Origin of the sequence: Mycolicibacillus koreensis (assembly GCF_002104795.1) — a bacterium.
In the GTDB taxonomy this organism is placed as follows: Bacteria; Actinomycetota; Actinomycetes; order Mycobacteriales; family Mycobacteriaceae; genus Mycobacterium; species Mycobacterium koreense.
On record NZ_NCXO01000012.1, the window covers coordinates 1 to 56,020 of the forward strand.

General features: G+C 71.1%; 60 protein-coding genes (1 of these 60 cut by a window edge). 27 read left to right on the plus strand and 33 right to left on the minus strand.

The features are described 5' to 3' along the window. Both B8W67_RS07445 and phoU read left to right on the plus strand, forming a co-directional pair. A partial coding sequence (locus B8W67_RS07445) for an LCP family protein (RefSeq protein WP_109561733.1) occupies window positions 1-1,797 on the plus strand: 1,797 nt, incomplete at its 5' end. 26 nt (window positions 1,798-1,823) lie between these two features. After that, on the plus strand, window positions 1,824-2,489 hold the full coding sequence (phoU, locus tag B8W67_RS07450; RefSeq protein WP_069393002.1) for a phosphate signaling complex protein PhoU: 666 nt from the start codon (window positions 1,824-1,826) through the stop codon (window positions 2,487-2,489). Between the two features lie 18 nt (window positions 2,490-2,507). Here the strand turns inward: phoU and pstB are convergent, their stop codons facing one another. From pstB to B8W67_RS07480, 6 genes are all read right to left on the minus strand, one after another. Next, window positions 2,508-3,284, minus strand: a complete 777-nt coding sequence (gene pstB, locus B8W67_RS07455) for a phosphate ABC transporter ATP-binding protein PstB (RefSeq protein ID WP_069393001.1) — start codon at window positions 3,282-3,284, stop codon at window positions 2,508-2,510. Window positions 3,285-3,297: 13 nt separating this feature from the next. Beyond that, on the minus strand, window positions 3,298-4,212 hold the full coding sequence (gene pstA / locus B8W67_RS07460; RefSeq protein ID WP_069393000.1) for a phosphate ABC transporter permease PstA: 915 nt from the start codon (window positions 4,210-4,212) through the stop codon (window positions 3,298-3,300). Beyond that, window positions 4,209-5,234 (minus strand): phosphate ABC transporter permease subunit PstC, encoded by a 1,026-nt coding sequence (gene pstC / locus B8W67_RS07465; protein ID WP_069392999.1) that lies wholly within the window; start codon window positions 5,232-5,234, stop codon window positions 4,209-4,211. The genes pstA and pstC overlap by 4 nt, the downstream gene beginning before the upstream one ends. 50 nt (window positions 5,235-5,284) lie before the next feature. After that, window positions 5,285-6,361 (minus strand): phosphate ABC transporter substrate-binding protein PstS, encoded by a 1,077-nt coding sequence (gene pstS, locus B8W67_RS07470; RefSeq protein WP_069393025.1) that lies wholly within the window; start codon window positions 6,359-6,361, stop codon window positions 5,285-5,287. Between the two features lie 111 nt (window positions 6,362-6,472). Then, on the minus strand, window positions 6,473-7,402 hold the full coding sequence (mshD, locus tag B8W67_RS07475; protein WP_069392998.1) for a mycothiol synthase: 930 nt from the start codon (window positions 7,400-7,402) through the stop codon (window positions 6,473-6,475). Beyond that, window positions 7,399-8,160: a winged helix-turn-helix transcriptional regulator gene (locus tag B8W67_RS07480; protein WP_069392997.1), complete on the minus strand. Its 762-nt coding sequence runs from the start codon at window positions 8,158-8,160 to the stop codon at window positions 7,399-7,401. Before B8W67_RS07480 ends, mshD begins: the two co-directional genes overlap by 4 nt. Window positions 8,161-8,365: 205 nt before the next feature. Here B8W67_RS07480 and lmeA point away from each other — a divergent pair, with 205 nt between their 5' ends. The 7 genes from lmeA to B8W67_RS07510 all read left to right on the plus strand — a co-directional run bounded on the left by lmeA (window position 8,366) and on the right by B8W67_RS07510 (window position 12,221). Further along, window positions 8,366-9,193, plus strand: coding sequence for a mannan chain length control protein LmeA (lmeA, locus tag B8W67_RS07485; protein WP_084228949.1), 828 nt, complete (start codon window positions 8,366-8,368; stop codon window positions 9,191-9,193). Continuing rightward, window positions 9,193-9,600, plus strand: coding sequence for a thioredoxin family protein (locus B8W67_RS07490; RefSeq protein ID WP_069393024.1), 408 nt, complete (start codon window positions 9,193-9,195; stop codon window positions 9,598-9,600). Before lmeA ends, B8W67_RS07490 begins: the two co-directional genes overlap by 1 nt. A 29-nt stretch (window positions 9,601-9,629) precedes the next feature. After that, window positions 9,630-9,719, plus strand: a complete 90-nt coding sequence (locus B8W67_RS21670; RefSeq protein WP_353612566.1) for an Ms5788A family Cys-rich leader peptide — start codon at window positions 9,630-9,632, stop codon at window positions 9,717-9,719. Window positions 9,720-9,803: 84 nt separating this feature from the next. Further along, complete coding sequence (locus tag B8W67_RS07495) at window positions 9,804-10,310, plus strand: DUF4395 domain-containing protein (protein WP_069392995.1); 507 nt, start codon at window positions 9,804-9,806, stop codon at window positions 10,308-10,310. Next, window positions 10,307-11,140, plus strand: coding sequence for a sulfurtransferase (locus tag B8W67_RS07500; protein ID WP_069392994.1), 834 nt, complete (start codon window positions 10,307-10,309; stop codon window positions 11,138-11,140). The genes B8W67_RS07495 and B8W67_RS07500 overlap by 4 nt, the downstream gene beginning before the upstream one ends. Window positions 11,141-11,142: 2 nt before the next feature. Then, a complete protein-coding gene (locus B8W67_RS07505; protein WP_069392993.1) occupies window positions 11,143-11,445 on the plus strand; it encodes a DUF1416 domain-containing protein in 303 nt (100 codons plus the stop codon). A gap of 125 nt (window positions 11,446-11,570) precedes the next feature. Beyond that, window positions 11,571-12,221, plus strand: a complete 651-nt coding sequence (locus B8W67_RS07510) for a heme-binding beta-barrel domain-containing protein (protein ID WP_069392992.1) — start codon at window positions 11,571-11,573, stop codon at window positions 12,219-12,221. Between the two features lie 9 nt (window positions 12,222-12,230). Here B8W67_RS07510 and B8W67_RS07515 read toward each other — a convergent pair whose 3' ends face one another. The 3 genes from B8W67_RS07515 to B8W67_RS07525 form a co-directional block, all read right to left on the minus strand. Further along, window positions 12,231-13,070, minus strand: coding sequence for an aminodeoxychorismate lyase (locus tag B8W67_RS07515; protein WP_069393023.1), 840 nt, complete (start codon window positions 13,068-13,070; stop codon window positions 12,231-12,233). Window positions 13,071-13,184: 114 nt separating this feature from the next. After that, entirely contained in the window at window positions 13,185-13,796 is a 612-nt protein-coding gene (locus B8W67_RS07520) for a CE1759 family FMN reductase (RefSeq protein ID WP_085303280.1), read from the minus strand. Continuing rightward, window positions 13,793-14,896 (minus strand): LLM class flavin-dependent oxidoreductase, encoded by a 1,104-nt coding sequence (locus B8W67_RS07525; RefSeq protein ID WP_069392990.1) that lies wholly within the window; start codon window positions 14,894-14,896, stop codon window positions 13,793-13,795. Before B8W67_RS07525 ends, B8W67_RS07520 begins: the two co-directional genes overlap by 4 nt. Before the next feature lie 159 nt (window positions 14,897-15,055). On the opposite strand from B8W67_RS07525, the gene ygfZ reads away from it, so the two are divergent. Next, window positions 15,056-16,144: a CAF17-like 4Fe-4S cluster assembly/insertion protein YgfZ gene (gene ygfZ, locus B8W67_RS07530; protein ID WP_069392989.1), complete on the plus strand. Its 1,089-nt coding sequence runs from the start codon at window positions 15,056-15,058 to the stop codon at window positions 16,142-16,144. Window positions 16,145-16,271: 127 nt separating this feature from the next. Beyond that, window positions 16,272-16,436, plus strand: a complete 165-nt coding sequence (locus tag B8W67_RS07535; RefSeq protein ID WP_084228948.1) for a DUF3073 domain-containing protein — start codon at window positions 16,272-16,274, stop codon at window positions 16,434-16,436. Between the two features lie 43 nt (window positions 16,437-16,479). Here B8W67_RS07535 and purM read toward each other — a convergent pair whose 3' ends face one another. From purM to purL, 6 genes are all read right to left on the minus strand, one after another. Beyond that, window positions 16,480-17,571: a phosphoribosylformylglycinamidine cyclo-ligase gene (gene purM / locus B8W67_RS07540; RefSeq protein WP_069392988.1), complete on the minus strand. Its 1,092-nt coding sequence runs from the start codon at window positions 17,569-17,571 to the stop codon at window positions 16,480-16,482. A 64-nt stretch (window positions 17,572-17,635) separates the two neighbouring features. After that, window positions 17,636-19,174, minus strand: a complete 1,539-nt coding sequence (gene purF / locus B8W67_RS07545) for an amidophosphoribosyltransferase (RefSeq protein ID WP_069392987.1) — start codon at window positions 19,172-19,174, stop codon at window positions 17,636-17,638. A gap of 27 nt (window positions 19,175-19,201) precedes the next feature. Beyond that, window positions 19,202-19,627: a sterol carrier family protein gene (locus tag B8W67_RS07550; protein WP_069392986.1), complete on the minus strand. Its 426-nt coding sequence runs from the start codon at window positions 19,625-19,627 to the stop codon at window positions 19,202-19,204. Between the two features lie 4 nt (window positions 19,628-19,631). Next, window positions 19,632-20,258, minus strand: a complete 627-nt coding sequence (locus B8W67_RS07555; RefSeq protein ID WP_197747569.1) for an Rv0804 family intramembrane glutamic endopeptidase — start codon at window positions 20,256-20,258, stop codon at window positions 19,632-19,634. Next, on the minus strand, window positions 20,255-21,979 hold the full coding sequence (locus B8W67_RS07560) for an alpha/beta hydrolase (RefSeq protein WP_069392985.1): 1,725 nt from the start codon (window positions 21,977-21,979) through the stop codon (window positions 20,255-20,257). The genes B8W67_RS07555 and B8W67_RS07560 overlap by 4 nt, the downstream gene beginning before the upstream one ends. Before the next feature lie 10 nt (window positions 21,980-21,989). Then, entirely contained in the window at window positions 21,990-24,296 is a 2,307-nt protein-coding gene (gene purL / locus B8W67_RS07565; protein WP_069392984.1) for a phosphoribosylformylglycinamidine synthase subunit PurL, read from the minus strand. A 95-nt stretch (window positions 24,297-24,391) separates the two neighbouring features. Between purL and B8W67_RS07570 the strand changes: the two genes are divergently transcribed. Together B8W67_RS07570 and B8W67_RS07575 are read left to right on the plus strand one after the other, a co-directional pair. Further along, on the plus strand, window positions 24,392-24,706 hold the full coding sequence (locus B8W67_RS07570; protein ID WP_069392983.1) for a hypothetical protein: 315 nt from the start codon (window positions 24,392-24,394) through the stop codon (window positions 24,704-24,706). 52 nt (window positions 24,707-24,758) lie between these two features. Then, window positions 24,759-24,998, plus strand: a complete 240-nt coding sequence (locus tag B8W67_RS07575; RefSeq protein ID WP_069392982.1) for a hypothetical protein — start codon at window positions 24,759-24,761, stop codon at window positions 24,996-24,998. A 9-nt stretch (window positions 24,999-25,007) separates the two neighbouring features. On the opposite strand, the gene B8W67_RS07580 is transcribed toward B8W67_RS07575, so the two are convergent. Then, a complete protein-coding gene (locus B8W67_RS07580) occupies window positions 25,008-26,273 on the minus strand; it encodes a M18 family aminopeptidase (RefSeq protein ID WP_069392981.1) in 1,266 nt (421 codons plus the stop codon). A gap of 51 nt (window positions 26,274-26,324) precedes the next feature. Between B8W67_RS07580 and B8W67_RS07585 the strand changes: the two genes are divergently transcribed. Beyond that, window positions 26,325-27,347, plus strand: coding sequence for a Dyp-type peroxidase (locus B8W67_RS07585; RefSeq protein ID WP_069392980.1), 1,023 nt, complete (start codon window positions 26,325-26,327; stop codon window positions 27,345-27,347). Further along, window positions 27,344-28,153: a family 1 encapsulin nanocompartment shell protein gene (locus B8W67_RS07590; RefSeq protein WP_069392979.1), complete on the plus strand. Its 810-nt coding sequence runs from the start codon at window positions 27,344-27,346 to the stop codon at window positions 28,151-28,153. The genes B8W67_RS07585 and B8W67_RS07590 overlap by 4 nt, the downstream gene beginning before the upstream one ends. On the opposite strand, the gene purQ is transcribed toward B8W67_RS07590, so the two are convergent. Genes purQ through B8W67_RS07605 form a run of 3 tightly spaced genes read right to left on the minus strand, consistent with a single transcriptional unit; the run spans window position 28,150 to window position 29,763 of the window. Next, window positions 28,150-28,830: a phosphoribosylformylglycinamidine synthase subunit PurQ gene (purQ, locus tag B8W67_RS07595; RefSeq protein WP_085303282.1), complete on the minus strand. Its 681-nt coding sequence runs from the start codon at window positions 28,828-28,830 to the stop codon at window positions 28,150-28,152. The genes B8W67_RS07590 and purQ overlap by 4 nt on opposite strands. Next, a complete protein-coding gene (purS, locus tag B8W67_RS07600; RefSeq protein ID WP_069392977.1) occupies window positions 28,827-29,066 on the minus strand; it encodes a phosphoribosylformylglycinamidine synthase subunit PurS in 240 nt (79 codons plus the stop codon). The genes purQ and purS overlap by 4 nt, the downstream gene beginning before the upstream one ends. A 43-nt stretch (window positions 29,067-29,109) precedes the next feature. Continuing rightward, complete coding sequence (locus B8W67_RS07605; RefSeq protein ID WP_234793955.1) at window positions 29,110-29,763, minus strand: ATPase; 654 nt, start codon at window positions 29,761-29,763, stop codon at window positions 29,110-29,112. A gap of 44 nt (window positions 29,764-29,807) precedes the next feature. Here B8W67_RS07605 and B8W67_RS07610 point away from each other — a divergent pair, with 44 nt between their 5' ends. After that, complete coding sequence (locus tag B8W67_RS07610; RefSeq protein ID WP_069392975.1) at window positions 29,808-30,446, plus strand: MBL fold metallo-hydrolase; 639 nt, start codon at window positions 29,808-29,810, stop codon at window positions 30,444-30,446. Window positions 30,447-30,581: 135 nt separating this feature from the next. On the opposite strand, the gene B8W67_RS07615 is transcribed toward B8W67_RS07610, so the two are convergent. From B8W67_RS07615 to B8W67_RS07625, 3 genes are all read right to left on the minus strand, one after another. Continuing rightward, entirely contained in the window at window positions 30,582-32,228 is a 1,647-nt protein-coding gene (locus tag B8W67_RS07615; RefSeq protein WP_069392974.1) for an FAD-binding dehydrogenase, read from the minus strand. Between the two features lie 26 nt (window positions 32,229-32,254). Further along, complete coding sequence (locus tag B8W67_RS07620; protein WP_069392973.1) at window positions 32,255-32,959, minus strand: DUF2334 domain-containing protein; 705 nt, start codon at window positions 32,957-32,959, stop codon at window positions 32,255-32,257. Between the two features lie 65 nt (window positions 32,960-33,024). Beyond that, a complete protein-coding gene (locus tag B8W67_RS07625) occupies window positions 33,025-33,516 on the minus strand; it encodes a glutathione peroxidase (protein WP_069392972.1) in 492 nt (163 codons plus the stop codon). Window positions 33,517-33,640: 124 nt separating this feature from the next. Between B8W67_RS07625 and wrbA the strand changes: the two genes are divergently transcribed. Beyond that, a complete protein-coding gene (wrbA, locus tag B8W67_RS07630) occupies window positions 33,641-34,240 on the plus strand; it encodes an NAD(P)H:quinone oxidoreductase (RefSeq protein WP_085303284.1) in 600 nt (199 codons plus the stop codon). Here wrbA and B8W67_RS07635 read toward each other — a convergent pair. Together B8W67_RS07635 and B8W67_RS07640 are read right to left on the minus strand one after the other, a co-directional pair. Beyond that, on the minus strand, window positions 34,230-36,335 hold the full coding sequence (locus B8W67_RS07635) for a S9 family peptidase (protein ID WP_084228947.1): 2,106 nt from the start codon (window positions 36,333-36,335) through the stop codon (window positions 34,230-34,232). The two genes, wrbA and B8W67_RS07635, sit on opposite strands and share 11 nt — an antisense overlap. Continuing rightward, window positions 36,332-37,225, minus strand: a complete 894-nt coding sequence (locus B8W67_RS07640) for a phosphoribosylaminoimidazolesuccinocarboxamide synthase (RefSeq protein ID WP_069393020.1) — start codon at window positions 37,223-37,225, stop codon at window positions 36,332-36,334. The genes B8W67_RS07635 and B8W67_RS07640 overlap by 4 nt, the downstream gene beginning before the upstream one ends. A 94-nt stretch (window positions 37,226-37,319) precedes the next feature. Here B8W67_RS07640 and B8W67_RS07645 point away from each other — a divergent pair, with 94 nt between their 5' ends. Next, complete coding sequence (locus tag B8W67_RS07645) at window positions 37,320-37,943, plus strand: hypothetical protein (RefSeq protein WP_069392970.1); 624 nt, start codon at window positions 37,320-37,322, stop codon at window positions 37,941-37,943. A gap of 6 nt (window positions 37,944-37,949) precedes the next feature. Here the strand turns inward: B8W67_RS07645 and B8W67_RS07650 are convergent, their stop codons facing one another. Genes B8W67_RS07650 through B8W67_RS07665 form a run of 4 tightly spaced genes read right to left on the minus strand, consistent with a single transcriptional unit; the run spans window position 37,950 to window position 42,264 of the window. Further along, window positions 37,950-38,960, minus strand: coding sequence for a tellurite resistance/C4-dicarboxylate transporter family protein (locus B8W67_RS07650; RefSeq protein ID WP_109470149.1), 1,011 nt, complete (start codon window positions 38,958-38,960; stop codon window positions 37,950-37,952). Further along, complete coding sequence (locus B8W67_RS07655; protein ID WP_069392969.1) at window positions 38,957-40,189, minus strand: cytochrome P450; 1,233 nt, start codon at window positions 40,187-40,189, stop codon at window positions 38,957-38,959. The genes B8W67_RS07650 and B8W67_RS07655 overlap by 4 nt, the downstream gene beginning before the upstream one ends. A gap of 5 nt (window positions 40,190-40,194) precedes the next feature. Next, entirely contained in the window at window positions 40,195-41,613 is a 1,419-nt protein-coding gene (purB, locus tag B8W67_RS07660; protein WP_069392968.1) for an adenylosuccinate lyase, read from the minus strand. A gap of 33 nt (window positions 41,614-41,646) precedes the next feature. Further along, a complete protein-coding gene (locus tag B8W67_RS07665) occupies window positions 41,647-42,264 on the minus strand; it encodes a TetR/AcrR family transcriptional regulator (RefSeq protein ID WP_069392967.1) in 618 nt (205 codons plus the stop codon). 83 nt (window positions 42,265-42,347) lie between these two features. Here B8W67_RS07665 and B8W67_RS07670 point away from each other — a divergent pair, with 83 nt between their 5' ends. After that, a complete protein-coding gene (locus B8W67_RS07670; RefSeq protein WP_069392966.1) occupies window positions 42,348-43,226 on the plus strand; it encodes an alpha/beta hydrolase-fold protein in 879 nt (292 codons plus the stop codon). 23 nt (window positions 43,227-43,249) lie between these two features. Next, window positions 43,250-44,839: a gamma-glutamyltransferase family protein gene (locus B8W67_RS07675; RefSeq protein WP_069392965.1), complete on the plus strand. Its 1,590-nt coding sequence runs from the start codon at window positions 43,250-43,252 to the stop codon at window positions 44,837-44,839. Between the two features lie 9 nt (window positions 44,840-44,848). Here B8W67_RS07675 and purD read toward each other — a convergent pair whose 3' ends face one another. Further along, on the minus strand, window positions 44,849-46,117 hold the full coding sequence (purD, locus tag B8W67_RS07680; protein WP_069392964.1) for a phosphoribosylamine--glycine ligase: 1,269 nt from the start codon (window positions 46,115-46,117) through the stop codon (window positions 44,849-44,851). Window positions 46,118-46,245: 128 nt separating this feature from the next. Between purD and B8W67_RS07685 the strand changes: the two genes are divergently transcribed. Beyond that, complete coding sequence (locus B8W67_RS07685; RefSeq protein WP_069393018.1) at window positions 46,246-47,487, plus strand: cytochrome P450; 1,242 nt, start codon at window positions 46,246-46,248, stop codon at window positions 47,485-47,487. A 19-nt stretch (window positions 47,488-47,506) separates the two neighbouring features. Beyond that, window positions 47,507-48,100 carry a TetR/AcrR family transcriptional regulator gene (locus B8W67_RS07690; protein WP_069392963.1) on the plus strand — a complete coding sequence of 198 codons (594 nt, stop codon included), beginning with the start codon at window positions 47,507-47,509 and terminating at the stop codon, window positions 48,098-48,100. 4 nt (window positions 48,101-48,104) lie between these two features. On the opposite strand, the gene B8W67_RS07695 is transcribed toward B8W67_RS07690, so the two are convergent. From B8W67_RS07695 to B8W67_RS07710, 4 genes are read right to left on the minus strand one after another with little or no spacing between them, the layout of a single operon-like run. Further along, the gene (locus B8W67_RS07695) at window positions 48,105-48,476 is read right to left on the minus strand and encodes a carboxymuconolactone decarboxylase family protein (RefSeq protein ID WP_069392962.1); all 372 of its coding nucleotides are present in this window, start codon (window positions 48,474-48,476) and stop codon (window positions 48,105-48,107) included. Beyond that, window positions 48,469-49,347: an NAD(P)-dependent oxidoreductase gene (locus tag B8W67_RS07700; protein ID WP_085303285.1), complete on the minus strand. Its 879-nt coding sequence runs from the start codon at window positions 49,345-49,347 to the stop codon at window positions 48,469-48,471. The genes B8W67_RS07695 and B8W67_RS07700 overlap by 8 nt, the downstream gene beginning before the upstream one ends. Continuing rightward, the gene (locus tag B8W67_RS07705) at window positions 49,344-50,108 is read right to left on the minus strand and encodes an SDR family oxidoreductase (RefSeq protein ID WP_069392960.1); all 765 of its coding nucleotides are present in this window, start codon (window positions 50,106-50,108) and stop codon (window positions 49,344-49,346) included. The genes B8W67_RS07700 and B8W67_RS07705 overlap by 4 nt, the downstream gene beginning before the upstream one ends. Before the next feature lie 23 nt (window positions 50,109-50,131). Then, entirely contained in the window at window positions 50,132-51,601 is a 1,470-nt protein-coding gene (locus B8W67_RS07710; RefSeq protein ID WP_069392959.1) for an aldehyde dehydrogenase, read from the minus strand. Window positions 51,602-51,774: 173 nt separating this feature from the next. Here B8W67_RS07710 and B8W67_RS07715 point away from each other — a divergent pair, with 173 nt between their 5' ends. The 5 genes in view from B8W67_RS07715 to B8W67_RS07735 are tightly spaced (at most 21 nt apart) and all read left to right on the plus strand, a layout consistent with a single transcriptional unit that may run on beyond the window. After that, on the plus strand, window positions 51,775-52,392 hold the full coding sequence (locus B8W67_RS07715; RefSeq protein WP_069392958.1) for a TetR family transcriptional regulator: 618 nt from the start codon (window positions 51,775-51,777) through the stop codon (window positions 52,390-52,392). Further along, complete coding sequence (locus B8W67_RS07720; RefSeq protein WP_069392957.1) at window positions 52,389-53,600, plus strand: cytochrome P450; 1,212 nt, start codon at window positions 52,389-52,391, stop codon at window positions 53,598-53,600. Before B8W67_RS07715 ends, B8W67_RS07720 begins: the two co-directional genes overlap by 4 nt. Further along, window positions 53,600-54,427 (plus strand): SDR family oxidoreductase, encoded by an 828-nt coding sequence (locus B8W67_RS07725; RefSeq protein ID WP_069392956.1) that lies wholly within the window; start codon window positions 53,600-53,602, stop codon window positions 54,425-54,427. The genes B8W67_RS07720 and B8W67_RS07725 overlap by 1 nt, the downstream gene beginning before the upstream one ends. Next, complete coding sequence (locus B8W67_RS07730; RefSeq protein WP_069392955.1) at window positions 54,424-55,779, plus strand: lanosterol 14-alpha demethylase; 1,356 nt, start codon at window positions 54,424-54,426, stop codon at window positions 55,777-55,779. Before B8W67_RS07725 ends, B8W67_RS07730 begins: the two co-directional genes overlap by 4 nt. 21 nt (window positions 55,780-55,800) lie before the next feature. Further along, a protein-coding gene (locus B8W67_RS07735) for a ferredoxin (protein WP_069392954.1) crosses the window boundary here: on the plus strand, window positions 55,801-56,020 show its 5' portion. Its footprint extends 20 nt past the window's final position; only the first 220 of its 240 coding nucleotides appear in the window; the start codon lies at window positions 55,801-55,803; its stop codon lies off the right edge, out of view.

The window sequence follows — 56,020 nt, forward strand, 5'->3', positions numbered from 1 at the left end:
GCCCCCGCTGCCGCTGAGCCCACCGGTGACGAGCCCACCGCCAAGCCCGCCGAACCGGTCGTCAAGTCCCCCCCGGCCCACGACCCGACCGCCGAAGCGGTCACCGAGCGGTTCCGGGCCCTGGGCGCACCCGAGGCGACCCAGGTCCCCGACCTGAACCGGCTGGTGTCACCGCCGGTGGACCCCGCGCCGTCCCGCCCGCGGCGGCTGCCGCTGCGCATCTTCGCGCGCCGGCCCCCCGGCCCACGCCCTGCCGACCTGCCGCGCCCGCGGCCGCGGCGGCGCATGTTGGCGGCCGGGCGGGTGGTGGCCGCCCTGATCGCCGTGCTGTCGCTGGTGTTGACCGGCGGGGCGTGGCAGTGGAGCTCCTCGAAGAACAACAGCCTCAACACCATCGCGGCGCTGGACTTCGACTCCCGCGACATCGTCGACCCCAACGGCCAGTTCGGCGACGAGAACTTCCTGATCGTCGGGGTCGACACCCGCCTCGGGGAGAACAGCTACATGGGCGCCGGGGACACCGACGACGCCGACGGGGCCCGCTCGGACAGCATCATCTTGGTCAACATCCCCGCCAACCGGAAACGGGTGGTCGCGGTCTCGTTCCCGCGTGACCTGGCGATCAGCCCGATGTACTGCGAGGCCTGGGACCCCTACACCGGTGAATACGGGCCGATCTACGACGATCAGATCGGCGGCTACGGCAACGACTGGATCTACACCGACACCAAACTGAACTCGACGTTCTCCTACGGCGGGCCGAAATGCCTGGTCAAGGCGATCCAGAAGCTGTCGGGTCTGCAGATCAACCGGTTCTTGGCGATCGACTTCGCCGGGTTCGCCAAGATGGTCGACGCTCTCGGCGGGGTCGAGGTGTGCACCACCACCCCGCTGGAGGACTACGAACTGGGCACGGTGCTCGCCCACGCCGGCCACCAGCGCATCGACGGGGCGACCGCGCTGAACTATGTGCGGGCCCGCCAGGTCACCACCGAGATCAACGGCGACTACGGCCGCATCAAACGCCAGCAACTGTTCCTGTCGTCGCTGCTGCGGGCACTGATCTCCAGCGACACCTTCTTCAGCCTGTCCAAGCTCAACAACGTCGTCAACATGTTCATCGCCGACAGCTACGTCGACAACGTGACCACCAAGGACCTGGTCGACCTCGGCCAGTCGGTGCAAGGCGTCTCCGCCGGCCACATCACGTTCGTCACCGTGCCCACCGGTGAGACCGACGAGAACGGCGACGAACCGCCCCGCACCGCCGACATGCGGGCGCTGTTCAACGCGATCATCGACGACGACCCGCTGCCCGGTGAGGATCCGACCGTCGACCCGGCCGCGACCAGCAGCACCGCCCCCAACCCCGACACCGAACACGTCGACGCGCTCGCCGAAGCACCCCACTCGGTCACCGTGCAGGTCTCCAACTCCACCGAGGAGTCCGGGCTCGCCGCGGCGGCCACCTCGCGCCTCGACCAGTACGACTTCGACACCATGAGCCCCAACGACTACATCACCGAACTGGGCACCACGACGGTGTTCTTCTCCCCCGGCAACGAACGCGCCGCGGTCACCGTGGCCTCGGCCTTCCCCGGTTCGGTGATCAAACGCGACACCGGCAAGGGCCGGGTGGTGCAGGTGGTGCTCGGCTCCGATTTCCACTCGGTCGCCGCCCCCGCGGCGCCGGAGACACCGGTCAGTGTGCCGCTGAGCCGGACCAGCATGACCCCGCCCACCGACCTTCCCGAGGACCTGACCATCACCAACGCCGGTGACACCACCTGCGAGTAGCCGAGGCCGACAGGTAGGTTGAGAGCATGCGCACCGCCTACCACGAGCAGCTGAGCGGGCTGACCGAACAGCTCGCCGACATGTGCGGACTGGCCGGAGCCGCCATGGAACGCGCCACCCAGGCGCTGCTACAGGCCGACCTGGTGCTGGCCGAGCAGGTGATCACCGACCACGAACAGATCGCGGCGATGAGCACCCGCGCCGAGGAGAGCGCGTTCGTGCTGCTGGCCCTGCAGGCGCCGGTCGCCGGGGATCTGCGGGCGATCGTCTCGGCGATCCAGATGGTCGCCGACATCGACCGCATGGGCGCGTTGGCTCTGCACGTCGCCAAGATCGCCCGCCGCCGGCACCCCCAGCACGCGCTGCCCGAGGAGGTCAACGGCTACTTCGCCGAGATGGGCCGCGTCGCAGTCGAATTGGGCAACAGCGCCCAGGAGGTTCTGCTCTCCCGCGACCCGGAGAAGGCCGCCCAGATCGGCGAAGAAGACGACGCGATGGACGACCTGCACCGCCATCTGTTCAACGTGCTGATGGACCGCGAGTGGAAGCACGGGGTGGCCGCCGCCGTCGACGTGACCCTGCTGGGCCGGTTTTACGAGCGGTTCGCCGACCACACCGTCGAGGTGGCCCGCCGTGTCATCTTCCAGGCGACCGGGAAGTTCCCCGACGACGACACCCTGCCGCCGTCGTAACCGCCGCGCGGCGCACCGTCAGCCGAACCGTCCCGAGATGTAATCCTCGGTGGCCCGCTGGGACGGATTGGAGAAGATCCTCTCGGTGTCGTCGATCTCCACCAGACGCCCCGGTTTGCCGACGGCCTCGAGGTTGAAAAAGGCGGTCTGGTCGCTGACCCGGGCGGCCTGCTGCATGTTGTGGGTGACGATGACGATGGTGTAGTCCTGTTTGAGTTTGGCGATGAGATCCTCGATCGCCATCGTCGAGATCGGGTCCAGCGCCGAACACGGCTCGTCCATCAGCAGCACATCGGGCTGCACCGCGATCGCCCGGGCGATGCACAGCCGTTGCTGCTGCCCGCCGGAGAGCCCCCCGCCGGGTTTGTCCAGACGGTCTTTGACCTCGTTCCACAGGTTCGCCCCGCGCAGCGAGTGCTCGGCGGTCTCGTCGAGAAGCCGGCGGCTGCGCACCCCCTGCAGTTTCAGCCCCGCCACCACGTTGTCGCGGATCGACATGGTGGGGAACGGATTCGGCCGCTGGAACACCATGCCGATCGCCTTGCGCACCCCGACCGGGTCGACGCTGGGATCGTAGATGTCCTCCCCGTCGAGCAGCACCGAACCGGCCACCCGCGCACCGGCGACCACCTCGTGCATGCGGTTGAGCGTGCGCAGCACCGTGGACTTGCCGCACCCGGACGGGCCGATGAACGCCGTCACGCTGCGCGGCGCCACCGACAGCGAGACGTCGGCCACCGCATGAAACTCGCCGTAGTAGACGTTGAGTTCCTTCAGGTCCAACCGTTTGGCCACCGCGACGTTCCTCCTACACCTTCTTCGGCGCCAGTAGCCGCGCGCCGAGGCGGGCCGCGATGTTCAGCACGGCGATGAGCAGAATCAGGGTCAGCCCCGCCCCCCACATCCGGTCGGTGGGCACCGGGTTGGTGCCCGCCCCCGCGGAGGTCTCGTCGTACATCATGCCGGGCAACGATCCCATGAAACCGGAAAGCATGTCGAAGTTCATCGACTGCGCGTAGCCGACCAGCACCAGAAGCGGCGCGGTCTCCCCCATCACCCGGGCCAGCGCCAGCATGATCCCGGTCACGATGCCCGACAGCGAGGTGGGGATGACGATGTGCACGATCGTCTTCCATTTCGGCACGCCCAACGCGTAGCTGGCTTCACGCAGATCGACCGGGACGATGGTGAGCATCTCCTCGGCTGAGCGCACGATCACCGGGATCATCAGCAGCACCAGCGACAGCGACACCGCCAGCCCGGACCGCTCGAAGCCGAGGGTGGCCACCCACAACGCGTAGATGAACAGCGCCGCCACGATCGACGGCACCCCGGTGAGGATGTCGACCATGAACGTGGTCAACCGGCCCAGCCGCGTGCCGGCGCCGTATTCGACCAGGTAGACCGCCACGAAGATGCCGATGGGAATGGAGATCGCCGCGCACACCAGGCCTTGCAGGACGGTCCCGACGATCGCGTGATAGGCCCCGCCGCCGGCGTTGAACGCGGTCATCCCGGCCTGCGAGTGCCACCACCAGGTGCGGGTGGAGACCGCCGCGAAGCCCTTGGTGACCACCGCGTAGAGCACCCACACCAGCGGCGCCAGCGCCAGCAGCATCGCCGCGGAGACCAGCACGGTGGCCGTCCGGTCGGCGAACCGCCGGCGTCGGCTCAGCCCGGCGAAGGTGCGTTCCTTCACCGGGCGGTCCAGCAGCGAGGTCATCGGCGGCCACCCGCCGCAATGGTCGCGCGCGCCGCGGCGTTGACCATGAACGTGAGCACGAACAACACCAGGCCGGCCGCGATATAGGCACCCGCCTTGTACTGGTCGTTGAACTCCGAGGCGGTGGCCGCGATCTTCGCGGCGAAGGTGAACCCACCGTCGAACAGCGACCACCCGAACGCCTTCTGGGTGCCGCGCAGGATGATCAGCAACGCGATCGTCTCCCCGAGGGCGCGGCCCAGTCCCAGCATGGCGCCGCTGATGAACCCGGAGCGACCGAACGGCAGCACCGTGGTGCGCACCACCTCCCACCGGGTGGCGCCCAGCGCCAGCGCCGCCTCGATCTGGCCCTGCGGGGTCTGCACGAACACCTCCCGGGCGACCGCGGCGATGATCGGCAGGATCATCACCGCCAGCACAATCCCGCCGGTGAACACCGTGCCGCCGCCGGCGACCGAGGCGTTGCCGGTGGCGAACAGGAACACCCCGCCGAGGTGATCGTTGAGCCACAGCGCCACCGGCCGCAGCCGCGGCGCGAGCACATACAGCCCCCACACGCCGTAGATGATCGACGGCACCGCCGCCAGGAGGTCGACCAGGTAGGACAGCGGGGCGACCGCGCGCCGTGGGGCGTAGGCGGTGAGAAAGATCGCCACCCCCAGGGCCACCGGCATCGCCAGCAGCAGCGCGACCACCGACACGAACACGGTCACCTGCAGCAGTTCGGCGATCCCGAAGTGCATCGCCGCGGTGTCGGTGGTGACCCAGTTGCCGCCGTAGGTGAAGAAGTTCTCGGTGTTGCGGGCCAGCGCCGGGACCGCCCGCCACAGCAGAAACACCCCGATCGAGGCGATCAGCGCGACCACGAACACCCCCGAGCCCACCGCCAGGGCCCGGAAGACCCGGTCGCCGAGGCGGGCCTTGGCCGCCCGCCCCGGGTCGATCAGCCGTGGGGTGCGCGGCAGGGCCGCCTCGGCGATGATCTCGCCCGAACCGGCATCGGCCGGATTGGGTGTGCTCATCGGTACCCCATCGCCATCGCTTCGGGCACCGGCGGTCGCCGGTACATCGGTTATCGGATCGCTTCGATCGACGCTACAAGCCGCTGGCTGAATCGCTCCGGCAGGGCGATGTAGCCGGCGGCCACCAACGGCCGCTGGCCGTGCTCGGCGGCGGCGATCAGAAACGATTTGACCGCCGCCGCGGTGCCGGGCCGGTAGCCGCCGGAGCAGACGATCTCGTAGGTGGTCTGCACCAGCGGGTAGGCGCCGGGCACCGCGGTGCCGTACAGCGAGTCCAGGTTCAGCACCAGATCGTGCCCGTCGCCGCGGAAGTGGGCGGCGTCGACCGCCCGCGCCGCCGACTCGGCGGTCAGCGCCACCGGGCCGTGCCCGCTGTCGATGGCGGCGTAGCTCAGCGACGCCTGATCGGCGAACCCCTTCTCCACGTAGCCCAGCGCGCCGGGGGTGGCCCGCACCGCCTGCACCACCCCGGCCGATTTCTGGGCGCCCTCACCGACCCCGCCCTGGAATTCGGTGCCGGCCCCGGCCTGCCAGTGCCCGGGGGCGGCGATGTCGAGGTAGGTCTGGAAGTTGTCGGTGGTGCCCGAGGAGTCCGACCGCGAGATCACGGTGATGTCCAGATCGGGCAGCTCCGCCTCCGGGTTGAGCGCCATCAGCGCCGGATCCGACCAGGTGGTGATCACCCCGGAGAAGATGTCGGCGAGCACGGTCGGGCTGAGCACCAGGGTGTCGACCCCGTCGAGCTGGTAAACCAACGCGATCGGTCCGATCACCAGCGGCAGGTTCCAGGCCGGGTGCCCGTCGCACCGCCGTTCGGCCGCGGGCCGCTGACGGTCGGCCAGCGGGGAGTCCGAGCCGGCGAAATCGACCTGGCCGGCGATGAACTGCTCGCGCCCGGCCCCGGATCCGGTCGGGTTGTAGGCGGTCTTCTTGCCCGGGCACAACCGGCCCCACGTCTGGTTGAACAGCGCGATCGCGTTCTGCTGGGCGGTGGACCCCTCCGCGGTCAGCCCGTCTTTGCCGCCGCAGTCGATGGACACCCCGATCAGGTCGGGGTCCACGCCGAGGTTGTCGTCGCTGCCGCAGGCGCTGAGCACCACCATCGCCACCGTGGAGACGGCCGCCATCAGCGTGGTGCCGGTGAGCTTTACCACTCTCGTTTCCTGGGGTTGGTCAAGCGGACGGGCTGACGTCCCCGCAAGGTAGGCGGCGGTGATGAACGCGAGGTAAACACGGACTCAGGCGCGGTAGGCGGTGTCGACGCTGTGCACCGCGAAGCCGAGCCGCCGGTAGGTGCGCACCGCGGCGGTGTTGTCGGCCTCGACATACAGCAGCACGGTCGGATCGGCCACCTCGGCGAGCCGCTCGGCGAGGTGGGCGAGGCCGACCGCGGTCAGCACCGCGCCCAGCCCGCGGCCCTGGGCGGCCGGGTCGACCCCGACCACATAGACCTCCCCGGCGACCTCCCCTGCAACCTCCCCGGGCTGATCGGTGTGGATCTTGGTCCAGTGAAACCCCAGCAACCGGCCGGGGGCTTCGGGGGCGTCGGGGGCTTCGAAAGCCAGGAACAGCCCCGCCGGGTCGAACCACGGCTGGCGGATCTCATCGGCCAGGTCGGCCTCGCTCCAGCCGCCCTGCTCGGGGTGCCAGGAGAACGCCGCGTTGTTGACCCGCAGCAGCTCCGCGTCGTCGACCGCGCCGCGGTAGCTGCGGATGGTGACCCCGGACGGTGTCGGCGGCACCGGCGGCAGTCCACGCAGGGAGCGGCGCATCTGCAGCAGTTCCCGGGCCGGCACCAGCCCCAGCGCCGCGGCGGTGGCCGCGGCCGGCGCCAGCGTGCCGTGCGCCCAGAACTGCGCGCCGCCCTGACTGCGGGCCAGGGCCGCCTCGATCAGCGCCGAACCCAGACCGCGGCGGCGCGCCGGCGGGGCGACGACCAGTTCGGCCATCGCCGGGGCGTCGTCGCGCGGCGCCGCCAGGTTGAGATAGGCGACCAGCCGCTGGTCCTGCTCGATCAGCAGGTGATCGGTGTGCCCGCCGTCGAGGGCGCGCAGCACCGCGTCGCCGACCGGGGCCACCCCGTCGGCGGCGCCGGCGGCCGCGGTCAGGTCGCGGACCTGTCGGCGCTGCTGGGCATCGAGGTCGGTCAGCCAGGCGTCGGTGCTCATGGGTGCGGGGAGATCTCCGGTTCGGGTTCGTCGTCGCCCCCGGTGTCGCCCCCGGTGTCGGGGGGCTCGGGGGACTGCTCGGCGTGGCGGCCGCGGGCGGGCCGCACCGCCTTGTAGCCGACATTACGGACCGTACCGATCACCGCCTCGTACTCGGGGCCGAGTTTGGCCCGCAGCCGTCGCACGTGCACGTCGACGGTGCGGGTGCCGCCGAAGAAGTCATAGCCCCACACCTCCTGCAGCAACTGCACCCGGGTGAAGACCCGGCCCACATGCTGGGTGAGGTACTTGAGCAGCTCGAACTCTTTGTAGGTGAGGTTCAGCGGGCGACCCCGCACCCGGGCGGTGTAGGTGTTCTCGTCGATCACCAACTCGCCCAACACGATCTGGCTGCTCGGGGTCTCCTCGACGAGATCGGACCGGCCGGCCAGCAGCCGCAGCCGGGCGTCGAGTTCGGCCGGCCCGGTCGTCGGCAACACCAGGTCGTCGAGGTTCCATTCGCTGTTGACGGCCACCAGTCCGCCCTCGGCGATGACGACGAGCACCGCGACAGTGCGCCCGGTCCCGGCCAGCAGCCGGCACAGGTTGCGCGCCCCGACCAGATCGGTGCGCGCGTCGACGATCACCACGTCGGCCTCGTCGGTTTCCAGCAGGGCGTTCACGGTCATCGGCGCGGTGCGCACGGTGTGGGTGAGCAGCCCCAACGCCGGCAGAACGGCGTCGGGAGCGGGTTCGGCGGTGAGCAGCAACAGGTCCAACAGAGCTCTCCAGCGTCGGGGGCGCGGTTTCCCGGCCCTTCTTCCTACGTCGTTTGGCCACACTCCGTTGCGCACCAGGTGCTCTCACAATACCGTGCCACCTGCTGTTTCCCGTCCCCGCGGGGGGTGATCGACAGACAGCCGGCACCGGGTGGGGGCTCGGGGGGACCACCGGGGGCCCCGGGGGAACCCGGTGCGGAACCCGGTGGGGAACAATGTCCGGGTGCGCACGGTGTGGACGGTGGGGCTCGCGGCGGTACTGGCCGTGGCGCTCGCCGCCGTCGGTATCGACTTCGGGACCAGCATTTACGCCGAATACCGGCTGTCCCGGTCGGTGCGCACCGCCGCGCACCTCGAGTCGGACCCCAACGTGGCGATCCTGGGGTTCCCGTTCATCGCCCAGGCCCGCGCCGACCGCTACGGCGAGCTGGAGATCAAGGCCGTCGACGTCGCCCACCCGCGGGTGGGGCGCGCCGCGCTGGAGGCCACCATGCACGACATCGACCTGCTCGACCGGTCGTGGCTGATCGAGCCGGACGCGACGCTGCACGTCGGCACCCTGGAGAGCCGGATCATCATCGACTCACGTCACCTGGGCCAGTTCATGGGCATCCGGGATCTGATGGTGGAGGCCCCGCCGGCGGACACCAACGACGCCACCGGCGGCACCACCGAGTCCGGGATCTCCCGCAGCGAGGGCCTGGTGTTCACCGGCACCCCCACCGCCGCCGACTTCCACCGGCCGGTCAGTGTCTCGGTCGACCTGACGATGGCCGGCCCGGACCGTTCGACGCTGGTGATCACCCCCACCGGCATCCTCACCGGCCCCGACACCGCCGACCAGCATGTTCCCGAGGATCGTCAGACCGCGGTGTTCGCGGCGTTCGCCGCGCGGCTGCCCGATCAACGGCTGCCGTTCACGGTGGCGCCGACCAGCTGGGGCGCCCGCGGCTCCGAGGTGATCATCGAAGGCATCGTCGACGATGTCACCGTCACCTTGCCCCAGTTCCGTCCACCGGGGCCGCGCCCGTGATCACCGCGGCGGTGGCGCTGGCGGCCGCCCTGGCGATCGCCGCGCTCGCCGGTGCGGTGATGACCCGCCGCCGCGGGGTGCTCGCCGCCACCACCGCCGACCCGGTGGTCGACCCGACCGCGTTGGGCCTGTCGGCCGACGGGCCCACGGTGGTGCACTTCTCCGCCCCCTGGTGCGGGCCGTGCGCGGGCGTGCGCCGGGTCGTCGAGCAGGTCTGCGCCGAGCTCGACGGGGTCGCACACACCGAGATCGACATCGACGCCGACCCTGCCGCGGCCCGCGCCCTGTCGGTGCTGTCGCTGCCCACCACGTTCATCTTCGACGCCGCCGGGCGGCAGCGGTACCGCAGCACCGGGGTGCCCTCGGCGGCGGACCTGCGGGCGGCGCTCACAGCGCTATTGGCTTGACCGGCTCCCCATTGGGTAGGCTGGCCGACGTGCTAGCCCGCCTTGAGCTTGTGCTCACCAAGCGCCGCGCAGTCGATCTGTGCCGCGTTGCGGGTTGCTGCTGTTGTCGCTGTCGCTGACCAGCGCGCTCCGTTGCGCGCTCCGGGCAGCCGTTTCGGGCTGATCCCTCCCTTCCGGTACAGCAGAGCAGCAGGAGCAACATCATGTCGATCACCACCGCCGCCCCCGCGGACGTCGACGTCCGCGGACCGCGCTTTTCCGCCTGGGTAACCACCGTGGTGCTGGCCGCCGGTCTGCTGATCGCCGGGACGGACCCCCATCTCGGCGCGGCGGTGCTCGCCGCGCAGGCGGCGGTGTTCGCGATCGGCGCCCTCGCCGGCCCGCGCCGTCACCCCTACGGACAGGTGTTCGCCCGGGTGGTGGCGCCGCGGCTCGCCGGGCCCACCGAACGGGAACCGGTCGCCCCGTTGCGCTTCGCCCAACTGGTCGGGCTGGTCTTCAGCCTCATCGCCGTCGCCGGGTTCCTCACCGGCGCACCGGTGGTCGGGGTGGTCGCGACCGCGCTGGCGTTGGCGGCGGCGTTCCTCAACGCAGCGTTCGGGATCTGCCTGGGCTGTCAGCTCTACCCGCTGGTCGCCCGGGCCCGCCGTCGGCCCGGCGTGGCGCTCGGTGAGCCGTTGACCGTTGAATCGAAAGGAATACGTTCATGAGCCGTTCTGACGTCCTGGTCAGCCCGCAGTGGGCCCAGGACCACCTCGACGCCGACAACACCGTCTTCGTCGAGGTCGACGAAGACGTCAGCGCCTACGACACCGGGCATCTGCCCGGGGCGGTCAAACTGGACTGGCGCGACGACCTGCAGGACCCGGTGAAACGGGATTTCGTTGACGCCCAACAGTTCTCCAAGCTGCTTTCCGAGCGCGGGATCGCCAACGACGACACCGTCATCCTCTACGGCGGCAACAACAACTGGTTCGCCGCCTACGCCTACTGGTATTTCAAGTCCTACGGTCACGCCGATGTCCGGCTGCTCGACGGCGGCCGCAAGAAGTGGGTGCTCGACGGGCGTCCGCTGTCGACCGAGACGGTGAACCGGCCGGCGACCTCCTACACCGCGCAGCCGCTGGACAACAGCATCCGCGCGTTCCGCGACGACGTGATCGCCTCGATCGGCTCCGCCAACCTCGTCGACGTGCGCTCCCCGGAGGAGTTCTCCGGCAAGATCTCCGCCCCGGCGCATCTGCCGCAGGAGCAGAGCCAGCAGCGCGGCCACGTTCCGGGGGCGATCAACGTGCCGTGGAGTCGGGCCGCCAACGAGGACGGCACGTTCAAGTCGAACGAGGAGTTGACCGCGATCTACGCCGACGCCGGCCTGGATCCGCAGCGCGACACCATCGCCTACTGCCGGATCGGGGAGCGCTCCTCGCATACCTGGTTCGTGCTGCAAGAACTGTTGGGCCACAAGAACGTCAAAAACTATGACGGCAGTTGGGTGGAATACGGCTCCCTGGTGGGTGCCCCGATCGAGTTGGGAAGCTGAATATGTGCTCTGCACCGAAACAAGGACAGACCTTGCCGGCCGGAGTGGACCCGGAGACCGAGACCGTCATCACCGGTCGCGTCGTCGACGGCTCCGGACAGGCCGTCGGCGGGGCGTTCGTGCGTCTGCTCGACGCCTCCGATGAGTTCACCGCCGAAGTGGTGGCCTCGGCCACCGGGGACTTCCGGTTCTTCGCCGCGCCGGGCTCGTGGACGCTGCGTGCGCTCTCCCCGGTCGGCAACGGCGATGTGACGATCGCGCCGACCGGCGCGGGCATCCACGAGGTCGACGTCAAGATCGCGTGAGCGGGACCGTAAACTGGCACCCGTGGTGCTGTTCTTCGAGATTCTGCTGGTATCGGCGACCCTGGTCATCACCTGGTTCGCGCTGTATGTGCTCTACCGCCAATTGACCGACGAGTCGTGAGCCGGTGAGCGCGTCCGATCGGGCCCCCGGCTCGGGGGACCGTGCGATCGCCGCGGCGGCGCAGCGCGCCCACCGCACCGCCGGGCGCAACATCCCGACCTTCGACGACCTTCCCGCGCCGGCCGACACCGCGAATCTGCGCGACGGCGCCGATCTGCACGACGCCCTGCTGGCCCTGCTGCCGCTGGTCGGGGTGTGGCGCGGTGACGGCGAGGGCCGCGACGCCGACGGCGACTACCGGTTCGGCCAGCAGATCGTGGTCTCCCACGACGGCGGCGACTTCTTGAACTGGGAGTCGCGCACCTGGCGCCAAACCGACGACGGGGACTACCACGGCCCCGGGCTGCGCGAGGTGGGGTTCTGGCGGTTCGTCGACGACCCCGAGGATCCCACCGAGAGCCAGGCCATCGAGTTGCTGCTGGCCCACTCGGTCGGCTACGTCGAACTGTTCTACGGCCACCCGCACAGCCAGTCCTCCTGGGAGCTGAGCACCGATGCGCTGGCGCGCAGCCGCTCCGGGCTGCTGGTCGGCGGCGCCAAACGGCTCTACGGCATCGTCGAGGACGGCGATCTGGCCTACGTGGAGGAACGCATCGGCGCCGACGGCGCCCTGATGCCGCACCTGTCGGCGCGGCTGTCGCGGTTCATCGGCTGACCGCCGCCGTCACGACGCGACGGCGGCGGCGACGAGGCCGGTGAACTCCTCACCACGGGTCGGGGTGGCCAGCCGGGTGCCGTTGAGGGTGTGCACCCGCGCCGCGAGGGTGACACTGGAGACCAGCCACACCCCGTCGGCGGCGAGCAGGTCGGCGACCTGCAGGCCGCGGTATTCGCAGGAGTAGCCGGCCGCGCCGGCGACCGTGAACAGCGCCTGCTGGGTGGTGCCCTCCAGGATCGGCTGGGAGTGCGGCGGGGTGAGCAGCCGGACGCCGTCGCCGTCGGGCTGGGCGATCACCACCGTCGAGCGCGGCCCCTCGAGCACCGTGCCGTCCGGGGCGATGAAGATCACGTCGTCGGCGCCGCGGCGCGCGGCGTGGCGCAGGGCGGCCATGTTGACCCCGTAGGACAGCGTCTTCGCGCCTGCCAGAAGCCACGACTCCGCCCCGGTGGGCAGCCCGCGCTGCAGCGTGATCGCCGCCACCCCGTGGGCGCGGGTGTCGTGGATCCGGTCGGGCACCGCGGTGAGCATCACGTAGCGGGTGGGTTCGGTCCCGCCCTCGCGCCCGCGGCTGTAGATCAGGCGCAGGATCCCCTCGGTGTCCTGCGGCCAGCTACCCACCGCGACGGCGATCGCGTCGCGCCAGGCCGCCACGTCCGGCCCGGGAAGGTCCATCAGCTCCGCCGACCCGGCCAGCCGGCGCAGGTGGGCCTCCACGAGGCAGGCCCGGCCGCCGCGGACCAGCAGCGTTTCGAAGACCCCGTCGCCGCGCAGCGCCGCGAGGTCGTCGGCGTAGAGCAGCGGCGCATCCAGCGGGTGGGTCTGGCCGTCGAGGGTGACGATCACGCCCGGCCGGGGCTCGGCCGGGTCACGGCGGTGCGGGGCCGGGTGTCCCATGGGGGTGTCGTCCGTTCACTCGGTGGTCGGTCGCCTCGACAGTACGGCGGCGCCGGGGCCGGTTCACTGACCGGTCCCGGTGCCGGCCAGCAGTCGCTGCATGGTGGCCAGCTCGTCGGCCCCGCCGTCGCGGCGCTGCCGGGGCCCGGCGGTGTCCAGCAGCCCGGCGAACTCCGCCGCCGCCCGGGCGATCCGCTCCGACAGGGCACCCCGGTGGGCGCCGAAGTCGGCGGTCGCGGCGTAGACACCGGTCGGGGCGACCAGGGCGCCCAGGTAGGCGAAGAGCGGACGCACGGCGTGGTCGAGCACCAGGGAATGGCGTTCGGTGCCGCCGGTCGCGGCGATCAGCACCGGCATCTGCCGCAGGCTCTTCTCGGGCAGCACGTCGAAGAACGCCTTGAACAGGCCGCTGAACGAGGCGTTGAACGCCGGGGTGACCGCGATCAGCCCGTCGGCGCCGGCGACGGCGTCGAACGCCGCGTCCAGTTCCGGGGTGGGCACCCCGGTGAGCATCGCGTCGATGATCGCCCGGCCCACACGCCGCAGGTCGATCACCGTGACCTCGACCGGCCCGTCGGGCAGCGCCGCCCGCACCGCCGCGGCGAGCCGGTCGGCCAGAAGCCGGGTCGATGACGGCTCCCGCAGGCCGGCGCTGACCACCGCCAGCGCCGTCATGACTGCACCTGCGCCGCGGTGTCGGCCTCGGCGGCCGCGGCCACCAGCGCCGCGTGGGTAGGGGCGTCGGGAACCCGCGCGGGGCGCCCGCTGGCGAACTCGGCGCGCAGCACCGGCAGGACCTCCTCGCCGAGCAGGTCGAGCTGTTCGAGCACGGTCTTCAGCGGCAGCCCGGCGTGGTCGACGAGGAACAGCTGACGCTGGTAGTCACCGACGTAGTCGCGGAAGCCCAGGGTCTTGTCGATCACTTCCTGCGGGGAGCCGACCGTCAGCGGGGTCTGGGCGCTGAACTCCTCCAGCGACGGGCCGTGGCCGTACACCGGTGCGTTGTCGAAGTAGGGCCGGAACTCCGCGACCGCGTCCTGGCTGTTGCGGCGCATGAAGATCTGCCCGCCCAACCCGACGATCGCCTGCTCGGGGTCGCCGTGCCCGTGGTGGGCGTAGCGCTGCCGGTACAGCTGCACCATCCGTTTGGTGTGCGAGGCCGGCCAGAAGATGTGGTTGGCGAAGAACCCGTCGCCGTAGTAGGCGGCCAGCTCGGCGACCTCCGGGGACCGGATCGACCCGTGCCAGACGAACGGCGGCACGCCGTCCAGCGGGCGCGGCACCGCCGTGAACCCGTGCAGCGGGGTGCGGTGCTCCCCGCTCCAGTCGACGACGTCCTCGCGCCACAGCCGGCGCAGCAGCCGATAGTTCTCCACGGTCAGCGGGATCGCGGCGCGGATGTCCTTGCCGAACCACGGATACACCGGACCGGTGTTGCCGCGCCCGAGCATCACGTCGACCCGGCCGTCGGCCAGGTGCTGGAGCACGGCGAAGTCCTCGGCGATCTTCACCGGGTCGTTGGTGGTGATCAGCGTCGTCGCCGTCGACAGCTGAATCCGCTCGGTCTGGGCGGCGATGTAGGCCAGAAGCGTCGTCGGCGACGACGGCACGAACGGCGGGTTGTGGTGCTCGCCGGTGGCGAACACGTCGAGCCCGACCTCCTCGGCCTTCTTGGCGATCGCGACGGTATCGCGGATGCGCTGCGCCTCGCTCGGGGTGGCGCCGGTGGTCGGGTCGGCGGTCACGTCGCCGACGGTGAAGATCCCGAACTGCATACCGGACACGATTGTCCTCCTCTCGCCGCGACGCGGTCGCCCGCGCCGGGGATGCCTGATGTGCCTCACCCCCCACAACTAGTTGCGTAGTCAACTTATTTCCGGGGTTCTCCGCGCACCCGGGCCACCCCCCGACTGGGACGCTCGTACAGTTGAGGTGTGCCCCCTGTACCCGCCCCCGACACCGGACCCGACGCCGGAGCGATCTGGCACTACGGGGACCCGCTGAGCGAACAACGCAGCGCGCGGACCGCCGCGGTGATGATCGACCGCTCGCACCGGCCGGTGCTGACCATCACCGGGCCCGACCGGCTGAGCTGGCTGCACACCCTGTGCACCCAGCACGTCGCCGACCTGCCCGACGGCGCGACCGTGGACAACCTCTGCCTGGACGGCCAGGGACGTGTGCAAGATCACTGGATCCAGACCGACCTGGCGGCGGTGAGCTACCTGGACACCGAACCGGGGCGCGGTGAGGCGCTGCTGGGCTACCTGTCCAGCATGGTGTTCTGGGCGGAGGTGACGCTGCAGGCCAGCGACCTGGCGGTGCTCTCGCTGCTGGGCCCCGGCCTGACCGATCCGGCGGTGCCGGCTGCCCTCGGGATCGCCGCGCTGCCCGACGCCACCGCCGCGATCGCGCTGCCGTCCGGCGGGCTGATCCGGCGCATGCCCAGCGCCGGCGACGGCGCACCCGAGTTCGACGTTCTGGTGCCCCGCGACCAGGTCGCCGGGCTGCGCGAGCGCCTCGCCGCCGCCGGGGTGTCACCGGCCGGGGTGTGGACGTTCGAGGCGCATCGGGTCGCCGCGGTGCGCCCCCGCCTCGGGGTCGACACCGATGAGCGGACCATCCCGCACGAGGTGGGCTGGATCGGCGGGCCGGGTGTCGGGGCGGTGCACCTGAACAAGGGCTGCTACCGCGGCCAGGAGACCGTCGCCCGGGTGCACAACCTGGGCAAACCCCCGCGGATGCTGGCGTTGCTGCACCTCGACGGGTCGGTGGACCGGCCCGCCCCCGGCGACCCGGTCACCGCCGGGGGCCGCCCGGTCGGACGGCTGGGCACCGTGGTCGACCACGACGAGTTGGGCCCGATCGCGCTGGCGCTGCTCAAACGGGCACTGCCGGCCGACACCGCCCTGGCTACCGGGGAGAACAACGAGGTCGCCGCCGTGATCGACGCCGATTCGCTGCCCCCGCCGGACGCCCCCGGGGCGGGTCGGCTGGCGGTGGAGCGGCTGCGCGGGCGGTGACCAACCGCTGACCGTTGGCACGTGCCCGCGGGGAGCACGGTAAGCTGTCGGCAGGACGATACACAGACACAGATCGGAGCCGCCTACCGTGTTGGGCCGCTCCGTTATTGCGCGAGGGGGTCCCCCGATGGGCCGCGGCCGGGCGAAGGCAAAGCAGACGAAGGTTGCTCGAGAGCTGAAATACAACGCTCCGCAGACGGATTTGGAGCGGCTTCAGCGCGAGTTGTCCGGGTCGGGTGCAGGCGACCGCGACGGCGACGACCGGTGGGTCGACGACGACTGGCGTCGCTGACCCGGTCGCAGACCATCCCCACCGGGCCGGGCCCGTCACCTGATCAGAACCGCGGATGCTGTCCGACCAGGCGTGCCCGGGCGCTGCGCTTGCTGCTCTTGTTGACGGTGCCGAGCACCCAGCTGTCGAGGTGACGGGCGGTCAGGATCGCCAGGGCCCGATCGGTGTCCTCCGGGGCCACCACGGCCACCATGCCGACACCCATGTTGAACGTCTTCTCCATCTCGGCGCGGGTGATCCGGCCGCGCTGGGCGATCATCGCGAACACCGGCGCCGGGGTCCAGGTGCCCCGATCCAATTCGGCCTGCAGCCCGACCGGGATCACCCGGTCCAGGTTGCCGGCCAGCCCGCCGCCGGTGACGTGGCAGAAGGTGCGCACCTGGGTCTCGGCGGCCAGCGCCAGGCAGTCCTTGGCGTAGATCCGGGTCGGTTCGAGCAGCTCCTCGCCGAGGGTCCGGCCGAACTCCTCGACGTGCCCGCCGAGGTCCATCCGGTCGATCTCCAGCAGCACCGAGCGGGCCAGTGAATACCCGTTGGAGTGCAGGCCCGAGGAGCCCATCGCGATCAGCACGTCGCCGGGTTTGACCCGGTCGGGCCCGAGCACGTCGTCGGCCTCGACCACGCCCACCCCGGTCGCCGAGATGTCGTAGTGGTCGGGGTCCATCAGGCCGGGATGCTCGGCGGTCTCCCCACCCAGCAGCGCACACCCGGCCTGCACGCAGCCGTCGGCGATGCCGGCGACGATGGCGCTGACCCGCTCGGGCACCACCTGGCCGACCGCGATGTAGTCCTGCAGGAACAGCGGCTCGGCACCGCAGACCACCAGGTCGTCGACGACCATCGCGACCAGGTCCAGCCCGACGGTGTCGTGTTTGTCCATCGCCTGCGCGATCGCCAGCTTGGTGCCCACCCCGTCGGTGGAGGCGGCCAGGATGGGCTCGCGGTAGCCGCTCTTGAGCGAGAACAGTCCGGCGAATCCGCCGAGACCGCCGCGGACCTCCGGGCGGGTGGCCTTGGCCGCCAGCGGCTTGAACAGGTCGACGGCGCGCTCACCGGCCTCGATGTCCACCCCGGCCGCCGCGTAGGTCACCCCGTGATCGCCCCGGTCGCCGGGGTTTGCGTCGCGCTTCGTCATCGAGATAGAGGCTACCGGGGCGCGCCGGTGGCCCGGCCAGCGCGGTCGGTGCGCCGGGGGCGGCTCAGACCGACTCGGAGCGCGGTGCGACGGCGCCGGCCCCGGTGTCGGCGGCGCGGGCCGCGCCGCGGGCGGTGGTGGCCAGCATCTGTTCGACCACGTTTTTGCCCAGCGCGGTCTCCTCGGGCAGAGCGATCGGATAGTTGCCGTCGAAGCAGGCGGCGCACAGCCGGGTCGCCGGCTGTTCGATCGCGGCGACCATGCCCTCCTGGGAGACGTAGCCGAGGCTGTCGGCGCCGATGGTGCGCCGCACCGCCTCGACCATCTGCTCCTCGTCCTCGACGACGTTGGCGATCAGCTCGGCCCGCGAGGCGAAATCGATGCCGTAGAAGCACGGCCACTTCACCGGCGGCGCGGCGATGCGCACGTGCACCTCCAGGGCACCGGCCTCGCGCAGCATCCGCACCAGCGCCCGCTGGGTGTTGCCCCGCACGATCGAGTCGTCGACGACGATGAGCCGTTGCCCGCGGATCACGTACTTCAACGGGTTGAGTTTGAGCCGGATGCCCAGTTGCCGGATCGTCTGCGACGGCTGGATGAACGTGCGCCCCACGTAGGCGTTTTTCATCAGGCCCTGACCGAACGGGATGCCGGACTCCTGGGCGTAGCCGACCGCGGCCGGCGTACCCGATTCGGGCACCCCGATCACCAGGTCCGCCTCGACCGGGGCCTCCTGGGCCAGGATCCGGCCGATCTGCACGCGGGTGGCGTGCACCGAGCGGCCGGCCAGGGTGGAGTCGGGGCGGGCCAGATAAACGTACTCGAACGCGCAGCTTTTGCGGTTGGGTTGCGCGAAGCGGGTGGAGCGCACCCCGTCGGCGTCGATGGCCAGCAGCTCCCCGGGTTCGATGTCGCGCACGAACGAGGCCCCGACGATGTCCAGTGCCGCGGTCTCCGAGGCCACCACCCAGCCGCGGTCCAGCCGTCCCAGCGACAGTGGCCGCACCCCCCACGGGTCGCGGGCCGCGTAGAGGGTGTCCTCGTCCATGAACGTCAGGCAGAACGCGCCGCGCACGGTGGGCAGCAGCTCCCGCGCCGCCTGCTCGAGGCTGGCGTCGCCGGACCCGTGCGCCAGCAGCGCGCCGAGCACATCGGAGTCGGTGGTGGCCGCGTCGGCGCCGTTGGTGGCCAGCAGCCCGGCCTCGCGCGCCCGGGCGAGCAGCTCGGCGGTGTTGACCAGGTTGCCGTTGTGGCCGAGCGCCACCCCGGTGCCCGCGGCGGTGTTGCGGAACACCGGCTGGGTGTTCTCCCAGGTGGTGGAGCCGGTGGTGGAGTAGCGGCAGTGCCCGATCGCGACGTGACCGCTCATGGCGGCCAGCGTCTGCTCATCGAAGACCTGGCTGACCAGCCCCAGGTCCTTGAACACCAGCATCTGCGCGCCGTCGGCGACGGCGATGCCGGCGGCCTCCTGGCCGCGGTGCTGCAGGGCGTAGAGCCCGTAGTAGGTGAGCTTGGCGACTTCCTCGCCGGGGGCCCATACCCCGAATACGCCGCACTCCTCGCGGGGCGGATTCTCCTCGGCTGGCGGCTGCTCGGCGGTCACAATGTTCGGCGGCTCCCTGGCGCGGGGTCAGTGACGGTTCGCAGTGTAACCGGCTTCGCCGGTCAGGCGCATCAACGGCAGCCACCGACCTATCTCACCTGCGCGAACACCGGAGAGCTGGATCACACCGGCGGCCTCGGCGGTGGGCAGGTCGACCAGTCCGCACACCAGCCGCAGCCAGGTGCGCGGGTCGGTCTCCACGACGTTGGGCGGGGCGCCGCGGGTGTGCCGCGGCCCCGCCACGCACTGCACCGCCGCGAACGGGGGGATGCGCACCTCCACGCTGGCGCCGGGCGCCGCGGCGGCCAGGGTCCGCGCGCTCAGCCGTACCGCGGCGGCCAGCTCGGTGCGCACCGGCGCCGCGACCGCGTCGGCGGGCTCGGCTCGCAGCCAGTCGGCGACGGCGGCCACCGCGGCCCGGGTGGCGGCGGGATCGACCGGGGGTGGGGGCATCGGTTCAGCGCACCGCCCGTCGTTGCACACCGAGGGCGGCCAGCGCCCCGGACTGGTTGATGCCCAAATGCGCCAGCATCGGGGCGGCCAGGCTGCCGGTGCGGTCGGCGAGCCAGCCGAACAGCCACCCGGCCGCCGCCGTGGCCAGCACGGTCGCCAGCACCGGGTCCCCGGCCCGGCGGGCGTCGGGGACGTGGGAGAGCCCGAAGGTCACCGCCTGCAGCAGCCGGCCGCGTGCGGGTCCGAACGCGGCGGCCGCGGTCGACCCGAGCGCACCCCGGTAGGCGTTCTCCTCGGCCCACACCGTGCCGACCGGGATCTGCCAGATCAGCCACGGGGTGATCGGCGGCAGCTCCCGCGCGCCCATCGCCAGGCGCACCGGCGGCAGCACCGTGGTGGCGGCCACCGCGGCGGCCGCCCCGGCGGCCACCGGAGCCCCCCAGCGCAGACCCGGCCAGAGCGCCGGCGGACCCAGGCCGAGGCTGGCCGGGCTGGTCAGCGCCAACACGGTGGCGGCGCCGGCCTGCAGCGGTGCGCGCCACCGGTGCGGCAGCCGCGGACCCACCGCACTCCAGCCGAGCAGCCCGACGGCCAGGCCCAGCGTCCGCCCGCGCGGCCCCCGGGTGCTCACGGCACCGCCATGACCGCGTCGTCGTGCAGGGCGGCGCGCAGCCGTTCGGTGTCGGCGGCGCTCCAGCCCTCGGGCGCGAGCACCGCCACCCAGCCGTCGAGCACGCCGTCGCCGTAGTTGTGGCCGTGCCGCGGCGGCGCCGCCTCCCCGTTGGTGATGTCGAACGCGACCTGCCAGAACGTGACGATCGGATACCAGCGCATCGACGCGGTGCGATCGGCGCCGGGCGGCTCGGCCAACCAATCCGGTTCGGAGAACAGCAGATCCGGCGACCACCACACGACCGGGTCGGAGGGGTGCTGCAGGAACAGCACGCGGGTTCCCGGCCAGGGCGGCGCGGCGGTCGCGGCGATCGCCGCGGGATCGGCGGCGGTGGAGAACCGGACGGTGCGTCCGTTGTCGTAGCGCGGCTGCTCCGCCGGGGTGCCGGGGTCGCGGCGGGCGAGCAGCTCATGCCAGAGCCGGCTGGCGTTGGGCGGGCCCACCCACAGCACGGCGTCGAAGCCGCTGTCGGTGATCTCGGGCAGCCAGCTGAACGCGCCCTGCCCGGCCAGCGCACCCAGGCTCTCGCCGTAGAGGGCGAGTTTGGGCCGGTGTCCGGCGGGCAGCCGGGACCACCAGCTGCGCACCGTCTCGATCAGCATCCGGCCGGCGGCCAGCGACTTCTGTTCGTCGCCGAGGAAGGAGATCCAGCTCGGCAGGTAGGAGTACTGCACCGCGACGAGCGCGGTGTCGCCGTTGTACATCATCTCCAGCGCATCGGCGGCCATCGGGTTGACCCAGCCGGTGCCGGTGGTCGGCACGATCACCAGCAGTTGACGCTCGGCGGCGCCGGTGCGTTCCAGCTCGCCGATGAGCAGCGCCATCCGTTCGGTGTCGTCGTCGGCGCTGTGCAGCCCGGCGTAGACCCGGATCGGTTCACGCGCCGGGGCGCCGTTGAGCCGGCTCAGCTCGTCGACGTGCGGGCCGCCGGCGACGAAGTTGCGGCCCTGCCGGCCGAGGCTGTCCCAGTCCACCAGCGACGCGGGGCTGCCGGAGCGCTGCGGAATGTGCGGCTGGGTCACGCCCGGATCGGTGGCGCTGTTGCGCGGCTCGAACATGGCGTTCGCGCCGACGAAGAACCCGCGCACCAGCACGCCGTTGAACAGCGCCACCAGCAGCACCACCACGATCGCGGTGCCGATGAACATCGCCACCTCGCTGTGCAGCCGCCAGCGGCGGATCAGCATGCGCGCCACCAGTTTGATCGCGTCGAGGATCACCCGCGCCGCCGCCACCAGCGCCGCGGCGACCGCGGCCGCCACCAGCAGGGTGCGCAGGTAGCCGGCGGTGGTGGGGCCGGGAAGATCCATCAGCGCCGACACCTGGCGTTGCCAGGCCGCGGCCGGGATCAGCATCAACACGCAGGCCAGCGGGGCGACGATCACGACCACGGCCTTCAGCGCCCACAGCAGCGCCGGCGACGGGGGCCACCAGGCGGCGTTGCGCAGCACCAGGCGATCGACCACCGCGGCGACCGCCACCCCGAGCGCGTAGCCGATGGCGGCGTTGATGCCGCCGATCAAACCCTGGAACATCCAGTCGCGCGGCAGCAGCGACGGGGTCAGTGACAGGCAGAACAGCAACGCCCCGAACGCCACCCCGACGAAGTGCAGCCGCAGCAGCCGCCATGCCCACACCAGCAACGGGTGCCGGCGCAGCCCGGTGGCCGGGGTGATCATCGAACGCGGTTCATCCGAACAGCCCGGGCAGCACGCCCTCGGAGACGTCGCGCAACTCGGCCAGCGGCACCGCGAACTGGTCTTGCACCTCCACGGCGTCCGAGCCCTGGTCGACCACCCCGATGCGCACCGCCGGCAGCCCGCGGGCCTCGCACATGGCGGTGAACCGGCTCTCCTCGGTGCGGGGCACCGCCACCAGCACCCGGCCGGCCGATTCGGAGAACAGGAACGCGAACGGGTCGACGCCGTCGGGAAGCACGATGCGGCAGCCGGTCTCGCCGGCCAGCGCCGATTCCACCACCGCCTGGATCAGCCCGCCCTCGGACAGATCGTGGGCGGCGGAGACCAGCCCGTCGCGGGAGGCGGCGGTGAGGACCTGCGCGAGGAGCTTCTCGCGGCCCAGGTCGACGGCCGGGGGCCGCCCGCCGAGGTGGTCGGCGACGACCTGCGCCCAGATCGAGCCGTCGAACTCGTCGCGGGTCTCCCCCAGCAGCATCAGGGTCTCGCCCGGCTCGGTGCCGAATGCGGTGGGGATGCGCCGGTCCACGTCGTCGATCACGCCGAGCACCCCGACCACCGGGGTGGGCAGGATCGCCGTCGCCCCGGTCTGGTTGTAGAAGCTGACGTTGCCGCCGGTGACCGGGATCCCCAGTGCGGCACAGCCGTCGGCCAGTCCGCGCACCGCCTCGGCGAACTGCCACATCACCCCGGGGTCTTCCGGGGAGCCGAAGTTCAGGCAGTTGGTGACCGCGATCGGGGTGGCGCCGGTGACCGCGACGTTGCGGTGGGCTTCGGCCAGCGCCAGCTGCGCCCCGGTGTAGGGGTCCAGGGCGGTGTAGCGGCCCGACGCATCGGTGGCCACGGCGATGCCGCGGCCGGTCTGCTCGTCGATGCGCAGCACACCGCCGTCGGCGTTCTCGGCCAGCACGGTGTTGCCGCGCACGTAGCGGTCGTACTGTTCGGTGATGAACGCCCGGCTGCACAGGTGCGGGCTGGACAGCAGCGCCAGCAGGGTGGCGCGCAGTTCGTCGCCGGTGGCCGGTCGGGGCAGCCCGGCGGTGGTGTCGGCGTTGAGTGCGTCCTGGCCGGCCGGGCGGGCCAGCGGGCGCTGGTAGACCGGCCCCTCGTGGGCCACGGTGCGCGGCGGCACGTCGACCACGGTCTCGCCGTTCCAGGTGATCTGCAGCCGGTCGGAGTCGGTGACCTCCCCGATCACCGTGGCCAGCACGTCCCATTTGGCGCAGACCGCCAGGAATCGTTCCACGTTGTCCGGGGTGACCACCGCGCACATGCGTTCCTGCGATTCGCTGGAGAGCACCTCCGCCGGGGTCATCCCGGTCGCGCGCAGCGGCACCTTGTCCAACTCGATCGCCATGCCGCCATCCCCCGCTGCGGCCAATTCCGAAGTAGCGCAAGCCAATCCCGCCCCACCGAGGTCCTGGATGCCGACCACCAGCCCGGCGGAGTAGAGCTCCAGGCAGCACTCGATGAGGACCTTCTCGGTGAACGGGTCACCGACCTGCACGGCGGGCAGTTTCTTGCGTCCGGCGCCGGCCTCGTCGCCGGCGAAGGTGTCGCTGGCCAGCACCGAGACCCCGCCGATCCCGTCGAGACCGGTGCGCGCCCCGAACAGGATGATCTTGTTGCCCACACCCGAGGCGAACGCCAGGTGCAGATCCTCCTTTTTCAGCACGCCCACGCACAGCGCGTTGACCAGGGGGTTGCCCGCGTAGCTGGCGTCGAAGACGGTCTCGCCGCCGATGTTGGGCAGGCCCAGGGAGTTGCCGTAGCCGCCGATGCCGCGCACCACCCCGTCGAGCACCCGGCGGGTGTCGGGGGCGTCGGCGGCACCGAAGCGCAGCTGGTCCATCACCGCGACCGGTCGCGCGCCCATCGCCATGATGTCGCGCACGATGCCGCCCACCCCGGTCGCCGCGCCCTGGTAGGGCTCCACGTAGGACGGGTGGTTGTGCGATTCCACTTTGAAGGTGACCGCCCAGCCGTCGCCGATGTCGACCACGCCGGCGTTCTCGCCGATCCCGGCGAGCATCGCCTCGCGCATCGCCTCGGTGGTGGTCTGCCCGAAGTAGCGCAGATGCACCTTGGAGGACTTGTACGAGCAGTGCTCGCTCCACATCACCGAGTACATGGCCAGCTCGGCGTCGGTGGGACGCCGGCCCAGGATGTCGCGGATGCGGGCGTACTCGTCGTCTTTGAGGCCGAGCTCGCCGAACGGCTGCGGGTGATCGGGGGTGTCGGCGGCGTGCGCGACGGTGTCGAGGTGGTCGTCGAGGTGTTCGGTGGGCCCAGAGGTCACGACCGACAGCTTAGTGGGCGGGGCGAGCACCGGCGCCGCCGCGGACGCCCCGGTAGCATCTGGCGCACCGCCGACGAACGGTTGGGAGGGATCCGATGGGCAGCGTGAACGGCGGCCGGTCGCCGGTGCGCTGGCGACGGGGCAGCTATCTGGGCGCCATTGTCGGCGGCGGATATTGGGCGCTCGGCGCGACCGCCGTGCTGGCCGACCCGCAGCGGTGGGCCCCCTTCGTCGTGATCTCGGTGGCGCTGGTCCTGCTCGGCGCGGTGCTGCTGCGCGCCGGCCGGTCTGCGGTGGCCACCGCCGGGCTGGCGATGCTGGTGGCGGCCGGCGGCGGTTGGCTGGCGCTCGCCCCGGTCGCCGCGCTCGGGGGGCTCGCGGGCGGGACTCTCTGGGGCGGGGGGCCGTAGCGCCGTGTCACGGTCCACGTCGTGGGAGCGCCGCGGGGCGCCGGCCCCTCCGGTGGACACCGATTCACCGCTGCTGGTGGTCGGTGTGGCGCTGGGGCTTGTGGCGATGTCGCCGCTGCTGGGCCTGTGGCTGTTCGCCCCGGTCGGCCCACTGGCGCTGGCGGTGGTGGCGACGCTGGCGGCGATCCGCTGGAAGACCGCGCTGATCGTGGCCGAGGGCTGTTTCGTCGCGGCCCTCGGCGGTGCGGTGTTCGTGGTCTGCGCCGCGGTGCTGCTGGCCAGCCTGCACTAACGCGCCCGGCTACCCCGGTGTGAGGAACGCCGTCAGCGCCGCCGCGTAGTCGGCCACGTCGGCCGAGCCCATGAACTCCCGCGCCGAGTGCATCGCCAGCTGCGCCGCCCCGACGTCGACGGTGGGGATCCCGCTGCGCGCCGCGCTCATCGGCCCGATCGTGGAGCCGCACGGCAGGTCGGCGCGGTGTTCGTAGCGTTGCAGCGCCACGCCCGCCTGCTCGCAGGCCAGCGCGAACGCCGCGGCGGTGCGCCCGTCGGTGGCGTAGCGCAGGTTGGGATGGATTTTGAGCACCGGGCCGGCGTTGATCGCGATGAGATGGCCGGGTTCGTGGCGGTCCGGATAGTTGGGGTGGGTGGCGTGCGCCATGTCGCCGGACGCCAGCATCGACCCGGCCACGGCGCGCAGGAACTCCGCGCGGTCCCCGCCGGCGGCGGCCACGATCCGCTCCAGGGTGCTGACCAGCAGGTCGGAGTCGGCGCCGTGGTCGGAGACCGAGCCCACCTCCTCGTGGTCGAACAGGGCGAGCACCGGCATCGTCTCGGGGGGCATGTCGGTCTCGGGGACATCGAGCAGCGCCGCCAGGCCCGCATAGCAGGTGACCTGGTTGTCCAGCCGGGGCGCGGAGACGAACTGGCCGTCGGCGCCGGTCACCGCCGACGGCGCCAGGTCGTGGGTCATCAGATCGAAGCCGAGCACGTCGGCGCGCGCGACCCCGGCCCGCCCGGCGACGAAATCCAGCAGCGGCGGCGCCGACCCGGTGCCCCAGACGGCGTTGACGTGGCGCTGCGGGTCCAGGCTGACCGCCTTGCGGTCCTCGGCGAGGTGGATCGCCAACTGCGGCACCCGCAGGATCGGTTCGTCGACGCGGATCAGGTGCTCGGCGATGCCCGCCCCGGCGCGCACCGACAGCCGGCCGCTGAGCCCCAGGTCGCGGTCGAGCCAGGAGTTCAGCCACGCACCGCCGTAGGGTGCGAGCGCCACCAGCTGCCAGCCCGCCACCTCCCGGTCGGGGTGCTGCTTGACCCGCAGGTTGGGGCTGTCGGTGTGCCCGCCGACGATCCGGAATCCGCGGGGCGGGTACCCGGTGGCCTGCCACGCCACCAGCGAGCCGGACCGCACCAGGAAGAACCGGCCGGTCGCCGGCCATTCGTCGGTCTCGGCGAGTTCGCGGTAGCCGGCGGCGCGCAGCCGCTGCGCCACCGTCGCGCAGACGTGAAACGGCGACGGGGAGGCGTCGATGAACTCACACAGATCCGCTGCGGTGGCCGTCATGGCATCAGTCTTTCCCATTCTGCGGCGCGCCGGCACGTTAGGGTCGAAGACATGGCGCAACCCCAGCCCGTCGTGCGACCGCTGACGTGTGCGGCGATCTTCCTGGTCGCCACCATCGACGAGGGCGGCGAAGCGGTGGTGCATGACGCGTTGCCGGATCTGCCCGGCCTGGCCCCGGCGATCGGGTTCCGCGACCGCACCAAGAACCTGTCGCTGGTGACCGGGATCGGCTCGGACGCTTGGGATCGGCTGTTCGACGGGCCCCGCCCCGCGCAGCTGCATCCGTTCATTCCGCTGGAGGGCCCCCGCCACACCGCCCCGGCCACCCCGGGGGATCTGCTGTTTCACATCCGCGCGGAGACGATGGACGTCTGCTTCGAGCTGGCCGGGCGGATCATGACCGCGATGGCCGGGGCGATCACCGTCGTCGACGAGGTGCACGGCTTCCGGTTCTTCGACAACCGCGACCTGCTCGGGTTCGTCGACGGCACCGAGAACCCCGACGGCGACGAGGCCGTCGGTGCGACCGCGGTCGGCGCGGAGGATCCGGAGTTCGCCGGCGGCTCGTATGTGCACGTGCAGAAATACGTCCACGACATGGGCGGCTGGCAGGCGCTGAGCGTCACCGAGCAGGAACGGGTGATCGGGCGCACCAAGCTCGACGACATCGAGTTCGACGACGACGTCAAACCCGCCGACTCGCACATCGCGCTCAACGTCATCGAGGACGACGACGGCAACGAGATCGACATCTTCCGGGCGAACATGCCGTTCGGGGAACTCGGCAAAGACGAATACGGCACCTACTACATCGGGTACGCCCGCAGCCCGCAGACCAGCGAGCAGATGCTGCGCAACATGTTCCTCGGTGACCCGCCGGGCAACACCGACCGGATCCTGGACTTCTCCACCGCGCTCACCGGTGGGTTGTTCTTCGCCCCGGCGATCGAGTTTCTCGACGACCCACCGCCGTTGCCGGGCGCCGACGTCGACACCGCACCCGACGACCCGGTCTCCCCGCCCGACGACCCCGGCTCGTTGCGCATCGGCAGCCTGAAAGGAATCCCGCAATGAACAACCTCTACCGCCAACTCGCTCCCGTCACCGACGCCGCCTGGGCCGAGATCGAGGAGGAGGCCTCGCGCACGTTCAAACGCCACATCGCCGGACGTCGGGTGGTCGACGTCTCCGACGCCGGCGGTCCAACGGCCGCCGCGGTCGGCAACGGCCGGCTCATCGACGTGGCCGCGCCGTCGGACGGCGTGGTGGCGCAGCTGCGCGACGCCAAACCGCTGGTGCGCCTGCGGGTTCCGTTCACGTTGTCGCGCAACGAGATCGACGACGTGGAGCGCGGCTCCAACGACGCCGACTTCGACCCGGTGAAGACCGCCGCCAAGAAGCTGGCGTTCGTGGAGGACCGGGCGATCTTCGAGGGCTACGAGGCCGCCTCCATCGAGGGGATCCGCGCCGCCAGCTCCAACCCGGCGCTGACCCTGCCCGCCGACCCGCGGGAGATGCCCGACGTGATCTCCCAGGCGCTCTCCGAGCTGCGGCTGGCCGGGGTGGACGGGCCGTACTCGGTGCTGCTGTCCGCCGACGCCTACACCCAGGTCAGTGAGACCACCCAGCACGGCTACCCGATCCGCGAACACCTGCGGCGGCTGGTCGGCGACGGCGAGATCATCTGGGCGCCCGCCATCGACGGGGCGTTCGTGGTGACCACCCGCGGCGGGGACTTCGACCTGACACTGGGCACCGACGTGTCGATCGGGTATTTGAACCACGACGACCGGACGGTGCAGCTGTACCTGCAGGAGACGTTGACGTTCTCCTGCTACACCGGGGAAGCGGCGGTCTGCCTGCACACCGCAGGGGCTTAAGAGCTGGCGGCCAGCACCGTGTCGAGCACCGAGTAGAACAGCCCCAGCCCGTCGTCGGACGGTCCGGTCAGGGCCTCCACGGCGTGCTCGGGGTGCGGCATCAACCCGACCACCCGGCCGTTGGCCGAGGCGATGCCGGCGATGTCGTTCTGCGAGCCGTTGGGGTTCTCCAGATACCGGAACACCACCCGATTCTCGGCTTCGAGCATCTCCAGCGCGCCGGGCGGGGCGACGTAGCGCCCCTCCCCCGACTTCAGCGGCACCAGCAGGTCGGCGTCGGCGTCGAACCGTGTCGTCCAGGCGGTGTCGGTGGAGGCGACGCGCAACCACACGTCGCGGCACAGAAAGTGCAGCCCGATGTTGCGGGTGAGTGCACCGGGCAGCAGGCCGGCCTCGCACAAGATCTGAAAGCCGTTGCAAATACCCAACACCGGCATGCCGCGACCGGCGGCGTCGATGACCTCGCCCATCACCGGGGCGAACCGGGCGATCGCACCGGCGCGCAGGTAGTCGCCGTAGGAGAAGCCGCCGGGCACCACCACCGCGTCGACGCCCTTGAGGTCGGCGTCGGCGTGCCACAGCGCCACCGGCTCGGCGCCGACGAGGCGCACCGCGCGGGCGGCGTCGACGTCGTCGAGGGTGCCGGGGAAGGTGATCACCCCCACCCTGGTGGTCACGACGGCTCCCGGGTGATGGTCCAGTCCTCGATGACGGTGTTGGCCAACAGCGACTCCGCGATCTCGGTGAGCTCGGCCTCCCCGATGCTGTCGTCGACCTCCAACTCGAAGCGTTTGCCCTGCCGCACGTCTGAGACGCCGCCGTGCCCGAGCCGACCCAGCGCCCCGACGATCGCCTGGCCCTGCGGATCCAGGATCTCCGCCTTGGGCATCACGTGCACCACTACCCGGGCCACCGCCGCTCCTCGCTGTCGACTCCGCTGATTGTCCCCGACAACTCTATCCGCACGACCCGAGGTAGGCCGCACACAGCGGTCGGAGCAGGGCGTCGAGGACGGTGCCGTCGTCGATCGGCGGCCACGGGACCTGCGGGGCGCTCGACCACAGGGTCAACGCGCTCAGCGTGCTGCTCTGCGGATGGACCACCAGGTAGCTGTGGGCGATCACCGGGCCGGCGATCACCGCGGCCACCCGCCCGGGCTCGGCGACGGTCAGCGACGGCGACTGGTCGGGCGCACCCTGCTGGCAGCTGCGCAGCGTGGCGACCGCGGTGTTGAACACCTCGGTGGCCAGTTGCCCGCCGCGCCACGTCTCACCCCGCCAGTGCAGCACCTGCGCCTGCAGCCGCCACTGCCCCTCGGGGCGCTCGACGCGGGCCGTCGCGGCGACCGCGTAGGTGCGGGGATCGCCCGCCGGTGCGGGGCGCCCGCAGAGTTCCTCGAAGCGCAGCGGGCTCGGGGCGCCGGTCTCGGGGACCGCCACCGTCGCCAGGGCGGGCCACCGGGCGGTGGCGGCCAGCGGGATGTCGGCGGCGGCGATCCAGGCGGTGTCGGGGATCGTGTCGCAGACCGCCGGGCAGCTCTGCGGGTCGGCCGCCGCGCCCGGCGACACCGCCAGTCCCGCCGCGACCAGCAGCGTCAGCACTATCGGCACCGGCTTCACCACAACTGCATCCCCTCCGGCGCACAATCGTAGACATGCAACTGACGCATTTTGGGCATTCCTGTGTACTCGCCGACTTCGCCCACACCACGGTGCTATTCGACCCCGGCACGTTCTCCCACGGGTTCGAGGGCATCACCGGGCTGGCGGCGATCCTCATCACCCACCAGCACCCCGACCACGTCGATGTTGCCCGGCTTCCGGAGCTGCTGCAGGCCAATCCCGATGCCGCCCTCTACGCCGACCCGCAGACCGCTGCCCAACTCGGCGCGCCGTGGCGGGCGGTGGCGGCCGGCGACACCCTGAGCGTCGGTGGTCTGACGGTGCGCGGGGTCGGCGGCACCCACGCGGTGATCCACCCGGAACTGCCGGTCGTGGACAACATCTCCTATCTGCTCGACGACGGTGAGCACACCGGAGCGTTCATGCATCCCGGCGACGCCCTGTATGTGCCCGACGAGCCGGTGGACGTGCTGGCCACCCCCGCGGCCGCACCGTGGATGAAGATCTCCGAGGCGGTCGACTACCTGCGCGCGGTGGCGCCGTCGCGCGCGGTGCCGATCCACCAGGGCATCATCGCCCCCGATGCCCGCGGGATCTACCATTCGCGGCTCGCCGAGATGTGCGACACCGACTTTCAGGTGCTGCCCGCCGAATCCGCGGTCACCTTCTGAGGCGCCGCCCCCGCTTTCACCAGACTCACGTTTGAGTGCGCCGCGCGCACATTTTCGCACTCAAACGTGCGAGTCGACGAACGCGACGCCCGGAGACCCGGTGTCGGGGCACGGATTCGGCCACGAGGCGGTCATCTAGGCGATGTCGGCGGCCGCCCCGCGCCCGGCAGCACGCCCGGAGAAGATGCACCCGCCCAAAAATGTGCCCTCCAGCGCCCGGTAGCCGTGCACCCCGCCGCCGCCGAAACCGGCCACCTCGCCGGCGGCGTACAGCCCGGCCACCGGGGCGCCATCGGCGCCCAGCACCCGCGAGGACAGATCGGTCTCCAATCCGCCCAACGTTTTTCGGGTCAGGATGTGCAGTTTCACCGCGATCAGCGGGCCCGCTTTCGGGTCGGTGAGCCGGTGCGGGGCCACCACCCGGCCGAGCCGGTCACCGAGATAGGCGCGGGCACCGTGGATGGCGGTGATCTGGCCGTCCTTGGAAAACTTGTTGGCGACCTCCCGGTCTCTCGCGGTGACCTCGGCCTCCACCGTGGCGTAGTCCAACGCCGACACCTCGGGCAGGTCGTTCATCGCGGCCACCAACTCGCGCAGCGAGTCCGCCTGCACGAAGTCCACGCCGCGGTCGATGAACGCCTGCACCGGCGGCGGCGGACCGGAGCGGGCGCGGGCGGCCAGCAGCTGACGCAGGCTGCGTCCGGTCAGATCGGGGTTCTGCTCCTGGCCGGAGAGGGCGAACTCCTTCTCGATGATCCGCCGGTTGAGGATGAACCAGGTGTAGTCGTAGCCGGATGCGGCGATGTACTCCAAGGTGCCCAGGGTGTCGAAGCCGGGGTAGAGCGGGCCGGGCAGTCGTTTGCCCGCGGCGTCCAGCCACAGCGACGACGGCCCGGGGATGATCCGGATGCCGTGGTGGGGCCAGATCGGGTCGTAGTTGGTGATCCCTTCGGTGTAGTGCCACATCCGGTCCCGGTTGATCACCCGCCCACCGGCCGCCTCGGTGATGCCGATCATCCGGCCGTCGACGTGGGCCGGCACCCCGGCGATCAGCTGGTCGGGAACCCGCCCCATCCGCTGGGGCCAGTTGGCCCGCACCAGGTCGATGTTGCCCCCGATGCCGCCGCTGGTGACGATCACCGCCTGGGCACGCAACGCGAACTCGCCGACCGCGGTGCGCGAGGAGGCCACACCCCGCGGCTGGGTCGACGGTTCCAGCACCGCACCGCGCACCCCGACCACCGCGCCGTCCTCGACGATCAACTCATCGACGCGGTGCCGATGGGCGAACCGGACCTGCGGCGAGGCCGTTACCCTGCGGGCGAAGACGTCGACCAGGCCGGGTCCGGTTCCCCAGGTGATGTGGAATCGCGGCACCGAGTTGCCGTGGCCGAGCGCGTCGTAGCCGCCGCGCTCCGCCCAGCCGACGAGCGGGAAGATCTTCAGGCCCCGCTCACGCAGCCAACGGCGCTTCTCGCCGGCGGCGAAGTCGACGTAGGCGTGGGCCCACTGGCGCGGCCAGTGGTCCTCGTCCCGGTCGAACCCGGCGGTGCCCAGCCAATCCTGCAGCGCCAACTCGTGACTGTCGTGGATGCCGAGCCGGCGCTGTTCGGGGCTGTCGACGAAGAACAGCCCGCCGAACGACCAGTAGGCCTGCCCGCCGAGGTTCGCGGCGTTCTCCTGATCGACGATCAGCACCTTCTTGCCGCGCTCGATCAGCTCACCGGCGGCGACCAGCCCGGCCAGTCCCGCCCCGACAATGATCACATCAGCGTCGCTCATGCTGATCGAGCGTAATGCCGGTCGGCTCAGGCGGCGCCGCGGATCACCGGATCCGGTTGCCAGCGGTACACCGCCGGGGTGGCGCCGCGGGCCACCGCGGCGTCGACGGCGTCGAGCATCGCCTCGTGGATGCCGGGGCGCAGCAGCTGGGTCGCGGCGACCGTGAGCCGCACGGGGGTGCGCCGGGCCGCGGTGCGCTCGGCGGCGCGCACCAGCACCCGACACCACCACGGTTCGGTGAGGAAGCCCTCACCGATGCCGAGCACCCGGGCGGGCACGGTCCGTTCGGTGACCAGGTCGGTGACGCCGTGCAAACCGGCCAGCATCCGGAAACCGTTGCGGGGCAACACCCGCCGCGCACCCGGGGAGATGACCCAGCCGGGGGCGGCGAACAGGCGGGTGCGCAGCCCGACCCGTTCGAGCACCCGGTCGGCGCCGATCAACCGCAGGTTGGCCTCATGCGCCGGCAGGGTCGCGAACTCGCTGCGCCGCCGTTTGGTGGCGGCCTCGTCGTAGCCGTGCAGCACCACCGCGTCGCCGCCGGCGCGGCGCGACGCGAGCCAGCCGGTCGTCTCCGGGTCCGCTTCGAGGCGGTAGCCGCCCTTGAGTCGCGGCGCGACCAGCAGCGAGACCGGCACCTGCCGGGCGTCGAGGTGCTCGCAGAACTGCGCCACGGCGGCCAGCGTGGGCGCACCGATCCGGGAGACCGAGACGATCAGTTCCGCATTCACAGCCCCCACTCTGGCAGGGGCGGGTGACACCGCGGTGACCTGCGGGTTACGCCCGGCTGTCCGGGTCAGCGGGGCAGCACCGCCTCGATGGCGGCGACCACCTCCGGCGCGTCGGGCACCGTCTTCGGGCGGAACCGGTTGACCACCGCGCCGCCGGGGGCGATGACGAACTTCTCGAAGTTCCACTGGATGTCGCCGGCTGCGCCGTCGGCGTCGGCGGTGCGGGTCAGCTCCGCATACAGCGGGTGGCGGTCCTCACCGTTGACGTCGGTCTTGGCCAGCAGCGGGAACGTCACCCCGTAGGTGGTGGAGCAGAACGTCGCGATCTCCTCCGGGGTGCCGGGCTCCTGGCCCATGAACTGGTTGCACGGCACCCCGATCACCGTCAGGCCGCGCTCGCCGTAGTCGCGGGCGAGTTGCTCGAGGGCGGCGTACTGCGGGGTCAGCCCGCAGCGGGAGGCGACGTTGACCAGCAGCACCGCGCGGTCGGCGTAGTCGCCGAGGGTGGTGGGCTGCCCGTCGAGGGTGGTCAGCGGGATCTCGGTGATCGCGGTCATGACCGTGACCGTACGCGGTGACCGCCGGCGCCGACCACACCCGGGCATATAGTTGACATCGCAACTTATTTACGGATACGGTCTCCGGTAGTTGACCGAGCAATCACAAGGACGGGGTCAGGGCATGACGAAACTCGCGATCATCTACTACTCGGCCACCGGGCACGGCACCGCGATGGCCCGGCGGGCGGCCGGCGCCGGCGAGGCCGCCGGCGCCGAGGTGCGGGTACGCCACATCGCCGAGACCCGCGATCCGGCCACGTTCGCCGACAACCCCGCCTGGTCGGCCAACTACGCGGCGACCAAGGACGCCCCGGCCGCGACCGGGCAGGACATCGTCTGGGCCGATGCGGTGATCTTCGGCTCGCCGACCCGGTTCGGGAGCACCGCCGGGCCGTTTCAGACGTTCATGGACTCGTTGGGCGGGCTGTGGGCGCAGGGCAAACTCGCCGACAGGGTCTACGCCGGGTTCACCTCCAGCCAGACCGCCCACGGCGGCCAGGAGGCGACGCTGCTCGGGCTCTACGTGTCGCTGATGCATTGGGGCGGCATCGTGGTGGCGCCCGGCTACACCGACCCGCTGAAGTTCGCCGACGGCAACCCCTACGGGGTCGGTCACATCACCGGGCCGCAGAACCAAAACGAGTTGGCCGACGAGACCGTGGCCGCGCTCGAGCATCTGGCCACCCGGGTGGTGGGCGTGGCGGATCGCCTCAGCCGGTAGCCCCGGCCGCGTTGAGCAGCCAGGCGTACTGGAAGGCGGTCTCCTTCCACCGCTCGTAGCGACCCGACAGGCCGCCGTGCCCGGCGCTCATCTGCGTCTTGAGCAACACCGGATTCCCGTTGGTGTTGGCATGGCGCAGCGCAGCAATCCATTTCGCGGGCTCCACGAAATAGACCCGGGTGTCGTTCAGCGACGTCATCGCCAGGATCGCCGGATAGCGCTGGGCGACGACGTTCTCGTACGGCGAATAGGATTTCATGTAGGCGTAGACATCCTTGTCGGCCAAGGGGTTCCCCCACTCGTCCCATTCGGTGACGGTCAGCGGCAGCGACGGATCCAAGATGGTGGTCAGGGCGTCGACGAACGGCACCACGGCCAGGATCCCGGCGAAGAACTCCGGGGCGAGGTTGGCGACCGCCCCCATCAGCAGACCGCCGGCACTGCCGCCGTAGGCGACGAGCTGTTGCGGCGTCGTCACCCCGACGTCGATGAGATGCTTTGCGGCCGCGATGAAGTCGGTGAAGGTGTTCTTCTTGTCCAGCAGTTTGCCGCTCTCGTACCACAGCCGTCCCATCTCGCCGCCGCCGCGTACGTGGGCGATGACGAACACCATCCCACGGTCCAGCAGCGACAGCCGGGCGATGGAGAACTGCGGGTCCTGGCAGGCCTCGTAGGCGCCGTAGCCGTAGAGCACCGTCGGCGCCGGTGCGGTGACGTCGCGGCGGTGGATGACCGACAGCGGAATCCGGGTGCCGTCGGCGGCGACCGCCCAGTCGCGGCGCTCCACGTAATCCTCGCGGCGGTACCCGCCGAGCACCGGCTGCTCGCGCAGCAGGGTGCGTTCCCCGGTGGTCAGATCCAGGTCGTAGATGCACACCGGGTGGAGAAACGACGTCGCGCCGATCCGCAGCTTCGGCGCGTCCCAGTTGGGGTTGGCGCCCAGCCCCGCCGACATCAGCGCCGAGTCGAAGGTGATCTCGGTGGGTTGGCCGTACCCGTCGGCGGTGAGCGGCCACAGTTGGATACGCGGCAACGCGTCGGCCCGGTAACTGACCACCAGGTGCGACCCGAAGGCGTCGACCCCGTCGAGGCGCACGTCGTCGCGATGGGCGATCAGCGTGGTCTGCGCGGTCGGGTCCTCCACCGGCGCGTCGACCATGGTGAAGTTGACCGCCCCGTCGTTGTGCAGGATCACGAACCGGTCCCGGCCGCCGACGACCGCGTGCTCGACGCCGTATTCGACGCCGTCGCGGCGCGGCAGCACCACGGTGAACTCCGCCTCGGGGTCGGCGGCGTCGGCGTAGCGCACCTCGGAGGTGACCGCCGACCCGGCCGCGATCATCAGGTACTTGTCGCTGCGGGTGCGGCCCACGTTCAACCAGAACCGCTCGTCGGGCTCGTGGTAGACCCGTTGCGCGGGCAGGCCCGCACCGAGCCGGTGGCGCCACACCGTGTCGGGTCGCCACGCCGCGTCGACGGTCAGGTAGTACAGCGTCCGGTTGTCGGTGGCCCAGGTCGCCCCGGCGGCGATCCCGGCGATCTCATCGGTGTAGCGCCGACCGGTCCGCAAATCGATGAACCGCAAGGTGTAACGCTCATCGCCGACGGTGTCGACCGAGTAGGCCAGCACGGTGCCGTCGGGGCTGACCGTGGCCGCCCCCAGCGAGAAGAACTCGTGGCCCTCGGCCTCGACGTTCTCGTCGAGCAGGACCTGCTCACCGGGAATCTCGGTGTGCTCGTCGAAGACCGGCGGACGCCAGTCGTCGGGATCGGTCAGCGGGCAACGGCAGTGCACACCGTACTGCTTGCCCGCGAAACTGCGGGCGTAGTACCACCAGTCGCCGCGCCGGATCGGCACCGACAGATCGGTCTCCTTGGTGCGGGCTTTGATCTCGTCGAAGATCTGCTGGCGCAGTTCGTGCTGATCGTCGGTGAGCGCATCGGTGTAGGCGTTCTCCGCCTCGAGATGGGCGATGACATCCGGATTGTCTTTGTCGCGCAACCATTCGTAGGGGTCGACGACGACGTCGCCATGGTGTTCGCGGATGGTCTCGACGCGCTTGGCGACCGGAGGCCGCGGCATGCCGGCACTCATGCCGCACCGATCCAGTCATCGAACCGCAGTCCGGAGATCCGTTCGTAGGCCTCGATGTAGCGCTCACGGGTGGCCGCGATGATCTCGTCGGGAAGCGGCGGCGGGGGTGTGTCGCAGGCGCGGTCCCACCCGGATTCGTCGCCGGTCAGCCAGTTGCGGACGAACTGCTTGTCGAAGCTGTTCTGCACGACGCCGACCTCGTATTCGGCGGCGGGCCAGTAGCGCGACGAGTCCGGGGTGAAGATCTCGTCGGCGAGCACCAGGTTGCCGTTGCTGTCGTGGCCGAACTCGAATTTGGTGTCGGCGATGATGATGCCGCGGGTCAGCGCATGGTCGGCGGCCTGGACGTAGATCTGCAGGGTGCGGTCGCGCAGCTGGTTGGCGACCACGCCGCCGACCTGCTCGATGACGGCCGCGAACGGGATGTTCTCGTCGTGGTCGCCCTGCTCGGCCTTGGTCGCCGGGGTGAACAGCGGGGTGGCGAACCTGCTGGCCTCCTTCAGTCCCGCCGGCAACTCGATGCCGCAGACCGCACCGGTGCGCTGGTAGTCGGCCAGCCCCGAGCCGGTCAGGTAGCCGCGCGCCACGCATTCCACCGGCACCATGGTCAGCTCACGCACCACCAGCGCCCGGCCCAGCACCTCGGCGGGGATGCGGGGATCGTCGGGCGGGCCGGCCAGGTGATTGGGCGCCTCGACCAGGTCGAAGAAGAACACACTCATCGCGGTCAGGATCCGGCCCTTGTCGGGGATCTCGCTGGCCAACACGTGGTCATAGGCCGAGATCCGGTCGGTCGCCACGAACAGCAGATGCTCGTCGTCGACGCGGTAGAGATCACGGACCTTGCCGCTGCCCAGGTGCTGATAGTCGGAGAGTGCAGGTCGAGCCACGCGGTTCACCCTAACTCACCGTTTTCGGTGCGATCTCCGGCGCGATAATGACGTCCAGGCGCCGGCCCCACCGACCCGCGAGGAGATCACCGTCATGGGCTCACGTTTTCTGCCGTATGCCACCACACCGGGCCGGCTTTTGGCCCAACTGCTCTCCGATCTGCTGGTGGCGGCCTGGTCAGCGGTGTGGATCCTGGTCGGGCTGGCGGTGCACGCCGCGGTCGCCACGATCGCCGCGGTCGGCCGCCAGGTGCAAAGCGGCAGCACCGGGGTGGCCGGCAACCTCGACTCCGCCGGCGAGAGCGCCTCCCACCTGCCGCTGGTCGGCGACACGTTGAGCAAACCGCTGAGCGCGGCGAGCACCGCCGCCCTCGACATCGCCGATGCCGGGCACACGTTGGACACCACCGCCACCTGGCTGGCGTGGGTGCTGGCGCTGGCGGTGGCCGCCCCACCGATCCTGGCGGTCGCGATGCCGTGGCTGGTGCTGCGGGTGCGGTTCTTCCGGCGCAAGTGGACGGTGGTCACCCTGGCCGCCACCCCGGCCGGCCAGCAGCTGCTGGCGCTGCGCGCGCTGGCGAACCGGCCGCTACGGCGACTGGCCGCGGTCGACGCGGACCCGGTCGGTGCGTGGCGACGCGCCGACCCGGTGGCGCTGCACGGGTTGGCGGCGTTGGAGTTGCGCTCCGCCGGGGTGCGCACCCGGGCTCACACCTAAGAGTCGCTAAGAGCTGCCGACCAGAACTCGCGCCGAGGCCAGTGCGGCGCGGCGGACACCGGCGAGGGCGACGATCAGCCACGCGGCGAACGCATCCCAGAAGAACACCAGCGAGACGGTGTCCAGCGCCGGCAGGTCCAGTTCGATGGCCATCGCCTGGCTGGCCACCGAGTACATGCCCAATGGGAACACCAGCGCCCACCACACCCCGCGGAACTGCAGCATTCCGGGGCGGTTGTGGATGCGGTGCAGCACGAAGTAGATCAGCGGCGGTATCCACACGGTGGCCACACCCCAGGTGACCACGGTGGCTGCGCGCAGCGCCGCCGAGACCGCGCCGGAGGTCAGCTGGCCGAGCAGATCCCCGGCCAGGGTGGCGATCGCCATGCCCCCCATAAGGATCCAGGTGTCGGGCTCGAATCCGTCGCGGTCCATCCGCTCGTGCACGGTGCGCCACATGATCAGCGTCGCCATCAGCAGATAGACCCCCAGGCCGGCCACCCAGATGGGGATCGCCACCGCCAGCCACGCGGTGTGGCCGGTGGCCCGGATCATCTGGGCCATCACGATCACCAGCCCCGAGGTGCCCACACTGGCCAGCAACCATGCCCCATGTGCCTTGTCGCGCAACGCGGCCCACTGCCGGGTGAGCATGTTGCGCAGCGTCAGCGCTGACAGCACCGACCAGGAGATCAACGCCACCAGGCCGAGTACCCGCACCCACACGGGGTGGTGTTCCAGGCGGCTGTCGAGCACCGCGCAGGCGGCGACGAACGTGAACAGCCGCAACGTGATGTCCGGGTCGCGCAGGTCCCACACCGCGGCCCGGCGTTCGATGACGGCGGTGAGCACCACCAGCGCCACCAGCACCGCCAGCCCGGCCGAGGCGAGCACGCCCAGTGCACTGCTGAGCCCCGCGTAGCCGTGCCGGGACGCGCCGATCGACAGGATGCCGGTGGCCATCACCACCGCGAACACGTTCGGTGAGGGCCGCAGGTCGGCGAACCTGCCCTTCACCGCTGCGCGCTCATTTCCACGACCAGGTGCCGGATCCCGGTGTGCCGGTTGCTGCGGGTCCACTCCACCGGGGCCACCACGGTGACACCGGTGAACCGGCGCAGCAACTCCTCGTAGAGCACCCGCAACTCCAGTCGGGCGAGGTTGACCCCCAGGCAGAAGTGCACGCCTTGGCCGAAACCCAGGTGCGGGTTCGGTTTTCTCGTCACATCGAAGACGTCGGCACGGTCGAACACCTGCTCGTCCCGGTTGGCCGAGCCCTCCCAGACCAGCACCTTCTGGCCGGGTTCGATGCGCTGCCCGCCCAGGGCGACCGCGCGGGTGGCGGTGCGCCGCTTCGACGGCGACGGTGAGGTCCAGCGGATGATCTCCTCCACCGCGGTGGGCAGCAGGTCGGGATTCCCGCGCAGCGCCCGGTACTGCTCGGGATGGTCGGCCAGCGCCAGCAGGCCCCCGCCGATGGCGTTGCGGGTCGTCTCGGCCCCGGCGCTGAACAGCAGGCTGAAGAACAGGTACAGCTCCATCGCGCTCAACTCGGGGTCGGTGGAGTTGGCGACCACCGAGAGCATGTCGTCGGTGGGCCGGGCCCGTTTGGCCGCGATCAGCTCCTGACCGTAGGCGTACAGATCGGAGCCGGTGTCCTGCGCCGTCACCGGCGAGACCACCGCCTCGCGTGAGCCGCGGAAGTCGAAGTTGGGTTCGATCGCGGCGAACAGCCAGTGCCGGTCGGCCTCGGGCACCCCGAGCAGGATGCAGATCATCTGCATCGGCAGTTCCGCAGCGACCTCGACGAGGAAGTCCAGCGGCTCGCCGGGGCCGATCTCGTCGAGCAGCCGGCGCGCCCGGGCCCGCAGGTCCTGCTCGACGCGGCGGATCATCCGCGGGGTCATCCCGGAGCTGACCAGTTTGCGGACGGCGGCGTGACGCGGGTCGTCCATCATGTTGAGCACGTGGCCGGCCACCGGAAGATCCTGCAGGATCGTGCCGCCGTACGGCCGCTCACCGCCGCTCACCGACGAGTAGGTGTCGGCGTCGCGCAACACCGCGAACGTCTCGGGGTGGGTGGCCACCGACCAGAACCCCTCCCCGTCCGGGGTGTGGACGGTCGGCTCGTGCCAGTACACCGGGGCCTCCGCGCGGTGGACCGCGAACATCTCGTGGGGGAACCCGTGCGCGAAGTTGTCCAGGTCGGTCAGGTCGATTCCCGCCAGGGCGTCGGCAGCGGCCATGGCGACTACAGGATGGCGCCGGGCCGGTAGGCGGCCGCCTCGGGGTGACGGGCGACCAGGGCGTCGACCGCGCCGGCCACCGCGTCGACCTGATCGGCGGCGACCCCGGTGAACGCCTGCTTGTCGGCGAGCGCGGCGTGCAGTGCGGCGGCGTCCAGCGGCAGCCGCTCGTCGGCGGCCAGGCGGGCGAGCAGGTCCGGCTCGGCGCCGCGTTCCCGCATCGCCAGCGCGACGGCCACCGCGTGCTCCTTGATCACCGCGTGGGCGGCCTCGCGGCCCATCCCGGCGCGCACCGCGGCGATGAGCACCTTGGTGGTCGCCAGGAACGGCAGGTAGCGGCCGAGCTCACGGTCGATCACCGCCGGGTAGGCACCGAACTCGTCGAGGACGGTCAAAAACGTCTCGATCTGCCCGTCGACGGCGAAGAACGCGTCCGGCAGCGCCACCCGGCGCACCACCGAGCAGAACACGTCGCCCTCGTTCCACTGGGCGCCGGCCAGTTCGGCGGCCATCGCCGCGTAGCCGCGCAGCACCACCTGCAGGCCGTTGACCCGTTCGCAGCTGCGGGTGTTCATCTTGTGCGGCATCGCCGAGGAGCCGACCTGGCCCTCGGCGAACCCCTCGGTGACCAGTTCGTGGCCGGCCATCAACCGGATGGTGTGGGCCAGCGAGGACGGGCCGGCGCCGATCTGCACCAGCGTGGAGAGCGCGTCGTGATCCAGCGAACGGGGATAGACCTGCCCGACACTGGTCAGCACCGAGGTGAAACCCAGGTGATCGGCGACGCGGCGCTCCAGTTCGGCGACCTTGGCGGTGTCGCCGTCGAACAGGTCGAGCATGTCCTGGCCGGTGCCCATCGGCCCCTTGATGCCGCGCAGCGGGTAGCGCGCGACGAGCTCCTGCAGCCGGCGCGCCGCCAGCAGGGTCTCCTCGGCGGCGGTGGCGAAACGTTTCCCCAGGGTGGTGGCCTGCGCAGCGACGTTGTGGCTGCGCCCGGCCATGACCAGGTCGCGGTAGGCGACGGCGTGCTCGGCCAGCCGGGCGGCCACCGCCACCGTGCGGTCGAACACCAGCTGCAACGACCGGCGCACCTGTAGCTGTTCGACGTTCTCGGTGAGGTCGCGGCTGGTCATGCCCTTGTGGACGTGCTGGTGGCCGGCCAGGGCGTTGAACTCCTCGATGCGGGCCTTGACGTCGTGGCGGGTCACCCGCTCCCGGTCGGCGATCGCGGCCAGATCGACGTTCTCGACCACCCGTTCGTAGTCGGCGACGGCCCCGGCGGGCACCGCCACGCCGAGCTCGGCCTGGGCGCGCAACACCGCCAGCCACAGCTGCCGCTCGGCGACGATCTTGGCCTCCGGCGACCAGATCGCCACCATCTCGGCGCTGGCGTAGCGGGAGGCCAGCACGTTCGGAACAGTCACGCCGGCCAGCTTACGGTGGGCGCTGAGCGCCGATCAGAACCCGGCCGCATGCTGTTGTTCGGGCACGGCGTCGATGAAGCTGAGCACCGCGGTGCGGGCCGCGCGACGCGGATCCTGCCGCTCGTCGACGAGGGCGGCGATCACCGCGCCGTCGACCGCGCAGACCGTGGCGGCCAGCAGCGCGGCGGGCATGCACCGGCCCGACCGGTCGAGCACCTCGACGACCGCCTCGGTGCGCTGGCGCAGGGTGCGCCGTTGGATCTCGCGCAGCCGCGGGTGGCGGGCGCACGCGATGAACCGTTCGTAGCGTGCGATGAGGTCGTCGTCGAGGTGCCCGCCGTCGGCGCCGCCGACCAGCAGATCCACCAGCACGTCGGCGATCGCGTGCGGGCCTCGGCGCCGCCGCGGCAGTGCGGCGACCCGGGCGCGCAGCTGGGCGATCTCCAGCATCGCCGCCTCGTCGACCGCACTGGCGATCAGCTCATCCAGCGAGGAGAAATAGTAGGTCGTCGACGCCAGCGGCAACCCCGCCCGGTGGGCCACCGCGCGGTGGCGCACAGCGTCGAATCCGCCCTCGCGCAGCAACTCCGCGGCCGCGCGAACCAGCGCGTACCGGCGGCGTTCTCCCTTGGGAGTGACGGCGGAGGTCACAGCAGCTCATGCTGCCAGCTCACCGGTCACCGTATTGTGCTTTCGGGTAAACGCCGGGACCGCTCGCCGCACGTCCGGCGGTTATCCTTGCCCCCATGCCGAATCTGAGCCGCCGCGCGGTGCTGCGCCTGGGTGCCGGCGTCCTCACCGGGGCGGCCGGTGCGATGGCGGTGAACACCGCGGCGCCGTCGCGCACCTCGCGGGCCGCGACCGGGATCCCGTTTCCCCGCGCGCCCCGCCGGCCCGCCCCCGCGCCGACGATGACCACCGGCTCGTTCGTCTCGGCGGCCCGCGGCGGGATCCCCACCGGCTGGGCGATCGCCCGGCCGCCCGGGCAGAGCGCCCCACTGCGCCCGGTGATCGCGCTGCACGGCAAGGGCAGCGACGCCGCCACCGTGATGGCCGGCGGGGTGGAGCAGGGGCTGGCCACCGCCGTCGACGCCGGGCTGCCGCCGTTCGCGGTGGTCGCCGTCGACGGCGGGGGCAGCTACTGGCATGCCCGGGCCTCCGGGGAGGACTCCGGGGCGATGGTGCTCGACGAGCTGCTCCCGATGCTCGACGAGCAAGGGCTGGACACCTCCCGGGTGGCGTTTTTGGGCTGGTCGATGGGCGGCTACGGCGCGTTGCTGCTGGGCGGGCGCCTCGGGGCGGCGCGGACCGCGGCGATCTGCGCGGTCAGCCCGGCGCTGTGGTCGTCGGCCGGGGCCAGCGCGCCGGGCGCCTTCGACGGCCCCGACGACTTCGCCGCCAACTCCGTCTACGACCTGCCGGCGCTGCACGCCATCCCGCTGCGGGTGGACTGCGGGCAGTCCGACCCGTTCTACGACGCCACCCGCGAGTTCGTCGCCTCGCTGCCCACCCCGCCGGCCGGCGGCTTTCCCCCCGGCGGCCACGACGACGCGTTCTGGAGCGCGCAACTGCCCGCCGAGCTGAGCTGGATCGCCCCGCTGCTGGCGGGCTAGCGAAGACCGGGCCAGAGACGACCATGGGCGCCGCACCGTTCTCCTGGGAGCAGCCCTACCGTTGGCCGCGCACCCCGGTGCTGGCCGCCAACCTGGTGTGCACCTCCCAGCCGCTGGCCGCCCAGGCCGGGCTGGGGGTCCTGGCCGACGGCGGCACCGCGGTCGACGCCGCGATCGCCACCGCGATCGCGCTCACGGTGGTGGAGCCGACCATGAACGGGATCGGCTCGGACGCGTTCGCGATCGTCTACGACGGCACCCGGCTGCACGGGCTCAACGCCTCCGGCCGCTCACCGGCGGCCTGGACCCCGGAGTACTTCGGCGCCGCCGGGGTGCCCGCGCTCGGCTGGAACGCGGTGACGGTGCCCGGGGCGGTCTCCGGCTGGGTCGAATTGCACAACCGGTTCGGCGCACTGCCGTTCGAGCGGCTGTTCGCCTCGGCGATCACCTACGCCCGCAACGGTTTCCCGCTGTCCCCGCACGTGGCCGCGCAGTGGGCGTTCCAAGCTCCGCTGCTGGCCGGCCAGCCGGGGTTCGCCGAGACGTTCCTGCCCGGCGGGCGCCCGCCGGGTCCCGGCGAGCTGGTCCGGCTGCCCGATCACGCCGACACCCTGGAGCGGATCGCCGCCAGCGGCGGCGCCGCATTCTACCACGGTGAGCTCGCCGCCCGGATGACAGCACACGCGGCCGCCCACGGTGGCGCGCTGCGCGCCGCCGATCTGGCCGACCACCGCCCCGACTGGGTGGACCCGATCGCCGTCGACTACCGCGGCTACACCGTGCACGAACTGCCGCCCAACGGGCAGGGCATCGTCGCGCTGGCAGCGCTGGGCATCCTGTCCCACTTCGACGTGGCGGCGCTGCCGGCCGATTCGGCCGACGCCACCCACCTGCGGATCGAGGCGGTGAAACTGGCCTTCGCCGACGCCTACGCTCACCTCGGCGACGCCGATCAGTTGGCGCACCCCGTCGAGCGGCTGCTCGCCGCGGACTATCTGCGCGACCGCGCGGGCCTGATCGACCCGGCGCGGGCCCGCCCGATGTCGGCGGGCACCCCGTCGGGCAACACCGTGTACCTGACCGCCGCGGACGGCGCCGGGCGGATGGTCTCGCTGATCCAGTCGAACTACCTGCCCGGATTCGGCTCCGGGGTGGTGGTGCCGGGCACCGGGATCGCCCTGCACAGCCGCGGTGCGGGTTTCGTCACCACCGCGGGCCACCCCAACCGGGTCGGCCCGCGCAAACGCCCGTTCCACACGATCATCCCGGGTTTTGTGAGCAAGGACGGCGTCCCGGTCGCCAGTTTCGGGGTGATGGGCGGCGACATGCAGCCGCAGGGCCACGTCCAGCTGGTGAGCCGCATCGTCGACCACCGGCAGAACCCGCAGGCCGGCTGCGACGCGCCCCGGTTCCGGTGGTGCCGGGGACTGGACGTCGAAGTCGAGAACGGTTTGCCCGCGCAGACCCTCGATGAGTTACGCCGTCGCGGCCACCGGGTGACCGTCGTCGACGATCGTGAACCGTTCGGCGCCTGCCAGGCGATCTGGCGTCTCGACGACGGCTACCTGGGGGTCAGCGATCCCCGCCGCGACGGCCAGGCGGTCGGTTTCTGAGCTCCCGGCTCAGACCCGGATCTTGCCTTCGGCGGCGGCCAGCCCGATGTCGGTGCGGAAATGGCTGCCGGGCAGCCGAATCGAGTCCACGGTGGCGTAGGCGCGGGCGCGGGCGGCGATCAGATCCTCGCCGGTGCCCACCACCGACAGCACCCGGCCTCCGGCGGAGACCACCGCGCCGTCGGCGTCGCGCGCGGTGCCGGCGTGCAGCACGTTGTCCGCGTCGGCGCCGGTGATGACGTCACCGACTCGCGGGCGGCCCGGATAGTTCTCCGCGGCCACCACGACGGTGACCGCCGCGCCGTCGCGCCAGCGCAGCGGCGGCACCTGCGCCAACCCGCCGGTGGCGGCGGCGTGCAGCAGCTCACCGAGCGGGGAGTCCAGCAGCGCGAGCACCGCCTGGGTCTCCGGGTCGCCGAACCGGCAGTTGAACTCGACGACCGACGGGCCCTGCGGGGTGATCGCCAGGCCCGCGTAGAGCAGCCCGGAGAACGGGCAGCCGCGCGCGACCAGCTCGGTGGCGACCGGTTGAACGATCTCGGCGACGATCCGGTCGACCATGCCCGCCGGCAGCCACGGCAGCGGGGCGTAGGCGCCCATGCCGCCGGTGTTGGGGCCGACATCGCCGTTGCCGACCCGCTTGAAATCCTGCGCCGGCAGCAGCGGCACCACGGTCTCGCCGTCGACGACGCAGAACAGCGAGACCTCCGGGCCGTCGAGGAAGGACTCCAGCAGCACCGGGTGCCCGTCGTCGAGCAGCCCGGCGGCGTGGGCGCGTGCGGCCGCCCGCTCGGCGGTCACCACCACCCCCTTGCCGGCGGCCAGCCCGTCGTCTTTGACCACCCAGGCGGGCTGACCGGCGCTGCGGCCGAACCGGTCGAGTGCGGCGTCGAGGTGCGCGGGGTTGTCGACGGTCTCGCTGGCCGCGGTCGGCACGCCGGCCGCGGTCATCACCTCCTTGGCGAACGCCTTGGAGCCTTCGATGCGCGCGGCCGCCGCGCTCGGGCCGAAACAGGCGATCCCGGCGGCGCGCACGGCGTCGGCGACACCGAGAACCAGCGGCACCTCCGGGCCGATCACCACCAGGTCGGCGCCGATGCGCCGGGCCAGGTCGGCCACCGCCTGCCCCGAACCGGGGTCGACGTCGTAGGTCTCGGCGATCGCCGCGGTGCCGGCGTTGCCGGGCGCGATCGCCAGGGCGTCGATGTGGGGATCGCGCCGCAACGCCAGCAGCAGCGCATGTTCGCGGGCACCGGAGCCGAGGACGAGAACGCGCACGCGTGCAGCCTAGCGGCCGGGCCGGGTCGCACCCGCGCGGGAATCGGGCATACACTCCAGATCACAGTGTATGGTCAGCCGGAGCGTATCCGCCGGGGCGCAACCGGGTGTACCGAGAGGAGACCACCGTGACCGCGACTTTGGGGTCCTGTCCGTTCGGGCAGGGTTTCGACTTCACCGATCCCGACGTCCTGGAACGGGGACTGCCCGTCGAGGAGTTCGCCCGGCTGCGCGCCACCGCCCCGGTGTGGTGGAACGAGCAGGCGCCCGGCGCCAGCATCTTCGACGACGGCGGCTACTGGGTGGTCAGCAAGCACGCGGACATCAAGGCGATCTCGCGGGACTCCGACCTGTGGTCGGCCAACGCCAAGGGCGCGATCATGCGCCTGCCCGACGGGGTCACCGCCGACCAACTCGAGTTGACCAAGGCGCTGCTGATCAACCACGACCCGCCCGAGCACACCCGGCTGCGCAAGATCATCTCCAAACTGTTCACCCCGCGTGCGGTCGGCGCCCTGGAGGCCACGCTCGCCACCGCCGCCCGCGACATCGTCGCCGAGGCCGCCGCCAAAGGGTCGGGCAACTTCGTCGACGACATCGCGATGAAACTGCCGCTGCTGGCCATCGCGGACCTGATCGGGGTGCCGGAGGCCGACCGGGAAAAGCTGTTCCACTGGACCAACCTGATCATGAACACCGACGACCCGGATTTCGAGTGCGACCCGGCGGAGGCCAACGCCGAGTTGATGGGGTACGCCTACACGATGGCCGAACAGCGCCGCCGCTGCCCCGCCGACGACATCGTGACCCGGCTGGTGCAGGCCGACGTCGACGGTGAGGCGCTCGGGGAGACCGAGTTCGCCTTCTTCGTGATCCTGCTGGCCGTCGCCGGCAACGAGACCACCCGCAACGCCATGACCCACGGCATCAACGCGTTCATCGAGCACCCCGAGCAGTGGGAGCTGTACAAGGCGCAGCGCCCGGAGAGCGCCGCCGACGAGATCGTGCGGTGGTCCACCCCGGTGGTGTGCTTCCAGCGCACCGCCACCGCCGACACCCGACTCAACGGGGTGGACATCGCCCAGGGCCAGCGGGTGGGGCTGTTCTACGGCTCGGCCAACTTCGACGAGGACGTCTTCGACCGGCCGTTCGAGTTCGACGTCACCCGAAACCCGAACCCGCATCTGGGATTCGGCGGCCAGGGCACCCATTACTGCATCGGCGCGAACCTGGCCCGCATGGAGATCCGGCTGATCTTCGACGAGATCGCCACCCAGATGCCCGACATCACCAAACTCGGGGAGCCGCAACGGCTGCGCTCGGGATGGATCAACGGCATCAAGGATCTGCAGCTGTCCTACCGCGGCTGATCGCCGAAAGACGTCGACGGTGCGCACCCATGGGTGGGGCGGGGACACCCCGGCCGACGACCAGGAGGCGATCGCGCGGATCCTGGCCGCCGCCGACGCGGTCATCGACGTGCGCGGTGCCGACATCTCCATCGCCGATGTGGCCCGGACCCTCGGGGTGACCCGGCAGACGGTCTACCGCTACTTCCCGAGCACCGAAGCGGTGCTGACCGCGGCCGGCACGCGCGCCGCCCACGACTTCCTCGACCGGCTCGCCGCCCACGTCGCCGGGCGCACCGATCCGGCCGACGCCGCCGTGGAGGCGGTGGCCACCGTGCTGGAGTGGCTGCCCGACGAGCCGCATGTGACCGCGCTGCTGGCCCGGGACCGCGGCAACGTCTTTATCGCGCGGATGACCTCCACGGAGGCACTCGGGCTGGCCGAGTCGGTGCTGCGCCGCTTCGACGTCGATTGGGCGGCACACGGATTCGGCGATGCCGACCTCGCCGAGTTGGCCGAGCACCTGCTGCGCACGATCGCGTCGTTCATCATCGACCCCGGCCGGCCAGCCCGCCGGCCGGCGGCGCTGCGCGCCTACCTGCACCGGTGGGCGGCTGCGGCGCTGACCCGCTGAGCGGTTACGCGCCGCCGCCGGCGGCCTTGGCGCGCCGCGCGATGACCTTCTCGACCACGGTGTTGAACCCCGAGCCGAGGGGGAAGCCGATGTAGTGGGTGATGAACAACGCCATCTCCCGCAGCTGCTCCTCGGTCATCTCCTCGTTGCCCAGCGCGGCGTTGATCTGAATGTCGGCCAGATCCGGCAGCCCGAGCGCGGCCACCACCGACAGGGTGATCAGCCGCTTGTCCCGCATCGACAGGCCCTCACGGGTCCAGATCTTGGCGAACAGATGATCGACGGTCAGCGCGAAGTAGTCCCCCGGCATGTCGGGCATCTCCCAGCCGTACACCTCGTTCATCTTGGCCAGGCCGGTGCGGCGCAGCTCATCCATCGTCGTTTCCTCGTTCGGTCGGTTCGGCCACGCCCAGCCCGATCGCCAGCCGCTGCAGTGCCACGTCGGCCAGCGGCAGGCTCACCCCGGTGCTCTTCCCGAGGGCCAGCGCCAGGCTCAGGTCCTTCTCCCCGAGCCCGCGGGTGTGGTTGAGCGGGCCGTAGAGCGGGTCGTCGGGATCCAGCGGGGCGACGGTGTCGCGGAACATGATCGCGCCGGGTCCGCCGGTGAGCGCATCGGTGTGGCGCACCACCCGCGCCAGCGCGGACAGCTTCAGCCCGGCCGACTCGGCCAGCGCCATCGCCTCGCACGCCGCGGCGAACGCGGTGAACGTCAACATGTTGCGCGCCAGCTTCATCCGGGTGCCCGCGCCGGGCTCGCCGGCGTGGATCACCAGCGACGCCCAGCGCGCGAAGACCGGTTTCACCTGTTCGTAGACCGCCCGGTCCGCGCCGACCATGGTGGCCAGCTCGCCCTGCTGGGCCGCACCGGCCCCGCCGCTGACCGGGGCGTCGACGACCGCGATGCCGCGCGGGGCCAACTGGGCGGCCAGTTCCGCGGCGGTGCCGTCGGCGATCGTGGAGTGGATCGCGATCACCGTGCCCGGTGCGGCGCGCGACGCCAGGGTGTCGACGACCTCGCGCACCTGCGCGTCGTCGAGCACGGTGACGCTGATGATCTGGGCCGCCGCCACCTCGGCGACGCTGTCGGCCAACGTGGCCCCCGCCTCGGCCAGCGGCGTCATCGCGTCGGTGCGCACATCGAAGACCGTGAGCCCGCCCGGCCAGTCGACCAGCCGTGTGGCCATCGGGGCCCCCATGTTGCCCAGCCCGATGTAGCCGAGCCGGACGTCGGTGTCGGTGGCGGTCATGAGCGGATGATCTGTCCGCCGTCGACGTTGAAGATCTGGCCGGTGATCCAGCGCGCCTCGTCGGAGAGCAGGAACACGAACATGCCGAGCAGATCCTCCGGTGTGCCCATCCGCGACAGCGGGATCGTTTTGACCAGCTCACCCTGCATCGCCTCGGGCACCACCGAGCGGTTGGCCTCGGTGTCGATCGGGCCGGGCGCGATCGCGTTGACCCGGATGTTCATCCACCCCAGCTCGCGGGAGAGTTGCTGGGTCAGCGAGTTGATCCCGGCTTTGGCCAGCCCGTAGAAGTTCGAGTACATCCACGCCGCCGTCGACGACTGGTTGATGATCGCCCCACCGCCGCGGGCCCGCATCGCGGTGTAGGCCGCCCGGGTGCACACCAGCGCCCCGTCGAGGTTCACGCTCAGGAACTTCTTGTAGTAGTCCCAGTCGACGGTGAGCAGCTGGTCGAGTTTCATCCCGCCGAAGATGGCGGCGTTGTTGACCAGGTAGTCCACCCCGTCGAACTCGCTGACGGTCGCCGCGACCATCGCGGCCGCCGACTCCGGGTCGGAGACGTCGACACGCTGCGCCAACGCCCGCCCTCCGGCGGCGACGATCCCGGCGGCGACCTTCTCGGCGGCCTCGGCGTTGATGTCGGCGACGACCACCGCCGCCCCCCGGTCGGCCAGCGCCTCGGCGTAGGCCTGGCCGATCCCACCGCCGGAGCCGGTGACGATCGCGACCTTCGTGTCGAACCTGTTGTCGGCGTGCGCCATGATGTCCTTCCTCGGTTTTTGTGCTAGCCCGCCGCCGTCGCGATGAGCTTGGTCTCCAGGTACTCCTCGAATCCGGCCACACCCATCTCGCGGCCCACCCCGGACTGTTTGTAGCCGCCGAACGGGGCGTCGGCGGAGTACCACACCCCGCCGTTGACGTTGACGGTGCCGACCCGCAGCCGGTCGGCCACCGCGGCGGCGCGCTGCGGGTCGCCGGAGTACACCGTGCCCGACAGCCCGTAGGGCGAGTCGTTGGCGATCGCGACCGCGTCGTCGTCGCCGTCGTGGGCGATGACGGTGAGCACCGGGCCGAAGATCTCCTCGCGCGCCACCCGGGCGGTGTTGTCCAGTCCGGCAACGACGGTCGGGTCGATGAAGAACCCGGTGTCGCGGTCGGCCGGCGCACCGCCGCCGCAGGCGAACGATCCGCCCTCGGCGCGCGCCAGCTCCAGGTAGGACTGCACCCGGTCGCGCTGGCGCGCCGAGATCAGCGGGCCGCAGACGGTGCCCTTGGCGGTGGGGTCGCCGGCCTTCAGCGATCCCATCGTGCCCGCCGCCGCGGCGACCGCGTCGTCGTAGGACGACCGGGGCACCACCAGCCGGGTGGTGATCGCGCATCCCTGCCCAGCGTGCATCGACGCGGTGAACCCCGCCATCGCGCAGGCGCCGGCCAGGTCGGCGTCGTCGAGCACGATGAACGCCGACTTGCCGCCCAGCTCCAGGAAGACCTTCTTGATGCCGTCGGCGCCGTCGATCATCACCGAGCGGCCGGTCGCGGTCGATCCGGTGAACGAGATCATGTCCACCCGTGGGTCTTTGGCCAGCAACGCCCCCACCGCATGGTCGCTGGCGGTGACGATGTTGACCACCCCCGGCGGGATGTCGGTGTGCTCGGCGATGAGCTCGCCGAGCACCGCCGCCGCCCACGGGGTATCCGGGGCGGGTTTGAGCACCACGGTGTTGCCGGCCGCCAGCGCCGGGCCGAGCTTCGCGAGGTTGATCTGGTGCGGGAAGTTCCACGGGGTGATCGCACCCACCACGCCGATCGCCTCGCGCGCCAGGGTGCGCCGGGTCGGGATGCCCTGCGGGGCGGCCTCGCCGAGGTCGGTGCGCCACGGGTAGCTCTCGGCGGTGTCGGCGGCGAAGCCGAGGTCCTCGATCGGGCCGGCCAGGTGCGCCCCGGCGGTGAGCATGACCGGGGCGCCGACTTCGGCGACGGTGAGCTCGCGCAGCTCATCGAGGTGGGCGCGCATCGCCTCCCGCAACTGGCGTACACAGCGCACCCGCAGCGCGGTGTCGGTCGACCAGTCGGTGTGGTCGAACGCGTGGCGGGCCGCGCCGATCGCGCGCCCCATGTCCTCGGCGTCGGCGTCGGCGGCGGTGCCCAGGGTCTCCTCGGTGGCCGGGTTGATCGTCGCGAACGTCCCCGCGCCGCCGGCCACGAGCGTGCCGTCGATGAGCAGCTTGCTCTCCCGGTCGGCCAGTAGTGCCATCTCCGCGTCACTCCCCTTCGCTGGACACTTGTCCATTGCAATTCGATGAAACCCTAACGGGAAGCCGGGAGCCACCGCAAGCGCTCCACCGTTCTCATGCGAAACCACCTGGCGAAAAGCGCGTTTTCGGCGCAGCGTTGCCCTCCTCCGCCCTCATCGGATACATTGGACAGGTGTCCAGCGATACCGCGACTGCATCCCCCCGGCCCACGCAGCCGGCCGGGCCGACGCGCAACCGCCGGCAGGAGGAGACGTTCCGCAAGGTGCTCACCGCCGGCACCGAGATGTTGCGCGAGTCCCCGCACGCCGACCTGACCGTGCGGGCGGTCGCGGCACGCGCCAAGGTCGCCCCGGCCACCGCCTACACGTACTTCTCGTCGAAGAACCATCTGATCGCCGAGGTGTATCTGGACCTGATCCGCGCGGTGCCGTATTTCACCGACGTCAACGACACGATGCTGACCCGGGTGAACACCACCCTGCGTCACCTGGCGCTGGTCTCCGCCGACGAACCGGAGGTCGCCGCCGCCTGCACCACCGCGCTGCTGTCCAACGACGCCGGGGTGCCGCGGGTGCGGGACCGCATCGGTCTGGAGATCCACCGGCGCATCGAGTCGGCGATCGGTCCGGGCGCCGATCCGCGGGTGGTCTCGGCACTGGAGATGACCTATTCCGGGGCGCTGGTGCACGCCGGTAGCGGCGCGCTGAGCTACGACGAGATCGCCGACCGGCTCGCCTACGTCGTCGGCCTGATCCTGCAATCCGACACCGCACACGGAGGGACTCGATGAGCACATCGATGGTGGAGCTACTGCTGGACCCCTACGACTACGACTTCCACGAGGACCCGTTTCCCTACTACCGACGCCTGCGCGACGACGCCCCGCTGTACCGCAACGACGACCTGAACTTCTGGGCGCTGTCGCGGCACGCCGACGTCATGGCGGGTTTCCGCAACTCCACCGCGCTGTCCAACATCTACGGGGTCTCCCTGGACCCGATCTCGCGGACCAAAGACGCCCACAAGATCATGTCGTTCCTCGCCCTCGACGACCCGGAGCACCTGCGGCTGCGCACCCTGGTCTCCAAGGGGTTCACCCCACGGCGCACCCGCGAGCTGGAGCCGCGGGTGGCCGAGATCGCGACCGCGCATTTCGACGCCGCGCTGGAGAACAGCGCCGACGGCTCGTTCGATTTCATCACCGAGTTCGCCGGCAAGCTGCCGATGGACGTCATCTCCGAGCTCATGGGGGTGCCACAGCCGGACCGGGCGCGCATCCGCGAACTCGCCGACGGCGTGTTGCACCGGGAGGACGGGCTCGCCGACGTTCCGCAGTCGGCGATGCAGGCCTCGGCGGATCTGATCGTCTACTACGTCGACCTGATCGAGGAATACAAGAAAACCCCGGCGGACAACCTGACCTCCGCACTGCTGCAGGCCGAGGTCGGCGGCGACCGGCTCTCCGATCAGGAGATCCTCGCGTTCCTGTTCCTGATGGTCGTCGCCGGCAACGAGACGACCACCAAACTGCTCGGCACCGCGCTGTACTGGGCGCACCGCAACCCCGATCAGCTCGCCGGGGTGTACGCCGACCCGTCGCGGATCCCGCTGTGGGTGGAGGAGAGCCTGCGCTACGACACGCCCAGCCAGATCCTGGCGCGGTCCGTGGCCGAGGAGATCACGCTGTATGACACCACCCTCGCCGTCGGCGACGTGGTGCTGCTGCTGCCCGGGTCGGCCAACCGCGACGAACGGGCCTTCGACGACCCCGACGCGTTCCGCATCGGGCGCGACATCGGTTCGAAGCTGGCCAGTTTCGGCAGCGGAGCGCACTTCTGCCTCGGGGCGCATCTGGCCCGCATGGAGGCGCGGGTGGCACTGAACCAGCTGATCGCCCGTACCCGCGGCTACCAGGTGGACGAGGACAACGCCGTCCGCGTCCACTCGTCCAATGTGCGTGGGTTCGCCCACCTGCCGATCACCGTGGAGACCGTGTAATGCCCCGTTTCGACCCCCACCCCGATCGCCGGCCGGCCATCGTCACCGGAGCGTCCTCCGGAATCGGTGCGGCCACCGCCACCGCGCTGGCCGAGCGTGGATTCCCGGTCGCCGTCGGCGCCCGCCGTATCGACAAACTGACCGAACTGGTCGATCAGATCCGCGCCGACGGCGGTGAGGCGGTCGCCTTCCCCCTGGACGTGACCGACGCCGATTCGGTGAAGAACTTCGTCGCCCAGACCGTCGAGACACTCGGCGAGGTGGAGCTGCTGGTCTCCGGCGCCGGGGACATGATCCCGGGCCGGCTCTATGAGATCTCCACCGAGACGTTCCTCGACCAGGTGCAGGTACACCTGATCGGGGCCAACCGGCTGGCCACCGCCGTACTCCCGGCCATGGTGGCCCGCCAGCGCGGCGACGTGATCTTCATCGGCTCGGACACCGGCCTGGTGCAGCGCCCCCACATGGGCGCCTACGGCGCCGCCAAGGCCGGGCTGGTCGCGATGGTCAAGAACCTGCAGATGGAGCTGGAGGGCACCGGGGTGCGCGCCTCGATCGTCCATCCCGGCCCGACCCTGACCTCGATGGGCTGGCAACTCAGCGCCGAACAGGTCGGCCCGATGCTCGAGGACTGGGCCAAATGGGGCCAGGCGCGGCACAGCTACTTTCTGCGCCCCGCCGACATCGCCCGCGCGGTCACCTTCGTCGCCGAGACACCGCGCGGCTCCAACATCGTGTCGATGGAGGTCCAACCGGAGGCGCCGCTCAGCGACGCCCCGGCGAAGCGCCAGGAACTACGACTCGGCGAAGAAGGGATGCCGTCATGACGACCCAACCGGCCACCACGATCCCGCGTGTCTCCGGCGGGCAGGACGAGCACGGCCATCTCGAGGAGTTCCGCACCGACCCGATCGGGCTGATGCAGCGGGTGCGTGACGAGTGCGGTGATGTGGGCACCTTCCAGCTGGCCCGCAAGAACGTGGTGCTGGTCTCCGGCGCCGAGGCCAACGAGTTCTTCTTCCGCTCCTCCGACGACGAGCTCAACCAGGCCGAGGCCTACCCGTTCATGACCCCGATCTTCGGCAAGGGGGTGGTCTTCGACGCCAGCCCGGAGCGCCGAAAGGAGATGCTGCACAACGCCGCTCTGCGCGGTGAGCAGATGAAGGGCCATGCGGTCACGATCGAGAACGAGGTCCGCCGCATGATCGCCGACTGGGGCGAGGACGGCGAGATCGACCTGCTGGACTTCTTCGCCGAGCTGACCATCTACACCTCCTCGGCGTGTCTGATCGGCACCAAGTTCCGCGAACAGCTCGACGACCGGTTCGCCACCCTCTACCACGATCTGGAGCGCGGCACCGATCCGCTGTGCTACGTCGACCCGTACCTGCCGATCGAGAGTTTCCGCCGCCGCGACGCCGCCCGGGCCGGGCTGGTGGAACTGGTCGGCGAGATCATGCAGACCCGCATCGACAATCCGGCCGACAAGAGTGACCGGGACATGCTCGACGTGCTGATCACGATCAAAGACGAGGACGGCAACCTGCGGTTCTCCGCCGACGAGATCACCGGGATGTTCATCTCGATGATGTTCGCCGGCCACCACACCAGTTCCGGCACCGCCTCGTGGACGCTGATCGAGCTGCTGCGCAACCCCGACGCGATGGCCGCCGCGGTCGCCGAACTCGACGAACTGTTCGCCGATGGTGAGTCGGTGAGTTTCCATGCCCTGCGCCAGATCCCGCACCTGGAGAACGTCTTGAAGGAGACGCTGCGGCTGCACCCGCCGCTGATCATCTTGATGCGGGTGGCCAAGGACGACTTCGAGGTGTGCGGTCTGCCGATCCGCGCAGGCGACCTGGTCGCGGCATCTCCGGCGATCTCCAACCGGATCCCCGAGGACTTCCCCGATCCCGAGCGGTTCCTTCCGGAGCGCTACGAGAAGCCGCGCCAGGAGGATCTGATCAACCGGTGGACCTGGATCCCCTTCGGTGCCGGTCGGCATCGCTGCGTGGGCGCGGCGTTCGCCACCATGCAGATCAAGGCGATCTTCTCGGTCCTGTTGCGCGAGTACGAATTCGAGATGAGCCAGCCTTCCGACAGCTACCGCAACGATCACTCCAAGATGGTGGTCCAGCTCGAGCGTCCGGCCCGGGTGCGTTACCGCCGCCGCCACTGAGAATCACGCAAGGAGGCCATCATGGGCTATCGCGTCGACGCCGACCTCGACCTGTGCCAGGGGCATGCGTTCTGCGAGATGGAGGCACCGGATTATTTCCGCGTCCCCAAACGCGGCCAGGTGGAGATCCTCGACAACGAACCCCCCGACGAGGCTCGCGACGAGATCGAGCGGGCCGTGGAGTCCTGCCCCACCCGTGCACTGTCCATCAGGGAACTGCCCGATCCGCCTACCCATCAAA

Bases quoted from the DNA above. Each gene is read 5' to 3' on its own strand.
- mshD (WP_069392998.1), bottom strand. From the start codon at position 7,402: ATGAGCACCGACGCCTGGCTGACCGACCTCGATGCCCAGCAGCGCCGA.
- B8W67_RS07580 (WP_069392981.1), bottom strand. From the start codon at position 26,273: ATGACGGCCACCGCAGCGGATCTGTGTGAGTTCATCGACGCCTCCCCG.
- B8W67_RS07625 (WP_069392972.1), bottom strand. From the start codon at position 33,516: ATGACCGCGATCACCGAGATCCCGCTGACCACCCTCGACGGGCAGCCC.
- pstS (WP_069393025.1), bottom strand. From the start codon at position 6,361: ATGGCGGCCGTCTCCACGGTGGCGATGGTGGTGCTCAGCGCCTGCGGC.
- B8W67_RS07495 (WP_069392995.1), top strand. From the start codon at position 9,804: ATGTCGATCACCACCGCCGCCCCCGCGGACGTCGACGTCCGCGGACCG.
- B8W67_RS07695 (WP_069392962.1), bottom strand. From the start codon at position 48,476: ATGGATGAGCTGCGCCGCACCGGCCTGGCCAAGATGAACGAGGTGTAC.
- B8W67_RS07645 (WP_069392970.1), top strand. From the start codon at position 37,320: ATGGGCTCACGTTTTCTGCCGTATGCCACCACACCGGGCCGGCTTTTG.
- wrbA (WP_085303284.1), top strand. From the start codon at position 33,641: ATGACGAAACTCGCGATCATCTACTACTCGGCCACCGGGCACGGCACC.
- B8W67_RS07725 (WP_069392956.1), top strand. From the start codon at position 53,600: ATGCCCCGTTTCGACCCCCACCCCGATCGCCGGCCGGCCATCGTCACC.
- B8W67_RS07635 (WP_084228947.1), bottom strand. From the start codon at position 36,335: ATGAGTGCCGGCATGCCGCGGCCTCCGGTCGCCAAGCGCGTCGAGACC.
- B8W67_RS07710 (WP_069392959.1), bottom strand. From the start codon at position 51,601: ATGGCACTACTGGCCGACCGGGAGAGCAAGCTGCTCATCGACGGCACG.
- B8W67_RS07505 (WP_069392993.1), top strand. From the start codon at position 11,143: ATGTGCTCTGCACCGAAACAAGGACAGACCTTGCCGGCCGGAGTGGAC.
- B8W67_RS07590 (WP_069392979.1), top strand. From the start codon at position 27,344: ATGAACAACCTCTACCGCCAACTCGCTCCCGTCACCGACGCCGCCTGG.
- phoU (WP_069393002.1), top strand. From the start codon at position 1,824: ATGCGCACCGCCTACCACGAGCAGCTGAGCGGGCTGACCGAACAGCTC.
- B8W67_RS07560 (WP_069392985.1), bottom strand. From the start codon at position 21,979: ATGATCACCCCGGCCACCGGGCTGCGCCGGCACCCGTTGCTGGTGTGG.
- B8W67_RS07705 (WP_069392960.1), bottom strand. From the start codon at position 50,108: ATGGCGCACGCCGACAACAGGTTCGACACGAAGGTCGCGATCGTCACC.
- B8W67_RS07720 (WP_069392957.1), top strand. From the start codon at position 52,389: ATGAGCACATCGATGGTGGAGCTACTGCTGGACCCCTACGACTACGAC.
- B8W67_RS07675 (WP_069392965.1), top strand. From the start codon at position 43,250: ATGGGCGCCGCACCGTTCTCCTGGGAGCAGCCCTACCGTTGGCCGCGC.
- B8W67_RS07500 (WP_069392994.1), top strand. From the start codon at position 10,307: ATGAGCCGTTCTGACGTCCTGGTCAGCCCGCAGTGGGCCCAGGACCAC.
- B8W67_RS07535 (WP_084228948.1), top strand. From the start codon at position 16,272: ATGGGCCGCGGCCGGGCGAAGGCAAAGCAGACGAAGGTTGCTCGAGAG.
- B8W67_RS07520 (WP_085303280.1), bottom strand. From the start codon at position 13,796: ATGACGGCGCTGGCGGTGGTCAGCGCCGGCCTGCGGGAGCCGTCATCG.
- B8W67_RS07655 (WP_069392969.1), bottom strand. From the start codon at position 40,189: ATGGCCGCTGCCGACGCCCTGGCGGGAATCGACCTGACCGACCTGGAC.
- B8W67_RS07525 (WP_069392990.1), bottom strand. From the start codon at position 14,896: ATGCAGTTCGGGATCTTCACCGTCGGCGACGTGACCGCCGACCCGACC.
- B8W67_RS07550 (WP_069392986.1), bottom strand. From the start codon at position 19,627: ATGCCCCCACCCCCGGTCGATCCCGCCGCCACCCGGGCCGCGGTGGCC.
- B8W67_RS07730 (WP_069392955.1), top strand. From the start codon at position 54,424: ATGACGACCCAACCGGCCACCACGATCCCGCGTGTCTCCGGCGGGCAG.
- pstC (WP_069392999.1), bottom strand. From the start codon at position 5,234: ATGAGCACACCCAATCCGGCCGATGCCGGTTCGGGCGAGATCATCGCC.
- B8W67_RS07700 (WP_085303285.1), bottom strand. From the start codon at position 49,347: ATGACCGCCACCGACACCGACGTCCGGCTCGGCTACATCGGGCTGGGC.
- B8W67_RS07570 (WP_069392983.1), top strand. From the start codon at position 24,392: ATGGGCAGCGTGAACGGCGGCCGGTCGCCGGTGCGCTGGCGACGGGGC.
- purM (WP_069392988.1), bottom strand. From the start codon at position 17,571: ATGACGAAGCGCGACGCAAACCCCGGCGACCGGGGCGATCACGGGGTG.
- B8W67_RS07615 (WP_069392974.1), bottom strand. From the start codon at position 32,228: ATGAGCGACGCTGATGTGATCATTGTCGGGGCGGGACTGGCCGGGCTG.
- B8W67_RS07610 (WP_069392975.1), top strand. From the start codon at position 29,808: ATGCAACTGACGCATTTTGGGCATTCCTGTGTACTCGCCGACTTCGCC.
- B8W67_RS07585 (WP_069392980.1), top strand. From the start codon at position 26,325: ATGGCGCAACCCCAGCCCGTCGTGCGACCGCTGACGTGTGCGGCGATC.
- pstA (WP_069393000.1), bottom strand. From the start codon at position 4,212: ATGACCTCGCTGCTGGACCGCCCGGTGAAGGAACGCACCTTCGCCGGG.